This is a genomic window from Actinocrispum sp. NPDC049592, assembly GCF_040675465.1.
GTDB lineage: Bacteria > Actinomycetota > Actinomycetes > Mycobacteriales > Pseudonocardiaceae > Kibdelosporangium.
This window is the reverse complement of the sequence record NZ_JBFAPA010000002.1, coordinates 573,587-628,808: the sequence shown is the minus strand read 5'-3', so window position 1 is coordinate 628,808 and position 55,222 is coordinate 573,587. Positions and strand designations below refer to the sequence as shown.

The 55,222-nt window shown below is 68.5% G+C and carries 58 protein-coding genes (1 of these 58 only partly in view); 25 read left to right on the top strand and 33 right to left on the bottom strand.

What is annotated here, in order from left to right:
* The 12 genes from AB0J95_RS09605 to AB0J95_RS09550 all read right to left on the bottom strand — a co-directional run.
* Positions 1-498 carry the 5' portion of a zinc-ribbon domain-containing protein gene (locus AB0J95_RS09605; protein WP_364754778.1) on the bottom strand. Its footprint begins 42 nt before the window's first position, so only the first 498 of its 540 coding nucleotides appear in the window; its start codon is at positions 496-498; the stop codon falls past the left edge of the window.
* Entirely contained in the window at positions 495-1,064 is a 570-nt protein-coding gene (locus AB0J95_RS09600) for a hypothetical protein (RefSeq protein WP_364754776.1), read from the bottom strand. The genes AB0J95_RS09605 and AB0J95_RS09600 overlap by 4 nt, the downstream gene beginning before the upstream one ends.
* Positions 1,061-3,022: a putative baseplate assembly protein gene (locus AB0J95_RS09595; protein WP_364754773.1), complete on the bottom strand. Its 1,962-nt coding sequence runs from the start codon at positions 3,020-3,022 to the stop codon at positions 1,061-1,063. The genes AB0J95_RS09600 and AB0J95_RS09595 overlap by 4 nt, the downstream gene beginning before the upstream one ends.
* Positions 3,019-3,438: a GPW/gp25 family protein gene (locus AB0J95_RS09590; RefSeq protein ID WP_364754771.1), complete on the bottom strand. Its 420-nt coding sequence runs from the start codon at positions 3,436-3,438 to the stop codon at positions 3,019-3,021. Before AB0J95_RS09590 ends, AB0J95_RS09595 begins: the two co-directional genes overlap by 4 nt.
* 10 nt (positions 3,439-3,448) lie before the next feature.
* Positions 3,449-5,104, bottom strand: a complete 1,656-nt coding sequence (locus AB0J95_RS09585) for a VgrG-related protein (RefSeq protein WP_364754769.1) — start codon at positions 5,102-5,104, stop codon at positions 3,449-3,451.
* Positions 5,097-5,777, bottom strand: a complete 681-nt coding sequence (locus AB0J95_RS09580; RefSeq protein ID WP_364754766.1) for a LysM peptidoglycan-binding domain-containing protein — start codon at positions 5,775-5,777, stop codon at positions 5,097-5,099. Before AB0J95_RS09580 ends, AB0J95_RS09585 begins: the two co-directional genes overlap by 8 nt.
* Entirely contained in the window at positions 5,778-7,658 is a 1,881-nt protein-coding gene (locus tag AB0J95_RS09575) for a DUF4157 domain-containing protein (RefSeq protein ID WP_364754764.1), read from the bottom strand.
* 133 nt (positions 7,659-7,791) lie between these two features.
* Positions 7,792-8,256 carry a phage tail protein gene (locus tag AB0J95_RS09570; protein WP_364754762.1) on the bottom strand — a complete coding sequence of 155 codons (465 nt, stop codon included), beginning with the start codon at positions 8,254-8,256 and terminating at the stop codon, positions 7,792-7,794.
* The gene (locus tag AB0J95_RS09565; RefSeq protein ID WP_364754759.1) at positions 8,246-8,398 is read right to left on the bottom strand and encodes a DUF6760 family protein; all 153 of its coding nucleotides are present in this window, start codon (positions 8,396-8,398) and stop codon (positions 8,246-8,248) included. Before AB0J95_RS09565 ends, AB0J95_RS09570 begins: the two co-directional genes overlap by 11 nt.
* A 20-nt stretch (positions 8,399-8,418) precedes the next feature.
* The gene (locus tag AB0J95_RS09560; RefSeq protein WP_364754756.1) at positions 8,419-8,775 is read right to left on the bottom strand and encodes a hypothetical protein; all 357 of its coding nucleotides are present in this window, start codon (positions 8,773-8,775) and stop codon (positions 8,419-8,421) included.
* The gene (locus AB0J95_RS09555) at positions 8,772-9,203 is read right to left on the bottom strand and encodes a phage tail protein (RefSeq protein WP_364754754.1); all 432 of its coding nucleotides are present in this window, start codon (positions 9,201-9,203) and stop codon (positions 8,772-8,774) included. The genes AB0J95_RS09560 and AB0J95_RS09555 overlap by 4 nt, the downstream gene beginning before the upstream one ends.
* 40 nt (positions 9,204-9,243) lie before the next feature.
* Complete coding sequence (locus tag AB0J95_RS09550; protein ID WP_364754751.1) at positions 9,244-10,833, bottom strand: phage tail sheath C-terminal domain-containing protein; 1,590 nt, start codon at positions 10,831-10,833, stop codon at positions 9,244-9,246.
* Between the two features lie 180 nt (positions 10,834-11,013).
* On the opposite strand from AB0J95_RS09550, the gene AB0J95_RS09545 reads away from it, so the two are divergent.
* Entirely contained in the window at positions 11,014-11,685 is a 672-nt protein-coding gene (locus AB0J95_RS09545) for a YafY family protein (RefSeq protein WP_364754749.1), read from the top strand.
* A gap of 143 nt (positions 11,686-11,828) precedes the next feature.
* On the opposite strand, the gene AB0J95_RS09540 is transcribed toward AB0J95_RS09545, so the two are convergent.
* The gene (locus AB0J95_RS09540; RefSeq protein ID WP_364755053.1) at positions 11,829-12,692 is read right to left on the bottom strand and encodes an alpha/beta fold hydrolase; all 864 of its coding nucleotides are present in this window, start codon (positions 12,690-12,692) and stop codon (positions 11,829-11,831) included.
* A gap of 354 nt (positions 12,693-13,046) precedes the next feature.
* Here AB0J95_RS09540 and AB0J95_RS09535 point away from each other — a divergent pair, with 354 nt between their 5' ends.
* From AB0J95_RS09535 to AB0J95_RS09505, 7 genes are read left to right on the top strand one after another with little or no spacing between them, the layout of a single operon-like run.
* Positions 13,047-13,868, top strand: a complete 822-nt coding sequence (locus AB0J95_RS09535) for an SAM-dependent methyltransferase (RefSeq protein WP_364754747.1) — start codon at positions 13,047-13,049, stop codon at positions 13,866-13,868.
* Between the two features lie 52 nt (positions 13,869-13,920).
* Positions 13,921-15,114 (top strand): cytochrome P450, encoded by a 1,194-nt coding sequence (locus AB0J95_RS09530; RefSeq protein ID WP_364754744.1) that lies wholly within the window; start codon positions 13,921-13,923, stop codon positions 15,112-15,114.
* A 34-nt stretch (positions 15,115-15,148) separates the two neighbouring features.
* Positions 15,149-17,608: a glycosyltransferase gene (locus AB0J95_RS09525; RefSeq protein WP_364754741.1), complete on the top strand. Its 2,460-nt coding sequence runs from the start codon at positions 15,149-15,151 to the stop codon at positions 17,606-17,608.
* Positions 17,609-17,619: 11 nt separating this feature from the next.
* Positions 17,620-18,432, top strand: coding sequence for a DUF4397 domain-containing protein (locus tag AB0J95_RS09520; RefSeq protein WP_364754739.1), 813 nt, complete (start codon positions 17,620-17,622; stop codon positions 18,430-18,432).
* A complete protein-coding gene (locus AB0J95_RS09515; RefSeq protein ID WP_364754737.1) occupies positions 18,429-18,764 on the top strand; it encodes a hypothetical protein in 336 nt (111 codons plus the stop codon). The genes AB0J95_RS09520 and AB0J95_RS09515 overlap by 4 nt, the downstream gene beginning before the upstream one ends.
* A complete protein-coding gene (locus AB0J95_RS09510; protein ID WP_364754734.1) occupies positions 18,761-19,318 on the top strand; it encodes a sortase in 558 nt (185 codons plus the stop codon). The genes AB0J95_RS09515 and AB0J95_RS09510 overlap by 4 nt, the downstream gene beginning before the upstream one ends.
* 53 nt (positions 19,319-19,371) lie before the next feature.
* Positions 19,372-19,845, top strand: coding sequence for a helix-turn-helix transcriptional regulator (locus tag AB0J95_RS09505; RefSeq protein ID WP_364754732.1), 474 nt, complete (start codon positions 19,372-19,374; stop codon positions 19,843-19,845).
* On the opposite strand, the gene AB0J95_RS09500 is transcribed toward AB0J95_RS09505, so the two are convergent.
* On the bottom strand, positions 19,838-20,455 hold the full coding sequence (locus tag AB0J95_RS09500) for a TetR/AcrR family transcriptional regulator (protein ID WP_364754730.1): 618 nt from the start codon (positions 20,453-20,455) through the stop codon (positions 19,838-19,840). The two genes, AB0J95_RS09505 and AB0J95_RS09500, sit on opposite strands and share 8 nt — an antisense overlap.
* Before the next feature lie 138 nt (positions 20,456-20,593).
* On the opposite strand from AB0J95_RS09500, the gene AB0J95_RS09495 reads away from it, so the two are divergent.
* Genes AB0J95_RS09495 through AB0J95_RS09485 form a run of 3 tightly spaced genes read left to right on the top strand, consistent with a single transcriptional unit; the run spans position 20,594 to position 23,912 of the window.
* Positions 20,594-22,126: a long-chain fatty acid--CoA ligase gene (locus AB0J95_RS09495; protein WP_364754728.1), complete on the top strand. Its 1,533-nt coding sequence runs from the start codon at positions 20,594-20,596 to the stop codon at positions 22,124-22,126.
* 26 nt (positions 22,127-22,152) lie between these two features.
* A complete protein-coding gene (locus AB0J95_RS09490; protein WP_364754726.1) occupies positions 22,153-23,145 on the top strand; it encodes an LLM class flavin-dependent oxidoreductase in 993 nt (330 codons plus the stop codon).
* A gap of 11 nt (positions 23,146-23,156) precedes the next feature.
* The gene (locus AB0J95_RS09485) at positions 23,157-23,912 is read left to right on the top strand and encodes an SDR family oxidoreductase (RefSeq protein ID WP_364754723.1); all 756 of its coding nucleotides are present in this window, start codon (positions 23,157-23,159) and stop codon (positions 23,910-23,912) included.
* Between the two features lie 3 nt (positions 23,913-23,915).
* Here AB0J95_RS09485 and AB0J95_RS09480 read toward each other — a convergent pair whose 3' ends face one another.
* Positions 23,916-24,734, bottom strand: coding sequence for a class I SAM-dependent methyltransferase (locus tag AB0J95_RS09480; protein ID WP_364754720.1), 819 nt, complete (start codon positions 24,732-24,734; stop codon positions 23,916-23,918).
* 58 nt (positions 24,735-24,792) lie between these two features.
* On the opposite strand from AB0J95_RS09480, the gene AB0J95_RS09475 reads away from it, so the two are divergent.
* On the top strand, positions 24,793-25,506 hold the full coding sequence (locus AB0J95_RS09475) for an NAD(P)-dependent oxidoreductase (RefSeq protein ID WP_364754717.1): 714 nt from the start codon (positions 24,793-24,795) through the stop codon (positions 25,504-25,506).
* A 384-nt stretch (positions 25,507-25,890) separates the two neighbouring features.
* On the top strand, positions 25,891-27,144 hold the full coding sequence (locus AB0J95_RS09470; RefSeq protein ID WP_364754714.1) for a DUF222 domain-containing protein: 1,254 nt from the start codon (positions 25,891-25,893) through the stop codon (positions 27,142-27,144).
* A 152-nt stretch (positions 27,145-27,296) separates the two neighbouring features.
* On the opposite strand, the gene AB0J95_RS09465 is transcribed toward AB0J95_RS09470, so the two are convergent.
* The 3 genes from AB0J95_RS09465 to AB0J95_RS09455 form a co-directional block, all read right to left on the bottom strand.
* On the bottom strand, positions 27,297-28,691 hold the full coding sequence (locus AB0J95_RS09465; protein WP_364754712.1) for a High-affinity nickel-transporter: 1,395 nt from the start codon (positions 28,689-28,691) through the stop codon (positions 27,297-27,299).
* Positions 28,688-30,022, bottom strand: coding sequence for a tetratricopeptide repeat protein (locus AB0J95_RS09460; protein WP_364754709.1), 1,335 nt, complete (start codon positions 30,020-30,022; stop codon positions 28,688-28,690). The genes AB0J95_RS09465 and AB0J95_RS09460 overlap by 4 nt, the downstream gene beginning before the upstream one ends.
* 71 nt (positions 30,023-30,093) lie before the next feature.
* Positions 30,094-31,692: a DUF4331 domain-containing protein gene (locus AB0J95_RS09455; protein WP_364754706.1), complete on the bottom strand. Its 1,599-nt coding sequence runs from the start codon at positions 31,690-31,692 to the stop codon at positions 30,094-30,096.
* Positions 31,693-31,947: 255 nt separating this feature from the next.
* Between AB0J95_RS09455 and AB0J95_RS09450 the strand changes: the two genes are divergently transcribed.
* Positions 31,948-32,610, top strand: a complete 663-nt coding sequence (locus AB0J95_RS09450; RefSeq protein WP_364754704.1) for a C39 family peptidase — start codon at positions 31,948-31,950, stop codon at positions 32,608-32,610.
* On the opposite strand, the gene AB0J95_RS09445 is transcribed toward AB0J95_RS09450, so the two are convergent.
* The 3 genes from AB0J95_RS09445 to AB0J95_RS09435 form a co-directional block, all read right to left on the bottom strand.
* Positions 32,582-33,562, bottom strand: coding sequence for a helix-turn-helix domain-containing protein (locus AB0J95_RS09445; RefSeq protein WP_364754701.1), 981 nt, complete (start codon positions 33,560-33,562; stop codon positions 32,582-32,584). The two genes, AB0J95_RS09450 and AB0J95_RS09445, sit on opposite strands and share 29 nt — an antisense overlap.
* Positions 33,563-33,686: 124 nt before the next feature.
* Positions 33,687-34,118: a DUF4383 domain-containing protein gene (locus AB0J95_RS09440; protein WP_364754698.1), complete on the bottom strand. Its 432-nt coding sequence runs from the start codon at positions 34,116-34,118 to the stop codon at positions 33,687-33,689.
* A 235-nt stretch (positions 34,119-34,353) separates the two neighbouring features.
* Complete coding sequence (locus AB0J95_RS09435; protein ID WP_364754696.1) at positions 34,354-34,935, bottom strand: carboxymuconolactone decarboxylase family protein; 582 nt, start codon at positions 34,933-34,935, stop codon at positions 34,354-34,356.
* Positions 34,936-35,001: 66 nt separating this feature from the next.
* On the opposite strand from AB0J95_RS09435, the gene AB0J95_RS09430 reads away from it, so the two are divergent.
* Complete coding sequence (locus AB0J95_RS09430; protein ID WP_364754694.1) at positions 35,002-35,664, top strand: TetR/AcrR family transcriptional regulator; 663 nt, start codon at positions 35,002-35,004, stop codon at positions 35,662-35,664.
* A gap of 143 nt (positions 35,665-35,807) precedes the next feature.
* Here the strand turns inward: AB0J95_RS09430 and AB0J95_RS09425 are convergent, their stop codons facing one another.
* Entirely contained in the window at positions 35,808-36,245 is a 438-nt protein-coding gene (locus tag AB0J95_RS09425) for a MarR family transcriptional regulator (protein ID WP_364754691.1), read from the bottom strand.
* Positions 36,246-36,374: 129 nt separating this feature from the next.
* On the opposite strand from AB0J95_RS09425, the gene AB0J95_RS09420 reads away from it, so the two are divergent.
* Positions 36,375-37,535 (top strand): MFS transporter, encoded by a 1,161-nt coding sequence (locus AB0J95_RS09420; protein WP_364754688.1) that lies wholly within the window; start codon positions 36,375-36,377, stop codon positions 37,533-37,535.
* Here AB0J95_RS09420 and AB0J95_RS09415 read toward each other — a convergent pair.
* The 8 genes from AB0J95_RS09415 to AB0J95_RS09380 form a co-directional block, all read right to left on the bottom strand.
* Positions 37,494-38,348, bottom strand: a complete 855-nt coding sequence (locus tag AB0J95_RS09415) for an amidohydrolase family protein (RefSeq protein ID WP_364754686.1) — start codon at positions 38,346-38,348, stop codon at positions 37,494-37,496. The genes AB0J95_RS09420 and AB0J95_RS09415 overlap by 42 nt on opposite strands.
* Positions 38,338-39,300, bottom strand: a complete 963-nt coding sequence (locus AB0J95_RS09410; protein ID WP_364754683.1) for an aldo/keto reductase — start codon at positions 39,298-39,300, stop codon at positions 38,338-38,340. Before AB0J95_RS09410 ends, AB0J95_RS09415 begins: the two co-directional genes overlap by 11 nt.
* Positions 39,301-39,303: 3 nt before the next feature.
* Positions 39,304-40,323, bottom strand: a complete 1,020-nt coding sequence (locus tag AB0J95_RS09405) for an ABC transporter permease (RefSeq protein ID WP_364754680.1) — start codon at positions 40,321-40,323, stop codon at positions 39,304-39,306.
* Positions 40,320-41,849, bottom strand: a complete 1,530-nt coding sequence (locus tag AB0J95_RS09400; RefSeq protein WP_364754677.1) for a sugar ABC transporter ATP-binding protein — start codon at positions 41,847-41,849, stop codon at positions 40,320-40,322. Before AB0J95_RS09400 ends, AB0J95_RS09405 begins: the two co-directional genes overlap by 4 nt.
* On the bottom strand, positions 41,846-42,769 hold the full coding sequence (locus tag AB0J95_RS09395) for a sugar ABC transporter substrate-binding protein (protein ID WP_364754675.1): 924 nt from the start codon (positions 42,767-42,769) through the stop codon (positions 41,846-41,848). The genes AB0J95_RS09400 and AB0J95_RS09395 overlap by 4 nt, the downstream gene beginning before the upstream one ends.
* 214 nt (positions 42,770-42,983) lie before the next feature.
* On the bottom strand, positions 42,984-43,742 hold the full coding sequence (locus AB0J95_RS09390) for an SDR family oxidoreductase (RefSeq protein ID WP_364755051.1): 759 nt from the start codon (positions 43,740-43,742) through the stop codon (positions 42,984-42,986).
* 11 nt (positions 43,743-43,753) lie between these two features.
* Positions 43,754-45,055, bottom strand: coding sequence for an enolase C-terminal domain-like protein (locus tag AB0J95_RS09385; RefSeq protein ID WP_364754673.1), 1,302 nt, complete (start codon positions 45,053-45,055; stop codon positions 43,754-43,756).
* Between the two features lie 2 nt (positions 45,056-45,057).
* Positions 45,058-45,924 carry a fumarylacetoacetate hydrolase family protein gene (locus AB0J95_RS09380; RefSeq protein WP_364754670.1) on the bottom strand — a complete coding sequence of 289 codons (867 nt, stop codon included), beginning with the start codon at positions 45,922-45,924 and terminating at the stop codon, positions 45,058-45,060.
* 175 nt (positions 45,925-46,099) lie between these two features.
* Between AB0J95_RS09380 and AB0J95_RS09375 the strand changes: the two genes are divergently transcribed.
* Positions 46,100-47,329: a serine hydrolase domain-containing protein gene (locus AB0J95_RS09375; RefSeq protein WP_364754668.1), complete on the top strand. Its 1,230-nt coding sequence runs from the start codon at positions 46,100-46,102 to the stop codon at positions 47,327-47,329.
* Positions 47,330-47,393: 64 nt separating this feature from the next.
* Entirely contained in the window at positions 47,394-48,323 is a 930-nt protein-coding gene (locus AB0J95_RS09370) for a hypothetical protein (RefSeq protein WP_364754665.1), read from the top strand.
* Between the two features lie 6 nt (positions 48,324-48,329).
* Here AB0J95_RS09370 and AB0J95_RS09365 read toward each other — a convergent pair whose 3' ends face one another.
* Positions 48,330-49,004, bottom strand: a complete 675-nt coding sequence (locus tag AB0J95_RS09365; RefSeq protein WP_364754662.1) for a TetR/AcrR family transcriptional regulator — start codon at positions 49,002-49,004, stop codon at positions 48,330-48,332.
* A 43-nt stretch (positions 49,005-49,047) separates the two neighbouring features.
* Here AB0J95_RS09365 and AB0J95_RS09360 point away from each other — a divergent pair, with 43 nt between their 5' ends.
* The 7 genes from AB0J95_RS09360 to AB0J95_RS09330 all read left to right on the top strand — a co-directional run bounded on the left by AB0J95_RS09360 (position 49,048) and on the right by AB0J95_RS09330 (position 53,515).
* The gene (locus tag AB0J95_RS09360; protein WP_364754660.1) at positions 49,048-49,458 is read left to right on the top strand and encodes an ATP-binding protein; all 411 of its coding nucleotides are present in this window, start codon (positions 49,048-49,050) and stop codon (positions 49,456-49,458) included.
* Positions 49,455-50,219: a SigB/SigF/SigG family RNA polymerase sigma factor gene (locus AB0J95_RS09355; protein ID WP_364754657.1), complete on the top strand. Its 765-nt coding sequence runs from the start codon at positions 49,455-49,457 to the stop codon at positions 50,217-50,219. The genes AB0J95_RS09360 and AB0J95_RS09355 overlap by 4 nt, the downstream gene beginning before the upstream one ends.
* A 60-nt stretch (positions 50,220-50,279) precedes the next feature.
* Entirely contained in the window at positions 50,280-51,110 is an 831-nt protein-coding gene (locus AB0J95_RS09350) for a Ku protein (protein ID WP_364754654.1), read from the top strand.
* Positions 51,111-51,187: 77 nt separating this feature from the next.
* The gene (locus AB0J95_RS09345) at positions 51,188-51,799 is read left to right on the top strand and encodes a TetR/AcrR family transcriptional regulator (protein ID WP_364754651.1); all 612 of its coding nucleotides are present in this window, start codon (positions 51,188-51,190) and stop codon (positions 51,797-51,799) included.
* A 215-nt stretch (positions 51,800-52,014) separates the two neighbouring features.
* On the top strand, positions 52,015-53,028 hold the full coding sequence (locus tag AB0J95_RS09340; protein WP_364754648.1) for a hypothetical protein: 1,014 nt from the start codon (positions 52,015-52,017) through the stop codon (positions 53,026-53,028).
* Positions 53,025-53,264 (top strand): hypothetical protein, encoded by a 240-nt coding sequence (locus tag AB0J95_RS09335; protein ID WP_364754646.1) that lies wholly within the window; start codon positions 53,025-53,027, stop codon positions 53,262-53,264. Before AB0J95_RS09340 ends, AB0J95_RS09335 begins: the two co-directional genes overlap by 4 nt.
* On the top strand, positions 53,261-53,515 hold the full coding sequence (locus AB0J95_RS09330; protein WP_364754644.1) for a hypothetical protein: 255 nt from the start codon (positions 53,261-53,263) through the stop codon (positions 53,513-53,515). The genes AB0J95_RS09335 and AB0J95_RS09330 overlap by 4 nt, the downstream gene beginning before the upstream one ends.
* Here AB0J95_RS09330 and AB0J95_RS09325 read toward each other — a convergent pair.
* Both AB0J95_RS09325 and AB0J95_RS09320 read right to left on the bottom strand, forming a co-directional pair.
* Complete coding sequence (locus AB0J95_RS09325) at positions 53,502-54,470, bottom strand: beta-ketoacyl-ACP synthase III (RefSeq protein ID WP_364754641.1); 969 nt, start codon at positions 54,468-54,470, stop codon at positions 53,502-53,504. The two genes, AB0J95_RS09330 and AB0J95_RS09325, sit on opposite strands and share 14 nt — an antisense overlap.
* Before the next feature lie 62 nt (positions 54,471-54,532).
* Positions 54,533-55,165: a TetR family transcriptional regulator gene (locus AB0J95_RS09320; protein WP_364755048.1), complete on the bottom strand. Its 633-nt coding sequence runs from the start codon at positions 55,163-55,165 to the stop codon at positions 54,533-54,535.
* Positions 55,166-55,222 lie beyond the last annotated feature (57 nt).

Below are 55,222 nucleotides of genomic sequence, written 5' to 3'. Positions count from 1 at the left end.
CAACGGCAGGCCGATCAGCAGCGCGGTCTTCCACCAGTCGCTCCGGCGCTTCGGGCCCGCGATCACCGCCGGGGGCTCGGGCATCCACCGCGGCGGGAAGGCCGCGCCCGGCCACAACTCGGTACCGCAGATCTCACACCGCTTGCGGTGGGGTGGGTTCACGTGGCGGCAGGACGGGCAGTGCGGGCCGAGGACGCGCGCCTGCTGGGGCTGGCGCATGACCTGCTGCGGTGCCTGCTGCTGTTGCTGTGGTGGCGGGGCACCCCAGCCACGCGGGGGCATCTGCTGGCCATAGCCCAGCTGCGGGCGAGGTGGCGGCGGGGACGGCATCTGGCCGGTGTAGCCGCCGGGTTCCTGCTGGGCGGTCGGCTTGTGGGTGACCTTGTGCGGCTGCTCCTCCACCACTGCGGGCTTGTCCAGCAGCAGGGGGTACCCGCAGTGCGGGCACAGCTTGGCGCCCGGCTGCTGAACCGGGCGGCCGCACTCGGGGCAGGTCATCGCCGTCGCTCCTGCTGTTGCTGCGGTTGTTGCTGCTGCTCGGACCGGACACGCAGGTCGACCCGCACGCCGATGGGCAGCTCCTCGGCGAGGAACGCCAGCACCTGCTGGCGGGTCAGCAGTCCCGTGTGATCCAGCTCCACGACCACCACATCGGATGGCGGCGGCACATTGTCACGGGGACCGAACACCCCACCAGCATCCAGCACGTCGACCCGGCTGTCAGTAAGCGCCTCCAGCAACGTCTCCAGCCCGCGCCGGGTACCGCGCCAGACCAGGGCCTGGCCGACCGCGCGGATCAGCCGCCGCTGGGCGTCCCGGACCTCGGGGTCGGCCGAGGCGGCGAGCGCCGCGTCGACATCCACACCGATCCAGGACGCCATGTACGACAGCATCTCCGGCGAGGCGAGGTTGACGTCCAGCTCGTACTCGATGTCGGTGACCTGCTCGCGGACCGAGTCGCCGATCTCCTCGAAGGCGCGCACGAACCCGGCGATCACCCGGTCCCGCCGCATCCCGGCGGGCAGCTGCTCAAGCAGCCACCCCGCATGCCCATTCACGCTCATTGGCGGACCACGACCCGGTGCGAGACGGACATGAAGAGCTCCTCTTTGGACAGTCGCACCCGCTGGCCGACCTCCTCGGGCTGCTGCTGGCCGCGCAGGTCGGCGAGGAACATGTGCACGGTCTCGGCCCGCGCCACGCCCGCGACCCCGCGCAGCACCGAGAAGATGTCACCGATCGACAGGTCGGTGTCGAACGGCCAGCCGTTGCCGTCCGAACCACCGGTGATCGGGTTCACGAAGTCGTACAACGCCTTCTCGGCGTCCGCGCGGACCTTCTCGGGCCGCACGGTCGGCGCCGCGTGCACCTCGGCGACCACGGTGATGCCCTGGTAGGACGGCACGTCGATGCGGACCTGGGTGGTCAGCAGGCGGCGGTCGTCCAGGTAGCTCTGGATCTGCCCGACCAGCTCCGGCGGCAACGCCAGATCCTGCAGCTTCAACGCCTCCGGCGCGATGTCCACCCGCGGCACGACCAGCAGCCGCACCGGGTCGCCGGACTTCAACGGCGGCAGGCAGCGGGCTCGGGCGGCACCGGGAGCGGCGGCGAGGGTGAGCCGCTCGAAGTCCTTGCCGGTCACCGCGCGGTGGCCGCCGCGCAGGTAGAGCGGGCCGCGAACCTTCGCGTTCTCAACGGTTTCCGCGTCGACACCGCCGGTCGCGGGCTCCAGGTTGCGGACCGAGTCGACCGACTGGATCGCACTCAACGGCACGGTCAGCTTGCCCGCGCCCACGTTCCCGCGCCGACCACCGCCGTACCGGTAGCCGGTCACCCAGATCTGCGACTCCTCGTCCGGAACGGCGCCGTACTGCCGGATCCGGCCCTCGCGGGAGATCACCCGCGGGCCGAACCGGATCTCGCCGGTCGCGCCGGACCACGTGTACACCCGGTCGTTGTCGGTGGCGTCGGTGAAGTCCGCGACCTCCCGCCACGGCACGGGTTCCTCCTCTACGCCGGGCTCGCGGCGCACCGGAACGATCTCGACGCGCTCACCGCCCCGGCGCGGCAGCACGGGCGCGCGGCGAACCACGTGCACCTGCCCAGGCTCGCCGGTCGAGGTCCCGATCAGCTCGCGCGGCGCGGGCTCGGCGTGGTGCGCGGCCACCGCGCCGCCAAGCCCCACCACGGAAAGCGACGCCAGCAGCGGCGGGGTGTCGTAGGTCTGGCCGGGCACGTCGGGGTCGATCAGCTTGGCGCGCACCCAGTGCGCGCGGACCGGGCCGATGGCCAGCTGCTCGTGCCGCCCCTTGAGCAGCATCGTGACCTCGCCTGAGGTGTTGAAGCCGTCACTGGTGTCCGACAGCACGCGGGCCGTGCTCCAGTCGCGGCCGTTCCAGCTCTGCCACACGCGCGGCGGGTTGCGCGGGTCGATACCGCGGCCGGCCGCGCCGTCCACCTCGATGTCGACCCGGATCATGTTGCCTTCCAGGCTTTCCTCGAAGCCCAGGTACATGGCGTCGTCGACGTGCAGGGAGGGGAACACCGGGATGGTGGTGTTCTCCAGGCCCAGCTCCTCGGTGTGGTTCTCGAACCGGCCGTCGGTGCGGGTCATCAACGCGTTCAGCTTGGGCCGCACCAGGATCAGGTCCGAGTCGGTCATGAACACGATCTGGTCCTCGCCGTGCCCGCGCTCGGTGCCGACCTGCGTGCCCGCCGGCACCCGGATCGACTGCTCGGGCGGCGCGGCCAGGGTGAACAGCAGATCCGTGCGCGCGGGCGAGGCCGACGCCAGCTCGATCCCGACCAGCTCGAGGAACTTGATGTAGAGCCGATCCGGCACCTGGTTGAGCCGGTACAGGATCATCTCGGTCATCCAGGCGAACAGCTCGATCAGCGCCACGCCCGGGTCGGACACGTTGTGGTCCGTCCACTCCGGACAGTGCCGGGCGATCCGCCGCTTCGCTTCGTCCACGATGTCCTGGAACCGGCGATCGTCCAGGTTGGGCGCTACGAGGCTCACGGTGCGGGCTCCTCTTGCGGGATCACGTAGAACGGGTAAACCAGGTTGCGGTGGTCGTTGGTGGCCTTGACCCGGTAGGAGATCTCGATCGCGATCACCGAGCCGTCGCCCTCGGGCAGCGCGTTCACCGAGTTCAGCTCGATCCGCGGCTCCCAGCGGGCCACCGCCTCGTGCACCGACTGCTCGATCAGCCCGAGGGTGTCCGCGTTGACCGGCGCGAACACCTGCTCCCACATGGCACAGCCGAAGTCCGGCCGCATCACCCGTTCGCCCGGCGCGGTGGTCAGGATCATCCGCAGCGCCGCGTCGATCTCCTCGCCGCCCTGTACCAGGCGGACGCTGCCGCCCGGGGTGATCTGCCCGGGGAACGCCCACCCGGAGCCGATCAGGTCGCCGTTGTTGCCCGGCTCGCTCATTTCCCAGTCCCTAGTTCAGCTTGATGGGCTTGCCGGACGCGGTCAGGCCGCTCTTCGCCGTGATCTCCACGTTCTGCGCGCTCAGCGACAGCTTCTGGTCGGCCTTCAGCTCGATCTGCTGTGCGCTGATCACGAGTTTCTTCTCGCCGGTCAGTTTCGACTCGTCCTTCTCCAGCACCAGCTGGCACTCGGCATCACCCAGTTTGACCACAATGGACGTCTTCGGGTCGTCGATCAGGGTGATCCGGTTGTCCTTGCGGCTGGCCATGATCCGCTGCTTGACCTTGCCGTCGCCGACCGGCTTGGCCTCCGGCGGCTTGTCCTTGCGGCCCCAGAGCCCGCCCAGCACGATGGGTCGGGCCTTGTCGTCGTTCTCGAACCCGACCAGCACCTCGTCGCCGACCTCGGGCAGCCACTCGATGCCGCGGGACGCGCCCGCGCCGATGGTGGCCACCCGCGCCCACGCGCTCTCGTCCTCGGACAGGGTCGGGAACTTGACCTTGACCCGGGCCTGGCTTTCCTTGTCGTCGTTGTTGGTCACCACGCCCACGACGAGACTGCCCCAGCCGCGGTGCTCCTGCCGGTTGGCCGTCCCGCCACCGCCCAGCATGTCGACCAGACCGTCGGACTCCTTGGCACCACAGGTGAAACGCGTGACATACGGCCGGTCCGAGCCGTAGGTGTGCTCGACGGTGGTGACCCGGTACTTGCCCGCCAGGCGGTTGCCGACCTTGTCCAGGGTGACCTCGTTGCCCGCGCCGATCCACGGGTTGCCGACGCACTCGCCCTTGAGGATCACGCCACCGCCGGATGCCTTGAGCATCAACGACTGTGCGCGCGCGTCCGCCTCGGCCTGACTCGCGGCGGGGAACTGCCCGGCCCGCCGGGTGACCGCGCCGAAACTGCGCTTGGCCGCCGCGGCCATCTGCGCGGCGGCCGGGGCGTCCGTGCCGTGGTCGGGTGTGCGGGCCCGGCCGGTGATCGTCTTCTTGTCGACCGGATCCCAGGCGGTGACAACGACTTCGTCGCAACTGTCCACAGTGGCGAACCGGACCTTGAAGCTGCGCAGGTTCTCCCCCCAGGTCAGCTTGGGCGCCTGGGACCGCGCGGACGGCTTGCGCTTGAAGTGGAACTTGTTCTCGGTGATCCAGAAGTCGTAGCCGATCGCGCTGGCCATCCGGCGCAGGAACGCGTAGTCGGTCTCGTTGTGCTGCAACGCGTGCTGCCGGATCTCCGAGGTGGAGTCGATGTCCGGCTCCAGGCCGTGGTCGCGGGCGATCTGCCCGGCGATGCCGGAGTCGGTCATGTTGGTGAACGCCTTGGACTTGGCGCCGCGGGCCATCCGGTGGGTCAGGTCCAGCCCGGTGACCACCAGCTCGTGCCGCCCGGACACGCCCGGCTCCACCGACACCGCGGTGACCTCGCCGGAGGTGACCACGACCGGCTCGCCCTCGGCCCGGAAGGCGATCTCGATCTTGGTGCCCGGCCGGAACCTGTCCTCGTCGAACAGCTCGAAGTGCGGGTCGTCGAAGTGCAGCGCGAAGGAGTCCGGCAGCTGCACGGACTCCTCCACCTGCACGAGCATCAGCCGCCCGTAGAGCTCGGTGCGCAGCGGCGAGCCGTCGACCTTCAGGATCACGCCATCGAGGCGCCGCTGCTCAGGCATACCGGCCGTCCCGCCGGCGGGTGCCCTGCTCCGGGATCGCCAGCTGCTTGCCCTTGGGCAGCCGCAACGGGTCCAGGATCCCGTTGGCCTCGGCGATCTGCCGCCAGCGGGTGGAGTCGCCGTAGTGCGCGGCCGCGATCCGGTCGAGCGTCTCGCCCGGCCGCAGCTGGTGCACGGTGTGCAGGGTCGGCGTGGAGGAGGTCGGGTTCTGCAGCGGCAGCTGGTCCTCGTCCTTCCACTGCTTGAGCGACAGGTCCGCCTTGCAGCGCAACGGTTTTCCGCTGCTGGCGAAGTAGGTGAACCGGATCTGCACGCGTTCCACGATCGCCTTGAACGAGCTGGTCTCGCCCCAGTGGAACTCGACCCACGGCGGGCGGGCCTTGTTGCGGCTCGGGTCCGCGCCGGCCAGGCTCGGGTTCACCTTCATCAGGTTGAGCAGCTTGTTCGTGTACTCGGTGACCGGCTTTCCGGTGCGAGTGGTGTCGAACGTCAGCGAGAGCGTCAAGGTCGCCGACTGCCCGGCCTGGAACCGCAGCTCGGGCGCGTTCTTGCCCTTCGCCTCACCGCCCTGCCAGCTGTTGGACTTGCTGATGGTCAGCTCGGCGGGGTTGAACATGCACTCGATCTTCTCGCCGCCCTCGGTCTGCAGATAAGCCTTCACTGGTGCGGCCATCTAGAACACCCCCGCGTAGCGCCCGCCGCGGCGTTCGAGCTGGCGGAGCAGTCGTTCCTCTAGGGCTTCGGCGATCCGGTCCAGGTCCGGGCCGGAGATCTGCGGCATCGCGCCCGCGCCGAGCGCACCGGCGGCCTGGCTCGCCAGACCGCTCACACCGCTGGACACAGCGTTGATGCCGTTGTTGACCATGTTCTCGGCACCCGCGACGGCTCCGGACACCTGGTCGCCGACGCCCTGGGCCATGCCACTGGCCTGGCTCATGGCGCCGTTGACCCACTGGTTGGCTTGTCCCGCGGCATCGTTGACCATGCCCGACGCCATGTTCTGCAGGTTGCTCGCGGCGCCCTGGGCGGCCTGCGTGACCTGCCCGACCGCGTTGCTGGCCTCGGCCATGGTCGTCTCGCTGGCGTCGCGAACCGCGTTCTCCACAACGGATCGCGCCACCTGCGTGAGCGCGCCGACGGTCGACGCGGCACCGCCGCCGACCGGAAGCTGGTCGACCAGGCCGGCGGACACGGCACCGGCCTGGTCGGCGACCCGGTTGCCCAGGTCGCCCACGCCCGACGTGAACCGCTGGCCGATGTCACCGGCAGCGCTGGACAGCTGCCCGACCCCGGAGCCGAACGCGTCGGTCGCCTGGCCCGCGAGCCCGCTCACCGCGCCGGTCGCCCGGTTCGCCAGCCCGCCCATGTACGCACCGGCCTGGTTTGTCAGCCCGCCAACGGCTCCGCTCGCCCGATCGGCCAAGCCGCCGACGGCGCCGGTCGCGCGATCGGCCAGTCCACCGACCGCGCCGGTCGCCTGGTTCGCCAGTCCGCCAACGGCGCCACCCGCCCGGTCCGCGAGGCCGCCGACGACCCCGGTGGCCCGGTCGGCCAGGCCACCGGCCTGACTTCCCAGTCCGCCCAACGCGTTCGAGGCCCGGCTGGTCAACCCGTCCAGGCCACCGCCGAACAGGCGCTGCACCGCGATCGGCGGGCCGCTGCTCATGCTCGGCGGGGCGGCGAACTGGTTGCCGACGGTGCGGGCGTTGCGCTCGTCGGTGTCCATCGAGCCGAGGTGATCGTGCAGCATGAACCGCGGCCGCGTGACCGGCGACCGCGCGTGCGTGAGTTCGTGCGCCAGGACGCCCATCGCGGCCTGGCTCATCGCCGTGGGCGCCTCGGTGAGGTGCACGGTCCGGCCGGTGGTAGCGCCGAGCGCGCCCGCCTCGGTCAACGCGTGCTGAGTCGCGGGGCCCGCGGTGTAGGAGACACCGTCCGCGCTGCCCGCCAACTGGGCCACCATCGGGCGCATGTGCGTCGGGAACGCCCGCGGCGCCTCCAACGGACGAGCCGCGACCGCCGCCCGCCACCGCTGTTCCGGCGACTGCGGCTTGGGCTGCGCCAGGACGGACCGCTGGACCGTCGGCAGCGACGGTGGCCTGGTCAGCCCTCGTGAGTGGGTGCGGTCGTGAGAACGACCGAACCCACTCACGAGGGGGTCGGCTGCGGGAGACGCTGTGGTCTCGGGGGTGGCCGCAGCCTCGATCGAGAGTGCTTGGGCGGCAACGGATGCCGCGTGACCGCCGCCGACCGGGAGGCTGCCGGTGGCGATGTGCGCGACCGAGGCCGCCGTTGGCGGCGCCGTCAGCGGTACCTGAGTGGTGATGGCGAGCGGACGAGCGCCCGGCTGATCCGCGGCCTTTTTCGTTGGCAGTACTGGGTCTTTGGTGGTCAGCGCGTTCTTGGTCAGCGCGTCCTTGCTGGTGAGCGGCCGTCGCCGAGCCAACAACGGCTGACGGACAGGCGTGTAGGTCGGCTCGGCGACGGGGGTGTGCTCACTCTGGCCGGCACGGAACCCCGGCCAGAGGCCACCGACCATACGCCGTACGGCCATCCGCCACCACGGAGGCCGCACGGCGAGTCCCGAAGACGGCGCCAAAGAGGGTGCCAAAGAGGGTGCCGCCGGGGCCGGACCGGTGGGCTCGGTCCGGCGGCGGAAGAACGGGATCAGGCCGCGGCGGCGCGGCTCAGGAGGCTGGTTTGAAGCCACAGTGGCACACCTCCAGCTCCTCGGTGGCCAGGTCGCGGCCGGTCGCCGCCAGCTTCGGGCCGGACCACTTGACCGGGAAGGCGTCGGTGAAGTTCCACCGCCGGATGGTCTTGCCCTGGCTGTCGAGCAGCTGCACCGAGCCGTGCCTGCGCTCCAGCTTGGAACCGGCCGAGTCCAGTCCCTCGCCGGAGCACTTGGCGAACCACTCGAACAGCGCGTCGGAGTCGGTGATCCCGCGCTTGAGCACCAGGTTGGGCCACTTCATCGCCTTGGGCAGCTTGTGGGTGAACCCGTTGTTGCCGCCCTCGACGACCTCCTCGGTCTCGATCTGCACCGACAGCCCGGACACCTCGATGAACGAGCCGATCGTGAGACCGTCCACAGTGAACACGAACCGGCCTGCGTACGGCGGGTCCATCTTCCGCGTCTGATTAGTCGCCATCGCCGCCGATCCCCTGCCAGAAACGCTCGTTCAACCCGCTGACTTCCTCAAGCAACGTGATCCGGTCGTTGTGCTCCAGATCCAGCAGCTGGTCCAACCCCCAGTGCAGGTGATAGGCCAGATACGTGATCTCTTTCCACAACGCCTTGACCGAGTACCTCGTCAGCCCACCGCCGCGGCCTCCTGGGGGAAAGGGCTACCCGGCTCCATGCCCTCCAGGATGGACGGGTCACCGAAGTTGATCACCCGGTAGAAGTCCTGCAGGTAGCGGTAGTCGCTGGCGAACAGGCGCTCCACCGTGCGGGTGGTGACCCGGCCGGAGGTGCCCAGCTCGGTCACCACCCTGGCCAGCACGATGATCGTGGCGTACGCCTCGTTGTCCTTCACGCGGGGGTCGCGCAGGGGCTCGATCTCGTCGCGGGCGGTCGCCAGGCGCATCACGCCCTCGCGGTGGATCACACCCTCGTCGTCGACGTAGCCCTTGGGCAGCGTGAAGGGGTACTCGGTGTTCAGGCTCATACCCGCTCAAGACCCTCGTGAGTGATGGTGACCTTCTCGGTGGACACGGTGTTGGAGTCGGCCGACAGCTCCGAGCCCTCCCACTTGGAGATCCACGCGTTGGTGAAGTTCCACCGCGCGACCTCCTCCATCTTGGAGTTCTTGGCCACGATGGAACCGTTGCGGCGGGCCTTGGTGATGTCGCCGTCGATGATCTCCTTGCGCCACTCCCACAGGCCCTTGTCGTTGTCCACCCGCCGCTCCAGGCTGATGTCCGACCACTTCAGCGCGCCGATGGTCTTGATGATCATCATGCGGCCGTCCTTGTTGAGCTCCTTGTGCTCGATGACCTCGGACTCGTTCACCACGCCGCTGCACTTCATGAACGTGCCCAGCTCGATGCCGTCGGCCTCGATCACGAAGATGTTCGTAGCCGTCACGTCTGACATTGCTGCTCCCTATTCCCTCTCGCTCGCCAAGGTTCCCGCGTCAGTCGGTTGTCTCCGCGCCGCCCTGCCACTGGCTCAGGCGGAACACCACGAACTCGGCCGGCTTGACCGGCGCGATCCCGATGTCCACGACGAGCTTGCCCTCGTCCACAGAGGACGCCGGGTTGTTCGACTCGTCGCACAGGACGTAGAAGGCCTGCTCCGGCGTGCCGCCGACGAGCGCCCCCTGCATCCACAGGTTGCGCAGGAACGCGTTGATCGTGCGCTTGACCCGCGCCCACAGGTCGCTGTCGTTGGGCTCGAACACCACCCACTGGGTGCCCTGCCGGATGGTCTCCTCGACGAAGTTGAACAGCCGCCGCACGTTGATGTAGCGCCAGCTCTGGTCGGAGGCGGCCAGCGTGCGCGCGCCCCAGACCCGGATGCCGTTGGCACCGAAGGAACGGATGCAGTTGACCTGCTGCGGGTTGAGCAGGTCCTGCTCGCCGGTGGTCACGTCGAGCTCGAGCCGGGCGATGCCGCGCACGACCTCGTTGGCCGGGGCCTTCCACACGCCGCGGGTGGCGTCGGTGCGCGCCCACACGCCGGCGATGTGGCCGGACGGCGGCACGGTCAGGAACTTCTCACCGTTGGTGGCGCCGGGCCGGGCGAGCGGGTTCTGCACGACCAGGTGCGGGTAGTACGCGGCACCGAAGGCGCTGTCCTTGCCCAGGGCCGCACGCCACTCGAGCGCCTGCTGGGCGTTGAGGCCGGGCGGGGAGTCGAGGATGGCCATCTTGGTGTGGCTGCGCTCGCACCAGTCGACCAGCTTCGCCTGCGCGGCAAGGTATCCCTCGTGGTCGAAGGAGCCGTCCTCGCCGGTGGCCACGGTGATCAGGTCGGGGATGGCCACCATGGTGACGTCCTCGGCGATGGCCAGGCCCTCGTAGCCGGTCCGGTTGACCTCGGAGCCCTCGAACTCGGTGGGCGACACCGAGTTGGTGACCGGCGCGGTGGCCTGGATGGCGTACTTGCCCGGTGCGGGCGCGCGCTCGGCGACCGACAGGCCCTGCGCGTTGCGGACCTCGACGCGGACCAGCTTGGAGCGCTCGTTGACGAGCTTCTCCACGCTCTTGGGGCCGCGGCCGAGGTGGACGTTCGGGAACTCCTCGCGAACCTGGCCGTTGTCGACGATCTTGAGGGTGAACTCCTGGCTCGGCGTCTCGCCCTCGGCCGGGGCCGGCTCGACGACGACCTCGTAGCTGGCGGCCGGGTCGAGCGCCTCGACGTTCAGCGTCTCGATCTCGTTCTTGCCGGACGCGGGCAGCCCGCGCTGGGCCTTGGCCTGGCCCTTGCCGCTGGGGATGCGGACGATGTAGGCGATGCCGCCGCCGTTCTCGAAGAAGCCCTTCACCGAGTGCGGGAGCAGGATGCCCGGTGCGAACCCGCCGTAGACGCGCTCGTACTGCGGCCAGCTGGTGACCAGCTGGGGCTTCACACCATCGGGGTCCGTCGGGTCACCGGCGTCGGCGTTGTACGTCGCCGTGAACCCCACGAACGCAGCGACCGCGGTGCCCACACCCTGCAGCGGCATCGACCCGCTGGGACGCTCCTCGATGTAGACGCCTGGGGCGCCGTAAGTCGCCGCCATGAAATGCTCCTTCTACCTCGGCTTGGTTCGGCCTACAGGTTCTCGCGCACCGCATAGATCAGCCCCGCCCTTTGGGGCAGCGATGAGTGCTGACCTCTGAGACGTCCGGCTGTCGTCACGTCGTCCCGAATCGTTCGAACACGCGTTCTAAACTCCGGCAAAACACGGTATGATGACGACATGAACCGAACCACTCGACAGACCACCCTGGTGGACGAGCTGCGCGCCGCCGCTCCGGAGACGCGCACCGCCCGCTGGCTGGCCGAACGGCTGGACGTGTCGGTCCGGACGATCGAGCGCGACCTGGCCGAGTTACAGCGCTCGGACGTCCCGGTCTACGGCGACCGGGGCAGGCGCGGCGGCTACGTGTTCGACGAGGAGCGCCTGCTGCCCATGGTGAACCTGACGCCGGACGAGGCGGTCGCTGTCGCGGTGGCGTTGCGGGAGCTGCGCGGGTTCCCGCTGGAGCACGCGGCGAACACCGCGCAGGCCAAGATCGACGCGGTGCTGCCGGAGCGCGACACCGCGATGGTGCGCCGGATGGTCGACCGGGTCCGCCCGGTGATGTCACCGGCGGAGCGTTCGGCGGTGCCGCGCGTCGTGCAGCGCGCGTTCGACCAGAACCGCGTGCTGTACCTGCGTTATCGCGACAAGAACGAGCACATCACAAGCCGGGGCGTGGAGCCGATGGGGCTGCTGCACGGCCCGCGCGGCTGGTACCTGCTCGCCTGGTGCCGCCTGCGCGAGGCCCCGCGCGGCTTCCTGCTCGACCGCGTCGCCGACCTCCGGCTCGGCGAGAAGATCACCACCGACCGCCGGATCACCCCGCCCACCCTCAGCCACGCCAGCTGAGTCCTGCCCGTCCTACAGACTTGGAGTACTTCTTGTTCGGTGCGAGTGGATTCGTAGCAGCGGGACCGGCCGACGACCGGGATTGGTGACCCAGACGGTTCAGGCAGGGGCCGCCGCGGCGGCCCCTGCGCCCGGGACACCGGCTAGCCGACGTTGCGGGCCAGCCAGGTGCGAACCGTGTCGCGGTAGAGGGATGCGTTGGCGGCCAAGGCGACCGAGTGCCCCGACCCCGGCAGGACGTAGACCGACAGCCGCCCGGCGCCGAAGTACGGTGCCTCCTGGGCCAGGAGGGCCTGGGCGGTCGAGCAGTCGCGGATCAGGCCGCAGAACCCGGTGTCGTTGGTGCCGTCCACCAGCAGCACGGGCGCGTTGATGCCCGCGGACATCGGGCTGACCAGGCCCAGCGAGATGATGTCGACGAGGCTGGTGGCCGAGACGGTGTCCTTCGCGTAGGTCTCGTCGGCCTGGACGGCGAGCGGGTCGAGGTCGCCCGCGGAGTGGTACATGGTGCCGCGGGTGCCGGGTCTGGTGGTGAGGTAGCCGGGGTCGTCGCCGCGCGGGCCCAGCTGGGGGTCGAGGGTGACCGGGTACAGTCCGAAAAGGACATCCTGGCCGACGACCGGGACGTTCGGCAGGTGCGTGACGCCGGTGAGGATCACGCCGTCGACGTCGTGGTACGTCGCCGCTTCCACAACGGCGATGGCCGAACCCGCGGAATGACCGTGCAGAACGACCTTGCCGTAGCCGCGCCGAAGATAGTCGACCACCTGATGGACGGCGGAGGCCTGCGTGACGCCGGTGAGCAGCGTGCTCAATGGCCGCGTGCTCTGACCGACACCCAATTCGTCGATCGCGAAGGTCGCGAGTCCCCGCGCGGCCTCTTGACGTTGATACGAGTAATCACCGTACGGCAGATCCCAATACATGCGGTTATATGTCGCACCATGCAGCAGGACCTGCACAGTTGTGGCGCCGGCCGGCGCGCACAACTGACCGCGGACATTCATTGGCAGTAAAAGGATCACCGTCACCGGAACCGTGACGGAGGAACATTGGGCGGGCGCCGCCGAAGCGCCCGGCGGAACAACGATCACACCCGCCATGACCAGCAGAGACAGGACGAGTCGCCGGATCTGTCGCATTCGTGATGACCTTCTCGAGGTCGGCTCGGACAACGAAGAGCGCACCGTACTGCCGGGCCGGTGATCCACACAGTCACCTGATCGGTTATATCGTTCACCCGGCCGGTGACTTCGCTTTTTCGCACAATGCCGTACCACTGATGGAGCAATCGTGGGATCAATTGCGTGAATGCGGGTAGGCTGTGCGTTTTCCCTGACACACCGGATGGAGCAAGATCCGTGGTCGGCGACCCCGCAGAACTGACAGCCCGGCAGATCGACCTCAAACAGGCCAGCCCGTCCCGCGTGTACGACTACCTGATCGGCGGCGCCTGCAACTTCGCCGTGGACCGCGAATGGGCGAACGAGGCGATCAAGCGGATGCCGTGGATCCGGGCCGCCGCCCGCTCGAACCGGGCCTTCCTGCGCCGCGCGGTGCGGTTGTGCGCGAGCCACGGTGTGACCCAGTTCCTCGACCTGGGCTCGGGCATCCCGTCCGGGCAGAGCGTGCACGAGATGGCCCGCAAGATCGAACCGGCCAGCAACGTGGTCTACGTGGACAACGAGGCCGTCGCGGTCGCGCACAGCCAGCTGACCCTGGACGCGGTCAGCGGCGCGGGCATCATCGAGGCGGACCTGACCGACACCGACTTCGTGCTGCGCCACCCGCTGACCCGGTCGCTGCTGGACTTCAGCCGGCCGGTCGCGCTGCTGATGACCGCGTCGCTGTACTACATCCCCGACCACGACCTCGTGCGCCGGACCGTCGCCCGGTACGTCGACGCCGTCCCCTCCGGCAGCTACCTCGTGCTGTCGCACACCACGCTCGGCAAGAGCCAGCGGGACGCGCTGGAGCTGGCGAACGTCCTGGAGATGACCAAGTCGCTGACCTCGGCGGCCACCGCCCGCACCCCGGCCTGGATCGCCGCGCTGTTCACCGGCTTGGAGATGCTCGATCCCGGCCTGGTCTACACCTCGTACTGGCGGCCGGAGGGGCTCCGGGTGCTCAACCAGGCCCCTTGGCACGACTCGGTTCTCGCAGCAGTCGCCCGCAAACCATGAGGGGTGGGACGTGGTCGATCAGCACAGTGTCGATCAGTACAGTGTCGATCAAGTGCGCGGCGGCGATCCGGCGCGGCCGCCGGCGTTCGAGCCCGGCCCGGCCCGCCGCGGCCGGCTGACCACCGGCATCGACGCCTGGCTCGTCACCCGCTACGACGAGGTCGCGGCCGGTCTCGGCGACGCGCGGCTGGTCATGTCCGCGCCGGCGATCGAGGCCGAGCTGGTGGCGCGCGGCGAGCTGCCGCAACGGTTCGGCTCGATGTTCCAGCGCCGCACCAAGAGCCTGCTCAGCACCGACCCGCCGGACCACACCCGGCTGCGCAAGCTGGTGGCCCGCAGCTTCACCGCGCGCCGGGTAGAGGACCTGCGGCCGCGGGCCGAGAAGGTCTGCGCCGAGCTGGCCGACGCGATGGCCGCTTCCTCGGGACAGCCGGTGGACCTGGTCGGCGCGTACGCGTTCCCGTTGCCGGTGCTGATGATCTGCGAGCTGCTCGGGGTGCCCGCCGACGACCGCGAACAGTTCCGGACGTGGACCAACGCGATCGTGTTCGACCAGGGCGACAAGGCCTCGATGGACGCCTACCGGACCGCGGTCGCGAGCCTGGACTCGTACTTCGGGGTGCTCGTCGAGAAGAAACGCTCGGACCCGGGCGACGATCTGACCAGCGCGTTGGTCGCGGAGGACCAGCTCGAACCGGACGAGCTCCGGATGATGTTGTCGCTGCTGCTGGTCGCCGGGCACGAAACGACGGTGAACCTGATCGGCAACAGCGTTTTGACCTTGCTGCGCAACCCTTATCAGCTCGCGCTGCTGCGCGCGAACCCGAGCCTGGTGCCCGCCGCGGTCGACGAGTGCCTGCGGCTGGCCGGGCCGGTGGCGTTCAGCTCCATGCGGTTCGCCACCACCGACATCCCCTTGCCGGACATGACCATCCCGGCGGGTTCGGTGGTCGCGTTGGGACTGTGGACAGCGGACCACGATCCCACGCATTTCCCCCAGCCGTACCGGTTCGACATCACCCGCACGGGTAACTCTCATCTGGCGTTCGGCCGCGGCGTGCACTTCTGCGTCGGCGCCCCGCTGGCACGGATGGAGGCCGAGGTCGCGATCGGGACTTTGTTGCGGCGCTTCACTTCTCTCGCCCTCGCGGTGCCCGAGACGGAGCTGGTGTGGCGGCCCGCGAACACCCGCGGCCCGGTGCGGCTGCCCATGTACCTCACCGGACGGCCTACTGCATCTGTATGAGCACAGATGCGTGACCGTCCTGCACAGTGGGTGCGTGGACCGGGCGATGGCGGTGTGGCCGGCCGCCTGGGACGTGGCGGTTCTCATCGTCGCGCACAACGGCGAGGACCGGATCAAGGCGGCTGTCGAGACCGCCGCCCACATGGTCCCGCTCGACTGCGTTTTCCTTGTGTCGGACGCTTCCTCGGACCGGACGGTGGATCTGGCCGAGCAGTGCGGGGTTCAGCTCGCGGAGACCATGCGGCCGTTGGGGCGGACCGGTTCCTTCGCCGCCGGGCTCGATGCCTTCCGGCTGCTGGACCGGTTCGAGTTCGTGGTGCTGATCGACGCGGACACATCGCTGGACCTGCACTACCTCGAACAGGCAATGGCATTGTTCGCCGATCCGTCGGTCGCGGCCGTGGACGGGCGCACTTCGTTGCCGTGCAAGGGAGTTCTGGCGGCGTATCGTTCCCGGATGTACGCTTTGGCCGAATGGGGGCCTTCGCGGTCGCGGTCGGTTCCCGGGGTGGCGCGGATCTACCGGAGCAGTGTTCTGCGGGAGGTCACCCCCGACGACTTCGGCGCGGTGCACGAGATTTTCTCGAAGGGCTTGGGGCGGGTGGTCTTCTGCCCCACCGCTCGGGTGTTTCCACCTCAAGCCGGGCGTTTCGGCGAGCACTGGGCGCAGATCCGTGCGTGGGCTACCTCTTTCCTGGTGGTTCGCCGTGTCTTGCCGGTGGCTTTGTCTCCGGCTTTGCTGTTGCCGGCTTTGATCTCGCCTTGGCTGCTGCTGGTCTCCTTGTGCGTGATGGCCGTTGACTATGGCGTCACCATCGCGGTGGCTCTGCGTCAACGGGAGCCTCGGTATTTCGTACCTGGTCTCGTCTTTCCGTTTCTGCGTGTTGTTGATGCCTGGGTTGCGCTGTCCGTCTTGCGGCACTCGCCTCAGGCCGAGTGGGTTCAGTTCCGGGCGGCTCGGCCGCGGGTTCCTTTGGTTCAGTGGGTTCTGGTTGTTGCCGCCGCTGGGCTTGTTGCGGGCCGGGTGGTTCTTTCGCTTGTCCGGGTTCCGGCCGCCGGGGTTGAGCCGTCGATTGTGGATGCCGCGTATGCGACTTCGTCGGGGATCGATGGGCCTTCTGCCGGCACACCGTTGGCTTTCACGTCGTGGCAGCTTTCCGGGTACGCCGGGGTGACTGGGGCTTTTCGTCGGTATGCCAGCACTTTGACGGGCGCACGTGAGCTTTCCGTGGTTGCCGTGGTGATGATGCTGCTCGGCCTCGTTTGGGTCATGCGGTTGGTGCGGATCCGGGTGTGGGTCGTGGCCATCGCGTTGGGGATGCTCGCCGTCAGCGGGGTTGCCGTGACCGCTTTGACCGGCATGAGTCCCGGATTGCTGGGCGCGGCTTGGGCTTCACTGGCCGCCGCTGCCGGTTTGGCCGCTTTGCCGCGGCCGCGAGCGTTCTTGGTGTTCCTGGCGGCGGGTCTGGCGTTGCTGGCTTTGGCCACCGCGCCTTTGCTGCTTGTGCCTGTCGGAGCCGGGTTCGCTGTGTGGTTCGCCATTTCTCACCGATGGCGTCTGGTCGGCGCCGCTGTGGTGGTGACTGCGGGGCTCGGCTATTTCTTGTGGCGCAGCGGTTTTGTTTCTGGTGGGGTTCTTTCTCCTGGTCAGCGGTATGCGCTTCTGGGGGTTGTCGCTGGGGCGGTTGTCGGCGGGCTGATTGTCGGGTGGGCTCGTCCGGTGGCTGCTGGCGTGCTGGCTGGGGCGTTGCTTGCGGGGCTGCTGGATGCTTCGGTTCTGGTGCCCGCGCTGGTGGCTGGGGCTGCTGTTCTTGTTGCCGCCGCGGTGGATGAGGCCGTGTCGCGCCCGGTGTTGTGGCTGGTTCCAGGGACGGCTGTGGCGGGTTCGATGGCCACCGTGTTGTGGATGCCTGCCGCCGTTCCTTCCGACCACAGTGGACTTTCCTCGTGGATGACGGCCGCGTTGGACCGGGATGTGCGAGTCGCTGTTCCTCCGGGGGTGTGGTCCGATGTGGTGCGGGACCGGCCGGGTTTCCCCGCTCCCGCTGTGGGCGCCGGGTCCGGGGTCGAGGTGGCGCGGTTCGGATTTCCGGTGGTTCTGCCGGTTCCCGTCGAGTACTTGTCGTCGGCGTCCCGGGCCAGCGCCGGACGTCAGCTCGCGAACAACGTCCGGTTGCATACCCCAGCGGAGGTCCGGTCGGCGTTGGAGGAGGGGCGCGTCGATCTGGTCGCGATGACCGTGCTGGCCCAGCTGTGCCGGGACCATGACGTTTCGGTGTCGTGGACCGGGAAGCCCGCGCCCGAGGCGGGATCCGCCCTGCCCGACCGCGTTGTCGTTGTGTCCGCTGTGGATGGCCGCCCGGCCGGTGACGATCTCGTTGACTGGCTTCGGGCCCAGCTCCCGCCGTACGCGCCTTCGGCCGTGCGGCTCGATTCCGATGGCGCCGTTCTCAGCTGGCGCATCCCGTTGCTGCCCGCTCAGGCCGCGAACTAGGAGGGTCGACCATGATCCGGACCGTGCTCTGCGCCGCGCTCGTGCTGCTGGCGGCGCCGTTGCCCGCACATGCCACCGCGGGAGGGTGCTACCTGCGCTTGGCCCATCTCTCCCCCGACACCCCAGCGGTCGACGTCACCGTGACGACCTTCGGGCGCCCGGACTGGTCGATCAAGCTGAACGGCGTGGCCTACGGCGACATGTCGGGCTACCAGCGAATCGAAGCGGGCACGTACACGATCTCCATGCGCCCCGCGGGCGCCGACCCGGCCAGCAAACCCGTGATCTCCGCATCCCTCGAGGGCGCCGACGGCCAGGCGTACACCGTCGCGGGGCTCGGCAAGTTCGCCGCGCTGTCGCTGAAGGTCCTCAACGACGACATCAGCCTGCCGCCCACCGGCCAGGCCCGGATGCGCGCCATCAACGCGGCCCCCACCACCGGCGCCATGGACATCACCCGCGACGGCAGCCCCGTCATCACCAACGCCGCCTTCGCCGACCCCAGCCCGTACCAAACCCTCGCCGCGGGCACCACAACCCTCAAACTCACCCCCAAACAAGCCGCCCCCACAGAGCTCCCGGTGAACCTCGACGCCGGAGCCGTCTACACAGTGCTGGTGCTCGAACGCAACGGAACCCTCACGGCCGTCGCCCGCCAGGACGCCAAAGGAGCCGAAGTAGTGCCCTCAGGCCCCATCGAGGCAGGCTACGGCGGAACCGCCCCACAAAACACAACACCCTGGACCCTGATCCTCCTCACCACTCTCACCGCCGCAGCAGCCCTCACCCTCCGCCGGAAAACCCCATACCGGACCACACCATGACCCACCCCCACACCCCCACGCACCCCTCCCCCACGGAACCGCCCCAACCCCTCCATCCCCGCCCAGCCCCCATTTCCCACCAGGAAACAACCGCCCACCACCGGCAGACCGCGGCCGACCTCGCGGCCCTGGCGCTGCGCCTGCGCGAAGCCCGCGTTCCCGGCCGCCACCGCCAGCTGCCCGGCGCCGACACCGGCCGACACCGCAACAGCCCAGAGCACCTGCCCTGCGACGACCTCCTCCACCGGGAAGGCCGCGAAGTCCAGCGCACCCGTTCGGTGCTCAGCTCCATCAAGACCTGGGTCACCACCGGGCAGTGGCCAACCGAATGAGGCTCCTGCTCGTTTTGGCCGCGGTGCTGGCGACCGGCGCGTCGGCAATGCCCGCTGCTCCGAAAACCGTTGCGCCCTTGGCTGTTTCGCCGCGATGGGTTGTTGGTTCCGGGGTGGTGACCGCGGTTGCGGGGCCGGTGAGGGTGCGGGTTCCCGCGGTGGGGGTTGATGGGCCGGTGGTGGGGATGGGGGTGGATGCCAAGGGGGTGTTGGTGCCGCCCGCGAATTTCGGGGATGTCGGGTGGTTCGGGGTGCGGCCCGGGGAGGTGGGGCCGGCGGTGCTGGCGGGGCACGTGGATTCGCGGAGCGGGCCCGCGGTGTTCTTCCGGTTGCGGGATGTCCGTATCGGCGACCAGGTTGTTGTCGACCGGGTGGATGGGTCCAGTGTGTCCTTTACCGTCGTGTCGGTGATCCGGGTCGCGAAGACCGCTTTTCCCACCGCGGACGTGTATTCACCCGTGCCGGTGCCGACGTTGCGGTTGGTGACCTGTGGCGGTTCGTTCGACCATTCGGTGCGCAGTTACCGCGACAACATCATCGTCGAGGCAACCTGAAACGCGCGGCGACCGAGGGTCGATACCCAGTGGTAGTCCACCCTGGGGGTGCCATGGAACCGTTTCAGGACCGCAGATACGGCCCCGGCCGCCGCCGGGACGACCGCCGTACCGCGGCGATTCTCCGTACCCTGGAACAGGATCTGGGCACAATGGCGAACCTCGTCGGTGCCACCCGGACCGACCTCACGCTGAGTCCCGAAGTGGCCGAACGCCTGGAGATGCTCGACCGTGAAGTCACCCGTTTGGCTGATCTCGCGCGTCACGCCACAATGCCCCGCCCCGACGCCAACGAGATCGCCGACGCCCGCCACCTCGCGGCCCACCTCACCGACCGCGAATGGGAATGCCTCGGCCTGCTCGTCCAGGGCCTGAACACCACAGCCATGAGCACGACCCTGGGCATCTCGCCCACCACCGCGAGAACCCACATCCAGTCCCTGCTGACCAAACTGGGCGTGCACTCCCGCCTCGAAGCAGTGGCCCTGACCTTGCGAACTTCCCTGCTCGACAACAACTTCAGCTGACGAGACGAGGGAACAGGTCACGAGCGCCGCACCGGAGATCGTCCAGAGCCCCTTGCGCGCCGGCGAGGTGGCGCAGCAGCGCCTGCTGGAACAGGCCGTCGAACATGGCGTAGGCGTCCGACGGGGAACAGGTCGGCCCGGCCCCGGCGAGCTCGGCGTACGCGCAAACGTTGCGCCAGATCATCTCCTGCAGGCTGTCGTCGATCTCGGCGACATCGCCGCGGAACGCCTCCTCGAACATCGACTGCGCCCGCAGGTCGTACCAGAGCCGGTGCATCAACGGCGCTTCTTCGAGCGCGGCGGCCAGCCCATCGCCGCAGGCGGTCGCCAGTTCGGCCGGAGTGGACGCCTCGCTGACGCCGCTCTCGTACCGCTTCACGCACGCGGCCTTGTACCGCTGCACGCAGTAGGTGATCAGCTCGACCTTGTCGGCGAAGTAGTAGTGCAGCAGGCCGTGGGAGAACTTGGTGTGCTCGGCGATCGTGCGCAGGCTGGTGCGGGCGTAGCCGAGGTCGGCCATGGCAACCAGCGCCGCATCGGCGAGTTCACGGCGGCGGTCCTCGAACTTGTCCACCCGAGGCCGGCGCTTCGCGGCTGCTGCGCTGGTCATGGGATCAAGGTACCACCCGGGGTGATTCTTTGACCGATCGTCCAAGAAAATCTTGACATTCGTCCAAACGAAAGCGAGGGTTGTGCCACGTCCTCGACGGCGTCGGCCAAGGTCAGCAGGACTCAGACGGAGACAATGATGTCGCTGTACTTCTATCTGGAAAAAGGCGCTTCGCTGGACACCGGTGCGCCCTGCCTGACCCTCGACGGGGTCTCGCTGTCCTACGGCGAGGTGGTCGAGCTCGCCAATGCCGTCGCCCGAGCGCTGCGGCGTTCCGGCGTCGCCCCCGGGGACAAGGTCGGCATCCTCTCGGCCAACGACCCGACCGCGTTCGCCTGCGTGTTCGGCATCGCCCGGGCGGGTGCCGTGTGGTGCCCGATCAACCCGCGCAACGCGGCCGGTGAGAACGCCGAACTGCTCGACCTGTTCGACTGCGCCACCCTGATCTACCAGCCCGCGTTCGACGAGCTGGTCGGCCAGATCGTCCCGAGACTGCCGAAGCTGACCACGCTGGTCCGGCTGGGTGACGGCGACGAGCGCGCACCGGGTTTCCACGACTGGCTGGCGGCGGCCGAAGACGATCCGGACGCCGAGGCCGCGCCGCCCGGGGACGTGGTCGCCCTGGTCGGCACCGGCGGCACCACGGGACGCCCGAAAGGGGTCATGCTCACCGACCGCAACCTCGAAGTGATGTCGGCGATCACGCTGATGAGCTACCCCTTCGAGGGGCGGCCGGTGTACCTGGCCCTGGCGCCGCTGACCCATGCGGCCGGCGTCCTGTGCTTCCCGGTCCTGGCCCGCGGCGGCGAGGTCGTGATCATGGCCAAACCGGACGTCGGCCGGTTCCTGGAACTCATCGAGCGCCACCGGGTCACGCACACGTTCCTGCCGCCGACGCTGATCTACATGGTCCTCGGCCACGAGGCCCTCGATCGCACGGACCTGTCGTCCCTGCAGTGCTTCTGGTACGGCGCGGCCCCGATGTCGACGGCCCGGCTGACCGAGGCGCTCGACCGGATCGGGCCGATGGCGCAGCTGTTCGGCCAGTCCGAGGCGCCGATGATGATCTCGACGATGTCGCCCGCGGAGCACCGCCGTCCGGACGGAACTGTCCATACTGGACGGTTGTCGTCCGCGGGCCGCCCGTCGCCATTGGTCACGGTGACGATCCTCGATGAGACAGGAAAGCCTGTGCCGCAAGGCGAACGCGGCGAGATCTGCGTGCGCGGCTCGCTGGTGATGGCCGGGTACTACCGCAACCCGGAGGCCACGGCGGAGGCATCCGCGCACGGCTGGCACCACACCGGTGACATCGGGTTCCTCGACGACGAGGGCTACCTGCACATCGTCGACCGCGCCAAGGACATGGTCATCACCGGCGGGTTCAACGTCTACTCCGCCGAGGTCGAACAGGCGGTGATGGCCCACGACGCCATCCGCGACTGCGCCGTGATCGGCCTGCCGGACGACAAATGGGGTGAACGCGTGACCGCCGTCGTCCAGCTCCAGCCCGGCACCGAGCTGGACGTCGACGACCTGATCACGTTCGTCAAGCAGCGCATCGGCGGTGTCAAGGCGCCCAAGCAGATCGAGATCTGGCCGGAGCTGCCCCGTTCCACCGTCGGCAAAGTCCTCAAGACCGAGATCCGTTCCGTACTCACCGGTGGCTGAGCCACCCACGCAGCGAGGAGGCCACCATGAAGCTCGCGCTCTACCTCCCGAACTTCCGCGACAAGGTCACCGTGCGGGAACTCGAGGACCTCACCAGCCTGGCCGAGGACCTCGACTTCGACTCGGTCTGGACCCTCGACCGGGTCATCGTCCCGGAAACCTCGGACACCGTTGAGATGCAGTACGCCTTCGGCATGATCGAGGGGTTCCCCAAGGGGCTCCCGGTCAGCTCACGCGGTGAGTTCCTGCAGGGCATGCCGCTGATTCCGTGGCTGGCGGCGAAGACGTCGAAGGTGCGGATCGGCATGAGCATCATCGACACGCCCTACCGCGCACCCGGCGTGCTGGCCGCGGAGCTGGCCACCATCGACCACCTGTCGAACGGCAGGCTCAACGTGGCCGTCGGCTCCGGCTGGATGCCCGAGGAGTTCGCCGCCGCGAGCGCGTCGCACATCTTTCCCAAGCGGCACAAGCACGTGCGCGAGACGCTCGAGATCATGCAGGGCATCTGGACCAATGAGGTGTTCGAGTACCATGGCGAGTTCGCCGACTTCCAGCGCAGCGGGTTCGGCGCCAAGCCGGTGCAGAAACCGCACCCGCCGATCTTCTTCAGCGGCCTCAAGGACCCGAAACGCTCCGCGAGCCGGATCGCCAAGTACAACCTGTCCGGCTGGATCGGGATCCAGGACTCGCCCGAGGACATCCAGCGCTGGCGCACCGAGATCCGGCGCGAGCTCGAGGCACTGGACACTCCGCGTTCCGTGGACGACCTGGAGATCTGCAGCATGATCTGGTTCGTCATCACCGACCAGGAGATGGACCAGTCGCCGATGGGCAAGGGCACCAACCTGCTCGCCGGCACGGCCGCGCAGATCACCGACATGCTCAAGCGCTACAAAGAGGCCGGTCTGACGATGCCGTTGCTGTGGCCGCCGTTCCAGGACGTGCCGGTGGCCAAGACGCTCGACGACATGAAGCGCCTCACCGAAGAGATCCTGCCCAAGGTCAACGCCAACTGAAAGGAAGCGAAATGTCGGAACTGCAGGGTAAGCGGGTCTTCGTCACCGGCTCCGGCGCGGGGATCGGCAAGGCCATCGCGGCCCTGTTCGCGCAGCGCGGCGCCCAGGTCGTGGTCAGCGACATCAACGCCGACTCGGCCAAGCAGTCGGCCGACGAGGTCGGCGCCGCCGGTGTCGCCAACTGCGACGTCACCGACGAGGGCCAGGTGCAGACCGCCATCCAGCAGGCGGTCGACCTGCTCGGCGGCCTCGACGTGCTGGTCAACAACGCCGGGATCGAGGTCTCGTCGCCGTTGTTGCAGCAGTCCACCGAGAGCTTCGACAGGATCTTCGCGGTGAACGTGCGCGGCACGTTCGTGGCGATGAAGGCGGCGATCCCGCATCTGGTGGCCGCCAAGGGGAACATCGTGAACATCGCGTCGATCGCCGGCATCGGCGGCAGCCCGCTGCTGGGTTCCTACTGCGCGACGAAGGCCGCGGTCATCCAGCTGACGCGGGTCGCGGCGGTGGAGATGCGGGCGTCGGGCGTGCGGGTCAACGCGGTCTGCCCGGGGTTCGCCGACACGGCCATGGTCGAACGGCTCGTCCCCGACTTCGAGGCGGCCACCCAGATCCCGTTCGGCGACCTCGTGGCCATGAAGCAGGGCCGTCTGGGCACGCCGCAGGACATCGCCGAGGTCACCGCGTTCCTCGCGTCCGACCGGGCTTCGTGGATCACCGGCAGCCATTACGTCCTCGACGGCGGGCTGACAGCGTCGCTCGTGTGAGCCTCAGAACTCCAACCGCATGATCCGGCCGACATCACGCAGTTTCGGGATGCGGTCGACCAGCCTGAGGTTGAGGCGGCCGAAGAACGGGAGCTTGTCGAGGTCGGGCAGGTCGGTGCTGCGCCGGTCGTCGAGACAGCGCATTCCGGGGTGCAGGGCCAGGATCTCGTCCGGAGAGTCCACTCCCCAGTGCAGGGTGGCGTTGGCGTTGCGGACCGCGGGCACGAGCTTCTGCAGCTTGATGCCCATGGTCCCGTATACGTCGAACAACAGCTGCCCGCTGGGAAAGTGTGAGGTGATCCGGCGGATCAGATCCTGGCCTTCGTCCTGGGTCAGGTACATCGTCAGGCCCTCGAACACGGCGACCGTGGGCCGGTCGGCGGGGACAACGGACAGCAGGTTCTGGGCGGTCACCGACGAGCCGATCAGGTGGTAGTCCCCGTCGGGCGGTGTCAAAAGCTTGGAGCGCAACGACACCACATCGGGATAGTCCACATCGAACCACCGCACCGACGGGCCGGGGGCGATGCGCTGTGCCCGCGTGTCCAGGCCGCAGGCGAGGTGCAGCACGGTCGCCGACGGGTTGGTTTTGAGGAAATCAGTCGTCCACGTGTCCAGGAGCTTGGCGCGGATGGCGACGCCCACCGAGCTGGTGGTGTTCATCCTGGTCTTGCGGAAGTCGTAGTCGATCCGCGAGACGGCCTCGGCCGCGGCATGGTCGTGCAGCACCGACTGCGGCCGGCGGCTGTCGACCGCGCGACCGTACAGCGTGGCGAGCATTGTCTCCGGCGCGCCGGTCAACGTGACTTTCTCACGGTCCATACCCACCAAAGGTACTCGCGCCGGATACCCTGGGTTTGATCCCCTGCGAGAGGTTCAGATGCTCATCGTGACCGGCGGCCTCGGCCGGGTGGCGTCCGTGCTGCGGCCCGCCCTGCCAGTGGACACCCGGCTGGTGGACGTGCGGCCCGGCGCGAACCAGTTGGACCTGGCCGACCCCCGGCAGGCCGCCGAGGCGGTGCGCGGCGCCGACGCGGTCCTCCACCTGGCGGCGAATCCCAGCCCGGGACAGGACTGGGATTCGGCTTACCGGAGCACTGTTGCCGTCACCGAGGTCCTGTTGCGGGCGTGTGGAGATCGGGTGCCGCGGATTGTGCTGGCCAGTTCGGTGCATGCGATGGGGCTGTACCACCGGGCTGGCCGGGAGTTGATTGGTCCGGAGTGGACTCCCGCGCCGTGCTGTGCCTATGGGGAGGGGAAAGTTGCTGTCGAGCAGCTTGGCCGGGAGCATGCCGAGCGGTATGGCGTTTCGGTGATCTGCCTTCGGCTGGGGTCTACTGGGTATCCGGATGCTGGGCCGCGGTTCGCCGACATGCGGTTGTCGGATCGGGACGCTCGGCGTCTCGTGTTGGCGGCGCTGACCGCTGATGTGCGGTTTGGTGTCTACTTCGGAGTTTCCGCGAACACTCCGGCGCGTTGGGACATCAGCAATGCGCGCGCCGAACTGGGTTACGAGCCTGTTGATGACAGCGCGCTGCTTGATGTGCCGGAAGACGAGCCTTACGAGTTTCCGAACTGTCGCTTGTTCGGGTAGTGGGCTTCAGGCTGGTGTTGGCGCCGACCTCAGGGTGGGTGGAAGAGCGCTCGCCGCGCGGCAGCGCCACCCAGAGGGGGTTCAGGGCCGTGCCCTGTCCCTCCGGTATGGCCTGCCCGGAGGGAATCACATCTGTCAAGTGGGGCCGGGTTTCCGGCGGGGTGCCGGTCCGTATGGCTTGGGTGGGTGGTTGCTTTGGATTGGCGGACCGACGTTTGGTTTTTGGCCCCCACTTGACAGATGCGATTGCGCAAGCGCCAGGCCATACCGGAGGGACAGGGCACGAAGGCGAGGTCTGTTGCGCTTCGCGTTGACGGGTCACCCACATCGGTGACGGCCTTGCGCAGCACTGAAATCGCGGGTTGTGCCCGGTATTGTGGAGCTATGCAAGGCAGTGGAAACCATTGGGGTAAAACAAAAGAAGAGATCGTGGCTGCCCTGCAGGACGTTGAGGCGCAGGGTCGGCGGATCGAGTACACCGGGCTGGAGTTGGTGGCCTACCTGAACAATCAGGGCCTCGCCAACGACCTCGGCTACTCCAACCCCGCCGCGCTGCTCGTGCACGCGCTGCGGATCTCGCCCAAGGAAGCCAAACGCCGCCTCGCGCAGGCCGAAGCGCTGTTCCCCAGCATCACCCCCACTGGCTCCATCATCGAGCCCGCCCTGCCCGCAACCTCCGATGCCATGGCTGCCGGAGACCTCGGCTCCGAAGCCGTGGACGTCATCCGCAAGACCCTCAAGGACTTGCCCGATCTGGAGCCCGAGAAGCTCGCTCTGGCCGAGTCCACCATGGTCGCCCAAGCCGCCGAGGACGACCCCAACGCCCTGGCCCGCTTCGGCACCCGGGTGCGCAACATCGTCGATCCCGATGGCCCACCCCCGCCCGATCCGGAACCCAAGCAGCCCGACCGGATGCTGCACATCCGCGCCCGTCGGGATGGTGGCCTTGACTTCCGCGGCCACCTGCCCGCTGAAGACGCCCATCTGCTGCACCCGGTGATCAAGAAGGGCGAGCAGCGCCCCACCGACCGCGCCGACGACCGCAGTCAGGCCGAGCGCACCGCTGATGCGTTCGTGGAGACCCTGCGCATGGCAGCCCAGTGCCCATCCCAGCCCAAGAGGAACGGGCTGCGCACGCCGGTCGCCATCACCATCTCCTATGCGGACCTGCTGCGGGACCTCGACGACCGCATCCTCGTCGGCCCCGACACCTACCTCACCGCCCGCGAAGCCCGCCGCATCGCCTGCGACAGCCACCTGTTCCCCGCCGTGCTGGGCAGCAAATCCGAACCGCTCGACATCGGCGTCAGCTCCTACACCGTCCCCGCCCACATCCGCCGCGCCTTGATCCTCCGGGATGGTGGCTGCGCCTTCCCCAGCTGCGGTGCACCCGCCAGCGCCTGCGACGCCCACCACATCATCCACTGGCGCAACCACGGCCCCACCAAAATCGACAACCTCGTCCTGCTCTGCCCCCACCATCACCGGTTGGTGCACCGCAGCGACTGGACCATCCAGATGCTCAACCGCACCCCACAGTTCATCCCACCCGCCTACATCGACCCGCACCGCCGCCCGCGAACCAACTCCGCCCGAAGACCACCACAACCACCAACACCCCTGCCCACCGCCGCATAACCCCAGGGACCCCGCCATCCCTGGGTCAGAGGGATGCCCGCAGGAGGCACAGAGCGCGGTTCGGTTTTACGTGGGCGGCGGCCTGAGCCAACAGGTGATCGGGCGCGGCCCTCAAGCCCGCACCCCAACCCACGAAGCCCCTAAAGGGCCCGCTAGCCCAGTGCCGCCCGGATGGTCAGCCCGACGCCCACGATCAGCACGAGGCCTGCGGTCAACAGGGGTGCGGCGGCGATCACTCGTTGCACGACTCCATTCGACACGGTGAACCGGTCGAACCGGTCGCGGAACTTCACCAGCAGCAACCCGGCGGCGGTGAGCATTCCGGCCATGCCGATGCCGTACGCCAACACCAGGAGGATGCCGAACCAGGTCCGTCCCAACGCCACAGCGCCCAGCAGAACCACCAGAGCCGAAGGACTCGGTACCAGGCCACCGGCCACGCCCATGCCGATCAGGCTCCCCCGCCCGAACCGCTGACCGTGTCCGTGCCCATGACCATGTCCATGACCGTGCCCATGCCCATGCCCGTGACCGTGGCCATGGCCCGCGCCGACCAGGGCAGGTTCACGCTTGCGCACGGCGGACCGCAGCAACACCAGACCGATCCCGGCGATCAGCAGCCCGCTGCCGATCCCCAACCAGCGCAACACACTTTCCCCGGCCAGCGCGCTGGACACACTCAACAACAACCCCAGGACCAAAACCCCGGCGGTATGCGTCAAAGTCACCGTTGCCCCAACGACAACGGCGTCCTTGGCTGTCCCCCGGCGGCCCACGAGGTAGGCAGCGATCACGGTTTTGCCGTGACCGGGCAGGGCCGCGTGCGAAGCGCCGAGCACCAAGGCCAGCAACACCGCGAGCATGCCGATCAAAGGTGTCAGCTCGCGGCGGCCCACGAAGTCGGCCAGGGCAAGCGAAGCCTTGTCCAGCAAGCCCGCGCTGCCGCCGGTCGGGGCGATGGCGCTGTTGGATGTGCTCACGCCCGGTTCGGCTCGCAGCTCGACGCTCCGGACGTCCAAGGGGCTCGCCAGGAGGTCGTCTGGGTACTTGCGCAGCTCGTTCGACACCGAGGTCGCCGGAACCGGGGAGTCCAGGCGGACACCGGTGCCTACCGCGGTGATCTCGTGCCAGCCCACGCGGTCCGCGCGGAACGAGTCCGCGAAGGACACCGTGACCGGCTTGGTGATGGTCACCGGCGCGGACAGCTGACAGGTCAGCCGGGTGGTGGGCAGATCCGCCTGACCCTTGACCTGCTCCACAGTGGACGACACGACCGAGTACTGCACCGTCTGGTTGTCCACGGTGGACCTGACGGATCCCGCGAGCTGCCCGCACTGGGAACCGGCGTCGAGCCGGCCTTCCTGCAGCGTCGGGATCTCGGCGAGGTCGACGATCGAGGTCACGTCGATCCGGTCGGTGTGGATCGACAGGCCGTTGTAGTGGTTGACGCTGAAGTTCCCCAGCGGGTGCGCATGCGCCTTCCCGGGGAACAGGAAGGCGGGGACCAGCAGCGCGGCCACGATCCCGGCCCGGGCAACGAACTTCATCGACCACTCCGCAGTTCGGCCAGCTTCCGCTTCGCGATACCGGCCTGCGAGACGGAGAAGTGGGGGTTGGTGTCCACCGCCTGGGCCAGGAACTGCTCCGCCTCGCCCGTCCGGCCCAGCGCCAGCAGGATCATCCCCCGGTGGTAGGCGAAAGTCGCGTTGTGCCAGCCCAGCGCGGCGGCCTTCTCCGCGTAGGGCAACGCTTCGGCGTCCCGGCCGTTGACGTGCAACGCCCACGCCATGGCGTCGGCGACCAGAACGCTCTGCCGGCGGCCCCATTCGGCGGTCGCGCGGGCCAGCGCCTCGGTGGGCGAACCATGGTCCGCGGCAACGAGAGCGGCGGTGAGGTCGTCGGTCGCGCCCTGGGACTCCATCAGCTTCTGTTGCTGGGCCAGGATCATGAACTGCTTGTCCGCCTCGTCCTTCCGGCCCGACGCCTCGAGCACCTCGGCGTACTCGGTGAGGTACTGCGGCAACGGGGCCCGCGAAACGAGAAGGCGATACGCACCAACCGCCTTTTCGTAGTCACCGCGGGCCGCGGCGATCTTGGCCGCGCCCTCGGTCAGCGCGGGGTCGTACGGAACCAGCGCGAGCCCTTGCGTGTACTGCTTGTCCGCCTCGTCGAGGTTGCCGGAGTTGAACGCCAGCTCGCCCAGGTAGTAGCGGCAGAACGCGATCTCGTCGGGCGCCCCGGCGGCGCCCAGCGCCCGCTCCATCGCGGCCTTGGCCTCGATGTCCATCCCGTGCGTCTCGAAGTAGTACGAGGCCCGGGTGAACGAGGTCACGTTCGGCTTGAGGTCCAGCATCTTCTGCACCGCGTCCTTGGACCCGGCGTCGTCGCCCAGCTGTGTCAACGCATCCGCGAGCACGCCATAGCCCTCGGCGGTCGGGGACGTTGTGACAGCCCGGGTTCCCCACATGCGGGCGGTGGTGAAGTCGTGCCGCGCGTTGGCCAGCATCCCCATGCCGATCATGCCCTGGGGGTTGTCCGGCTCCAGCTGCATCGCCTTGTCCAGCGCGCCTTGGGCTTTCAGGTAGTACGTCGGGTCGACGGTGATCCGCGCCAGCTCGACGTAGCCAGAACCGAGCTGCGCCCACCCACCCGCGTCCTGGGGCAGGCGGCGCAGCCGGTTCTGCATGGAGGCCACCGACGCCGTCAACCGGTCGTGCTGGGTCGGGTTGGCTCCCGAAGGAGCCGCGACGACCGGCGACGGCTGTCCTGAGTAGACGGTGACCGACAGGATCGTGGCGATCCCGAGGAGCAGCGCCGCCACCGGCCACCACCGGCGCAGACCGGTGGCCTCGGGTTCCAGGAACGGCGGTTCGAGCACGGAGCCCACTCCTCGGGGATCGCCGTAGGCGCGGCTCACGCGGCCGCGCCTACGGGCATCGATTCGGACACTCACCAGGGACGGTTACTGCGGTGGCGGGCCTTGGTCGGGCGCTTGCGCCACAGGTAGACCGCGCCGCCCAGCAGCACCAGGGCCCCGATCGCGCCACCGACCAGCGCACCGGCCGGCAGGTCGGGCAGGATCGACGACTTCTTCTCGACCTGGGCCTGCTGCACCGCGTTGGTGTTCACGGCCTGGTTGTTCGGCACCGCCACGTACGGGAAGCGCTGCTCGAAGGCGACGTCGTTGGCGTCCACCTTGTCGCCGGTGGCCAGGGCGTCGACGAGCTTGCCGGACTGGGCCGCGCCTTCCATGGCCTGGATGGCGATGTCGACCACGTCGTCGGTGAGCCGGCGGCCGTTCGGGAACCCTTGCAGGTCACCGGCGAGCACCCCGAGCCGGTTGGGCTGGGCGGTCGGCATGACGCCCATGTTGAGCCGCAGCATCTCCGAGGCGGCGAACCGGTTGGCGTCCACATCGGCGTTGTTCAGCTGCGAGTTGAGGTCCGCCTTGATCGGGCCGCCCGCCTTGGTGGTGACACCCGTCAGGAAGATCTCCTTCAGGTCGTCCCGGGGCGTGTCCGGCGCCTTGATCTTGTAGATCTGCTCGATCAGCTTCGGCAGCTCGGGGTTGACCACCCGGTCCACCAGCGCCTTGACGTTGCGGTCCTGCTCGGGCTTGAGCGCGTTGAACGCGTCCTTCAGGCCCGCGGGCGAGACGACCTCGTTGACCAGCGGGTTGCCCAGCCGGGAGACCTGGACGAAGTCGCCCTCGGGGCTGGCCTTGCCGGGCGAGAGCTTCAGCGACTGCCGCTCGGTGTCGCTCCAGATGCCGATCACCGGGTTGCGCTTCGGGTCGCCCTTGACCGCCAGCAGGTGCGAGGGGATCTGCAGTGCGATCGTGTTGACGTTGTAGCCGCGCAGGGTGTCCTGGCCGACCTCGGACAGGTTCCCGCCGTACAGCAGGTCGAACACCCGCAGGTCGGCGAAGAAGGCGTCGTCGGACGGACCGGCGTAGCTCACGCCGTAGCCGCCGATCTTGGTGATCGCCTGGTCGCGCAGCAGCCGGAAGTCCGGCATGGACGCGGGGCCGACGTTCGAGGGCGCCACGCGGGCGTTCTGCACCAGGTAGCGCGAGCCGCCGTGCTCGTCGAACAGCTGGATCGAGTAGTTCTGCCGGAACAGCAGGTTGTCGTCGTTGATCGACGTGACCTGGCCGTTGTTGTACAGGAACGTGTTGTTCTTGCGCCGGTCATCGGTGGAGAAGGTGTACCGGAAGACGAGGTCCGCCTTGGCATCCCCATCGTTGTCGATGTTGATGTCGTAGTGCGCGTCGGTCGCGAACGGGTAGAAGTTCGGACCGCCGTTCGGCTCCTGGAAGCCGAAGAAGTTCGCCACGATGGTGGTCGTGTCGTGCTTGTCCGGACTCACGAACGCGTACAGGTCCGTGTTGTCCACTGTGGGGTCCGCCGCGATCAGCGGTGCCTCACGGTGGCTGGAAGCGCCGGCCGGACCGGGGACCAACCCGCCCACCAACGCCACTCCCGCCGCGAGCACTGCGGCGGCCGCACGTGACCTGCGCGGAACACGTGCCGTCTGCGGTTTTGACATAACCATCCTCATGGGCGGTTACGCGCCTCGTCCCTCCCAGGACACCTCTTATACGGAGCTGTGCGTGATCCGGATCGGTCCTGGCCGGAATTTTTTTCGCGACCCGGCCTGCGTCACTCTGTGTGACTACGGTTCTACGGAGCGGCGTCGGCGAGCTGGCGGTTTCCGGCACCGTTGAATCCCGTTGCGACACAGTGATCGGCGGCCGGACGATCGGTGCCGGATTCCTCCCCTGTGTAAGTAAGGAACCGTCCCATGCGCCTGAAAGCCCTGGCTTGCGCCGCCCTTGTCCTGTCCGGACTGGTCACCACGCCGCTCGTGGCGGCCGCCGACACCAAGTTCGTCGTCACCCCACCGGACTTCGTCCGCGCGATGCCCGCACCGGCGAAAGTCGAGGGTGTCAGCACGATGGCCGTGCTCAACATCTCCTACCAGGTGCAGCAGACCGGGTACTGGTGCGGGCCGGCCGCCACCCGCATCGCGATCTCCGCCCGGACCGGCAACATCCCTAGCCAGGCGACCCTCGCCGCGCAGCTGGGCACCACCCAGAACGGCACCGACTACATCGGACAGGTCACCAGGGTGCTCAACGCCGACCTCGGCACCGGCTGGTACGAGACGAAGAACATGCCCAACGACCCGCCCACCCAGGCGCAGCGCGACCTGCTGTGGCGCGACGTCGTGCTGGACATCAACAACGGCTGGGCGATCGTGGCCAACATCGTGGCCCCGCCGAACAACCACCCGCCGGGCTACCCGAACTACACGATCTACCACTACTTCACCGTGATCGGGTACGACTCGTCGGACATGACGGTGAAGATCGCCGACCCGGCCAGCTTCGGCGGCCACCAGATCTACTGGCTCACCTTCAACCAGCTGGCCACGCTCATCCCGCCGAAGGGCTACTCGGCCTGAGCAGTGCGGCTCCCTTTGTGGACAGTGTGTGCACCGCACAACCGTTGCTGTGTTTGGTGATCACCAACCCGGCCTGCCTGAGCACGGTCGCGTGCTGAGAGGCCCCCGCCGGTGATGTCCGTGCCTCGCGGGCAAGTTCGGTCGTGTTCAGGCCGGGCTTGTCCGCGATGGTGCGCAGTACGGTGGCTCGCGTGCGGCCGAGCAGGGCGATGAGCGACTTCTGGTCGGGCGCCCCGGGCCTCGCGGAGACCCAGCCCAGGTCCGGGGTCACCGGGTAGACCAGCACCGGCCGCAGCGACGGGTTCGCGAACGTCATCGACGTCTGCCAGCAGAAGAACGACGGCACCAGCACCAGCCCACGGCCGTCCAGGTACAGGTCCTGGTCGACCGGATAGCCGACCTCCAGTACCGGCGCGCGCCACCGCACCGACGGGTGCAACGTGCGCAGCGCGTGTTCCAGGCCGTGCGCCATCACCACTTCCGTGCGCCGGGTCCATTCCTCGCGGATGTGCGCGCGGAACACCTCCGTGTACGGCTGCAGCGCCGTCGCGTGGTACCGGCGAATGGTGTCCGCGAGCAGGCGCAGCATCCGCGGCTCCCCCGCCGCCAGCGGCCGTACCCACCCGGGCAACGGTGTCTGCTCGGCGAGACGGCTCAGCTCGCTGTGCAGCGTCTGGCGACGGGTGCTCAGCAGGGCCTCCAGGCCGACCTCCAGGTCGGCGCTGTCCACCGCCGGGGTGAGGAAGTCCGGCGAATAGCCCTTCGGCGGCGCCAACGTGGTCAGGATGTCGCTCAACGCCGGGCGGGCGCGCCGCCGCCACTGGCCGAACACCACGTCGCCGTGCCGCGTCTGCAACAGGTGCAGGCTCAGCAGCACCTCCCAGAGCGGCAGCGGCTCGGGCCGGATCCGGACCCTGGTCAGGTCCTCCGGGGTGAAATGGACGCGCAGCACCACGACCCCCTTGCGCCGGCCACTGCTGTGACCGGCCCATGGTCGCACCTGGTCAGCGCGCTGTCACCCATCCGGGGAATTTCCCACCCGCGGCGGCGACCCGCCGCGGCCGCACCGTCTGTCCTCAGTGGACCTCGGTGCGGCTGTGCTCCCGGACGGCGGTGGCGAGCACACCGAGTACCACCGCGGTGACGAGGTGCAAGATGTTGTCGCCCCAAGTGATCGACAGCGGATCGATAGCATTCCCCCGCACCAGTATGGCGATCACACCGTAAACGGTCACTAACGCGAACCCGATGGCGGCGCACGCCGTGATCAGCCTGGACTTGGGGAAGGTGAAGCCGCCCACCAGGGTTATCCCGCCGAGCAGGACGTTGATGAAGTTGTGCACGGTGCTCACGCCGAACACGCCCCACAGCAGATCGGGCGGGTTCCCGCCGCGCAGGTCACCGCCGACCGTGCTGTTGTCGCTGATCTGGATGAACCCGAACAGCGCGAACACCAGGTAGCACAGTCCAATCGCGATCACCAGGTAGCCAAGCTTGCGATGTGCCATGAAGATCGGGTACCCAGTGCAACGCAGGTCACACTCCGCCGCCGGAACACCGGGCGGGCCCCGGGAGTTGAACAGGATGATCGGTGCGGACCGTGTCCCCGGGCCTCACCACTAGCCATCAGGGAATACCAGGTCAAGCTGGAGCCCTCATGCGCCACTCGCCGAGAGGCGACCGCCGCACCGGTCACAGCCCACCCCCGGCTCGCGTCCTCCCCCCTCCGCGGCCGGGGGTGGCCTATACCCGGGCCAGCAAGGCATTGAGCGCGTGCCACGCCTCCCACACCCGCGTGAGGCCGAACTGCGCCGAGAACCGCAGCACCGCCCTCAGATCCTCATGCGTGGCACCGGCTCGCAGCGCACGGCCGACATGAGCACGGAACGTGTCGCCCAAAGTCTGGTAGTGGATGTCGATGCTCATCGTGACGAAAGCACGTTCCCGCTCGGTGAGCCCCGGAGTCAGACGGTTCAGATCCGACTGCAGGATCACGTACTCGGCGAACCACGGATCGATCTGCCTCACCTGCGCTTGAACCTCAGCGGGCAGGGCAGGCGGACCCGTTGGCCGCTCAACAGGTTCAGGGTCGTCCCCCACCTCCCGGACCAGACGCTCGACCTTGGAATAACCAGCGTCGTAGGCGATGAACGCCAGCAGCCGCCGAACATCCTCTTTGGACACCCCAGCATGCTCCCCCAGCGGCACTCCCAGACACACATCCGCGGTCAGCCGCAGGAACACCTTCTCCCGCGCGGTCAACTCGGCGATCCCGTCCATCATCTCGCCCGTGATGGCCAGCTTCTCAGCGAACAACTCGACCACTCCTTAAATGAACAGCTGTAGCGCTACGACTGTAGCGTGACACCTGTTCGGCTACAATCCCCTTCCGTGAACCGCCGCCGCCCCAATGCACGCGGACAGGGCGAGCTGCTGCGCGCCGACATCATCGACGCCGCCATGCGGATGCTCGACGAACTGGCCGACGACGAGGCCCTGTCGCTGCGCGCGGTCGCACGCGAGGTATCGATCGCCGCCACCTCGGTCTACCTGCACTTCCCCGACCGCGACGCCCTGGTCCTAGCGGTCATGCAGCAGTGCCAGCACGAACTGGTCACCAACGGCGACACAGCCGAAACAGCCGCCTCACCAGACCCAGCCGCACAACTACGAGCGCGCATCCTCGCCCAGGTCGCCTGGGCCGAGTCCCACCCCGGCCTCTACAAAGTGCTCCACGAGAGTCAGGTCCACCGCCGCCTCGGCGCGCCGTTCAAGGAAACGCTCATCGCCAGGACCCGGACCGCCATTCAACGCTGCATGGACGCAGGCATCGCCCCACCCGACGACGCCGCCACCGTCACCATCGACCTACGCACTGCCGTCAACGGCATGCTTTCCCAACGCATCAACGAACCCGACCTCCCCTGGCCCCCACCCACAGAGCAGCTCGACAGGTTCCTCACCAAACTCGTCGGCCTCCCGCCCTCACCACCGCAGGAAACAGACCAGACCAAGGGACCCCGGGGCGCCAGCCCTACCCAAAGGCCCAGGTAGGCAGGCGCCCCATAAGAACGCGACTCACTCGCGCCCGCGAATGATCACCGGTTCGAACTCGTCGTCATCAAAAGTCTCGTCATGCTCGGACTCAGCCATGTCCTCATAGTGACCCAGGCCACTTAAGCCCAAGTCAAGCCGAGCTAGAGCCGCGCCAGCGCATCCACCAGCGGAGCCAGCTCCGGCAGTTTCGCCGCCTCCCGCAATGCCTCCTCCAGCGTCGCATCGTGCACCGGCCGCGCCTCAGCCAGCAGCGAATGCCCCGCAGCGGTCACCTCGGTGTAGATCCCGCGCCGGTCATCCGGACACAGGTACCGGCTCAACAGCCCACGGTTCTCCATCCGGGTCACCAGCCGCGTCGTAGCCGACTGCGACAGCACCACCGCGCGCGACAGCTGGTTCATCCGCATGTGCCAGCCATCCTGACGCGCCAGCACGTCCAGCACGCTGTACTCGCTCACCGACAGGCCGTGGGACTTCTGCAGCGCCCTCTCCAGGGCGTCCTCCAGCGAGGCGTGCAGCGCGGCGAGGGTGCGCCAGCCTTGGGCGCGGGCCTCCGCGGCGTCGTCGTCCAGTGACACGGTTCACCACTCCCCTGCTTGCGTGCCGGAGACCCAGCCAGCATCATGAGGCTTGTGCAATTACCCGCGTCTGCAACTATCGCGCTCGCCGGTAATTGCGCTTAGGACGAGTCTACCTGGAGAGACGAAATGCCTGCCGCTTTGCTCGCATTGGCCATCGGCGCCTTCGGCATCGGCACCACCGAGTTCGTGATCATGGGACTGCTGCCGGACGTCGCCGCCACGTTCACCGTGTCCATCCCGACCGCAGGCCTGCTCATCTCGGGCTACGCGCTCGGCGTGACGGTCGGCGCGCCCATCCTGACCGGCCTGGGGTCGCGCTGGTCCCGCAAGAAGCTGCTGCTCGGGCTGATGACCCTGTTCATCGCGGGCAACGTCCTGTCCGCGGTCGCGCCGACGTACGGGCTGATGATGGCCGGACGCCTGGTCGCGTCGCTCAACCACGGCGCGTTCTTCGGGGTCGGGGCGGTGGTCGCGGCCAGCCTGGTCACGGAGGCCAGGAAGGCCAGCGCGATCGCGTTGATGTTCACCGGCCTGACCGTGGCCAACGTCCTCGGCGTCCCGCTGGGCACCGCGCTCGGGCACGCGTTCGGCTGGCGCTCGACGTTCTGGGCGGTCGCCGGGCTCGGCGTGATCGGGTTCGCCGGGATCCTCGCCCTGGTCCCGGACCTCAAGGCCGACGAGAACCCCCACGTCCGCAAGGAACTCGCGGTGTTCCGCCGCCCGCAAGTCTGGCTCGCGCTGCTGACCACGTCGCTCGGCTGGGCCGGGATCTTCGCCAGCTTCACCTACATCGCGCCGATGATGACCGGGGTCGCGGGCTTCTCCGAGGGCATGGTCACCTGGCTGCTGGTGATCTTCGGGCTCGGCCTGGTCGCCGGCAACCTGCTCGGCGGCAAGCTCGCCGACCGCAGCCTGATGCCCGCCATGTACGGGTCGCTGGGGGCGCTGGCCATCGTGCTGCTGCTGTTCACCTTCACAGCACACGGTCAGGTCACCGCGGCGATCACGCTGGTTCTGTTCGGTGTGGCCGGGTTCGCGACCGTAGCGCCCCTGCAAACCCGCGTGCTGAGCAAGGCCGAAGGCGCGCCCGCGATGGCGAGCGCGGCCAACATCGGCGCGTTCAACCTGGGCAACGCGGCCGGCGCCTGGCTCGGTGGCCTGGCGATCGACGGCGGCCTCGGCTACACCGCGCCGAACTGGATCGGCGCGCTGCTCGCCCTGGCCGGACTGGGTGTCGCCCTCTGCTCAGGCGCCCTGGACCGGCGCCCCCAGCTGGTACACGCGTGACGCGGTGCCGCCGAACACCTCGGCCTGCTCGACCAGGGTCAGGCCCGAGGTGAGCTCCTCGGCGGCGCCCACCACGTCCGCGTACGAACCGGCCAGCAGGCACACCGGCCAGTCCGAGCCGAACATCAGCCGCGACGGCCCGAACGCGTCCAGTACGACGTCGGCGTACGGCTTGAGCCCATCGACTGTCCACTGTGTCCAGTCGGCCTCGGTGACCAGGCCGGACAGCTTGCAAACGACGTTCTCGAAGCCGGCCAGCTCGCGGATCGCGGTGGCCCACGGCTCCAGCGAACCCGACGCGATCGGCGGCTTGGCACAGTGGTCCAGCACGAAGGGCGCGTCCGGGAACGCGGCGACCGTCTCCACCGCGGCCGGGATCTGCTGCGGCAGGATCAGCAGCTCGTACAGCAGCCCGGCCTCGAACACCGCTGCCAGGCCGCGTTGCACGTCGTCACGGCACAGCCAGCGCGGATCCGGTTCGCCCTGGACCTGGTGGCGGATCCCGCGCAACCACTCCCCACCCGGCCCGGCCTTGAGTTTCGCCAGGTCCTCGGCGACCGACGGCTGGGTCAGGTCGACCCAGCCGGTGACCGCGCCGATCAGCTCGGTCGCGTCGGCGACCGCCAGGAACTCGGGCGTCTCCTCGGCCACCGTAATGGTCTGGACCAGTACGGTCCGGTCGAACCCGATGGTCGCCGCGCCGAGGTTGGCGACATCGAAGTTCCGCCGGATCACCGACATCGAGACCGGGTCGATCCAGTCCTGGTCCCGGACCGAGAGGTCCCACAAGTGGTGGTGCGCGTCAACCCGCATCCAGCAACCCTTCCGCGCGCAGGTCGTCCCAGAGCCCCTCGGGCACCGGCTTGGCGAACAGCTCGGCGTTCCGGACCGCCTGCCCGGCCGACTTCACGCCGAGCACGACCGACGCGGTGGTCGGATGCCGAAGCACGAACTGTACTGCCGCCTGCGGAAGTGTGACGCCGTGTCGTTCACACACGGCCGCGATGCGTTGCGCCTTCTGGATCAACTCGGCCGGCGCGTCCGCGTAGTTGTACTTCGCGTTGTCCGGGATCTCCGGCCGCGCGAGCAGGCCGGAGTTGAACACGCCAGCCTCCAGGATCGACACCCCGCGTTCCTGGCACAACGGCAGGAACTCGTCGGCGGCGGTCTGTTCCAGCAGCGTGTACCGCCCGGCCAGCATGACCACGTCGATCGAGGTCTCCCGGACGAACCGGGCGGGCATCTGCCACTGGTTCATCCCGACACCGATCGCGCCGACCACGCCCTGCGAGCGAAGCTCGTCCAGCGCCGGGAACCCTTCGCTGGAAGCCTGTTCCCAGTGGTCGTCCGGGTCGTGGATGAGCAGCACGTCCACCCGGTCCACGCCCAGACGGTCCAAAGAGGACTCCAGCGAACGGAGTACGCCGTCGCGGCTGTAGTCCATGATCCGCCGGAACTCACGCGGCACCGCGAACCCGTTGTCCAGGTCCAGTCCCTCACCGTCGAACGGCTCGAGCACCCGCCCGACCTTGGTGGAGATCACGTACTCGTCGCGGGGCACCCCGGCCAGGAACCGGCCCAGCCGCCGTTCGGACAGGCCAAGACCGTAGTGCGGGGCGGTGTCGAAGTACCGCACGCCCGCGTCCCAGCAGGCCTGCAGCGCGCCCTGCGCGTCCGCGTCGGTGACCTCGTTGTACAGGTTGCCGATCCCGGCCCCGCCGAAGCCGAACGTGGAGACGTCGACGTCGGTGCTACCCAGCTTCATCCGCTACTCCTGTGCCTTGCCGCTCGTCACCCGGGACAGCACGAGTGCGATCAGGATGATGACACCGTTGATCGCGCCGAACCAGTGCCCGTCCACCCGCATGATGGTCAGCAGGTTCTGGATCAGGCCGAGCATCAGCACACCGCACAGCGCGCCGAACAGCGTGCCCTTGCCGCCGTTGAGGCTGATGCCGCCGATCACGGCCGCGGCGAACACGGTGAAGATCATGCCCTCGCCCATGTTCGCGCCGATCGCGCCCAGCCGCCCGGTCTCCAGGATGCCGGCCAGCGCGGCCAGGATCCCGCCGATGATCAGCACGGTCCAGACCACGGCGTCGGTGCGGATACCCGCGGCCTTGGCGGCGTCGACGTTGCCGCCGATGGCGTACAGCGAACGGCCCTGCCGGAAGTAGGACAGCACCACGATGCCGATGACGAACGCGATCAACGCGATCCACACCGACGCGGCCAGCCCGAACCACTTCTCGAAGCCCAGGTACATGAACGACTGCGGCAGCTGGAACAGGCTGCTACCACCGGAAACACCGACGTGCAGGCCGCGCACAGTGATCAGCATGCCCAGCGTGACGATGAACGCCGACAGCTGGAACTTCAGGATCAGCAACCCGTTGAACGCGCCGATCGCGGCCCCGATCAGCAGGCACAACGGGATCGCCATCCACTCCGGCCACTGCGTGCCAAGGCCGTGCGCGGAAGCCGGTTCCACCAAGGCGATCGCGAGCACCGGGGCGAACCCGATGGTCGACTCCAGCGACAGGTCGAACTTGCCGGTGATCAGGATCATCGCCTCGGCGAGCACCAGCAGCGCGAGCGCGCTCTGCTGCTGCAGCACGTTGGTGAGGTTGTCCACGGTCAGGAAGTCCGGGCTGATCAAGGCGCCGATCACGATCAGCACGATGATCGCCGGGACCAGGGCCAGATCCCGGAACCTGGCCAGCCGGAGCTGAGGTCGGCGGTTGGAGGCGGGAACCGCGACCGTGTCCGGGGTGATCATCTTGGTCATTGCTCTGTCACTCCCTCAATCGCGGCCACGAGGTCCTGGTCGGTCCAGTCGCGCCCGAACTCGTGCGCGACCTCGCCGTGGAACAGCACCAGCACGCGGTCACAGACCCGTAGGTCGTCCAGCTCGTCGGAGATCACCACCACGGCGGAGCCGTCGCGGGCCACGCGATCGACCACGCCGAGCAGCGACTCCTTGGACTTCACGTCCACCCCGGCGGTCGGGTTGATCAGCACCAGCACGCTGGGGTCGTCGGCCAGCGCACGGGCCATCACGACCTTCTGCTGGTTGCCGCCGGACAGGTCGGACACGGGCTGGTCCGGCCCGGACGCGACGATGTCGTAGGACTCGATCGCCTTGCTGCCCACCAATGCCAGCTGTCCCGGCGGGACCGTCCCGAATGGACCGAGCTTGGCCAGCACGGTCATCGCCGCGTTCTCCGCGATGGTCAGCCCGAGAACGAGTCCCTGGTGGTGGCGGTCCCTTGGCACGCAACCGATCTTGTTGCGCAGCGCGTCGGGAACCGAGCCCGGCTTGACCTTCCGGTCGTTCACCAGGACCTCGCCCGCGGACGGCCTGCGCAGACCGTAGATCGTCTCGGCGATCTGGTGCTTGCCGCTGGACGCGCTGCCGGCGAAGCCGATCACCTCGCCCGTACGGACTTTCAGCGAGACGTCGTGGAACGCGTCCCCGGACAGCTCGCGAAGTTCCAGCGCCACCGGGGTTTTCGCGTCCACGGCGGCGCGGCTGGCGGCACCGGGCACGTGCAGGCCGCCGGGTTCACCGGTCATCGCGTCGACCAGTTCGGCCCGGCCCAGCTCGCTCACCGGCGCCGTCAGGATGTGCCGGGCGTCCCGGTACACCGTCACCTTCTGGCACACCTCGTAGATCTCCTCGAGGTGGTGCGAGATGAACAGGAACGTGATCCCGTTGTCCTGCAACGTCCGCATCCGCTCGAACAGCCGCTCGATGGCCGGGCCGTCCAGCTGCGCGGTCGGCTCGTCGAGGATGATGAACCGCGCGCCCGCGGACAGCGCCCGTGCGATCTCCACGAGCTGGCGCTGTTCCACCGTCAGGTCCGAGGCGGGCAGCGTCACGTCCACGTTGACGTCGAAGGACTCCAGCAGCTCCGCGGCCTGGCGGCGCATCCGGCTCCAGCTGATCAGCGTGCGGCCCTGGCGGTTGATGAACAGGTTCTCCGCCACCGACAGCGCGGGCATGATCGTCGACCGCTGGTACACGCAGGCGACGTTGTGCCGCCAGCCGTCCCGGTCGCTCAGCGTCGGCGCCGCGACGCCGCCGAAGGTGACCTCGCCGCTGTCCGGCGCCTGCAGCCCGGTCAGGATCGAGACCAAAGTGGACTTGCCGGCGCCGTTGCGGCCGACCAGCGCGTGCGACTCGCCGTCGTGGATCTCGATGCCCACGTCGTTGAGCGCGACCGTGCGGCCGAAGCGTTTGGTGATGTTACGCGCCTCGGCGGCGAGCTTGACGCCCGCCGCCGACGCGTTCTGCTCGCTCAGACTCATCATTGCCCGATCTGGTTGCCCCACAACGCCTTGTCCTCGACGTTGTCCTTGGTCACCAACGGCGCGGCCAGCTGGTCCTCGAGGTTGCCGTTGCCGACGTCCACGATGGTCGAGTCGTGGTCGGTCTTGCCGGGCTGGAAGGTCTTGCCCTCCAGCGCCGCCTTGGCGTAGAACAGCGCCCACTTGGCGTACAGGTCGGCCGGCTGCGAGACGGTCGCGTCGATGTCACCCTTGCGGATGGCCGCGAACTCCTCGGGGATGCCGTCGTTGGAGATGGCGAAGATGTGCTTCGGGTCGCCCGCCGGGAACAGGTGCCCGGTGGAGCGCAGCACCTGCAGGGTCGGCGCCAGGAACACGCCACCGGCCTGCATGTAGATGCCCTTGATGTCCGGGTTCTGGGTCAGCCGGGTCTGCAGGGCCGAGCTGGCCTTGGCGCCCTCCCAGTCGGTCGGCTCCTCGAACACCGTGATGCCCGGGTAGTTCTGCTTCATGCAGGCGGCGAACGCCTCGGACCGGTCGCGGCCGTTCACGCTGGACAGCGAGCCCTGGAACTCCACGACCTTGCCCTGGCCGCCCAGCTTGTCGCCGAGGAACTTGCAGGCCTTCTCGCCGTAGGCCTTGTTGTCCGCGCGCACGACCATGAACACCTTGCCGTTGTCCGGCCGGGTGTCCACGGTGACCACTGGGATCTTCTGCTGTTCCAGGCGCTGCAACGTGGTCGCGATCGCGCCGGTGTCCTGCGGGGCCATCACGATCGCCTTGGCGCCCTGACCGGTCAGGGTCTGCACGTTGGCGACCAGGGTCTCGACCTTGTTCTGCGAGTTGGTCGGCGACATCATGTTGACGCCGAGTTCCTTGGCGTACTGGGGCACGTACTTGATGTACGAGTTCCAGAAGTCCGAGTCGGCGCGCGGGAAGTCCACGCCGATCGGGGCCGAGGCGCCCGCTGCCGGTGAGGAGCCCCCGCTCCCCGTGTTGGACGACGAATTACAGGCCGTTGCGGCCAGCACAACCAGGGCGGCGGCGGCCACCGTACGGACGGAGCGTCGGACGGGCACCACTGGTCCTCCTTGACGGGCGGTGTTCTTCTCTGGTGACTGTCAGCGGTCGTCGCTCGAGGTCCTCGAGCGACGACCACTACTGCTGTGTTGGTGGCCGCAAGCGCAGGCCGTACATGCCGCCATCCACGGCAAGCACCGTTCCCACCGTGGCGCCCGAGAGCGGGCTGGCCAGGTAGGCGATCGCGTTGGCGACCTCGTCGGCCGACACCAGCCGGCCGGTGGGTTGCCGTGCCTCGAGCGCCGAGCGCTCGGCCGCCGGGTCGGCGGCCTGGCCGAGCAGGCGCCCGACCCAGGGGGTGTCCACAGTGCCCGGTGCCACCGCGTTGACCCGGATGCCCTCACGGACGTGGTCGGCGGCCATCGCCAGGGTGAGCGCGTACACCGCGCCCTTGCTGGCCGAGTACACCGCGCGCTGCGGCAGGCCGGCCCACGCGGCGATCGAGCAGGTGTTGACGATCGCGGCCTTCGGCGACTTCCGCAAGTGCGGCAAGGCATGCCGGGCGACGCGGGCCATGCCGAGGACGTTGACGTCCATCACCCGCAGCCACTCGTCGTCGCTGTTGGCCGCGACATCGCCGATCGCGCCGATCCCGGCGTTGTTGATGACGATGTCCAGGCGGCCGAACCGTTCCACCACAGCGTCCACAGCGGACTTGACGGCGGCGTCGTCGGTGACGTTGCACTCGAACCCGGCGATGTGCTCGGGCAGGCCGTCCGGCTTGAGGTCCAGCGCCGCCACGGTCGCGCCCCGGCTGGCGAGCAGTTCCCCCGCCGCCAGGCCGATTCCGGAGGCACCGCCGGTGACAATGGCCACCAGGTCCGCGAAATCATTCAACACAGCGTCGCTCACGCGTTGTCTCCTGTCCACTCAGGACCTTCCGGGAACTGGTAGCGGCGCAAGGTCGCGTCGTGCATCCGGGCGGAGAACCCGGGTTTGGTGGGCGCCACGTAGTATCCGGCGCGGACGACAGCCGGGTCGGTGAAGTGCTCGTGCAGGTGGTCCACCCACTCGATGGCCCGGTTGGCCTGGCTGCCGGTGACCGAGACGAAGTCGAACATGGACAGGTGCCGGACCAGCTCGCAGAGCCCGACGCCGCCCGCGTGCGGGCAGACCGGGACGCCGAACTTGGCCGCCAGCAACAGGATCGCCACGTTCTCGTTCACCCCGCCGACCCGCGCGGCGTCGATCTGCAGCACCGAGATCGCCTCGGCCTGCAGCATCTGCTTGAACACCACCCGGTTCTGCACGTGTTCCCCGGAGGCGACCTTGATCGGCGCGATCTGCCGCGCGATGGCCTGGTGGCCAAGGATATCGTCCGGCGAGGTGGGCTCCTCGATCCAGTAGGGACCGAACGGCGACAGCGCCCGCATCCACTCCACCGCGGTCGAGACGTCCCAGCGCTGGTTGGCGTCCACCGCGATCCGGATGTCGTCGCCGACCGCCGCGCGGGCCAGCCGCAGCCGCCGGATGTCGTCCTCGAGGCTGCCGCCGACCTTGAGCTTGATCATGTCGAAGCCGTCCGCGACGGCCTGTTTGGACAGTCGCACGAGCTTGTCGTCGGAGTAGCCCAGCCAGCCCGGCGAGGTGGTGTAGGCGCGGTACCCGTTGGCCAGCAACGACTCGATCCGCTGCTGCTTGCCCTCCCGGCAGCGTTCCAGGATCTCGTAGGCCTCGTCCGGGGTGAGCGCGTCGGTGAGGTAGCGGAAGTCGATCAGGCCGACGACCTCCTCGGGCGTCATGTCCGCGAGGAACCGCCAGACCGGCTTGTCCGCGCGCCGGGCGGCCAGATCCCAGGCGGCGTTGACCATCGCGCCCACGGCCATGTGCGCGACACCCTTCTCCGGGCCCAGCCAGCGGAACTGCGAGTCGCCGACGAGTTCGGCCGACAACGCGGCCAGTTCCGCGGCGGTCTCCGGCACGCGCTTGCCGACGACGTGCGGCTCCAGCGAGCGGATCGCGGCCGCCTGCACGTCGTTGCCGCGCCCGATGGTGAAGGCGAAGCCGTAGCCGTCCGGGCCCTCGTCGGCGTGCAGCACGACGTAGGCGGCCGAGTAGTCCGGGTCCGGGTTCATCGCGTCGGACCCGTCCAGCTCACGGGAGGTGGGAAAGCGGACGTCCAGAACGTCGATTCCGTTGATGATGGGCATGGTCAGGCCTGCCCCACCCGCTGCTTCTGCTTGCCCAGGCCCTGGATCTCCAGTTCGATCACGTCCCCCTCGCGCAGGTAGGGCTTGGGTTCGGGCTGGCCGAGGGCGACCCCCTGCGGCGTGCCGGTGTTGATCACGTCCCCGGGCCGCAGCACCAGGTACTGGCTCAGGTGGTGGACGATCTCGGCGACGCTGAAGATCATGTCCTTTGTGGACGAGTTCTGCCTGAGCTCACCGTTGACCCACAACGACAACGCCAGGTCCTGCGGGTCCACTCCCTCGGCGGGCAGCAGCCACGGGCCCATCGGGTTGAACGTCTCGCACGACTTTCCCTTGTCCCACTGGCCGCCGGGCCGTTCCAGCTGGTACTCGCGCTCGGACACGTCGTTGGAGATCGTGTACCCGGCCACGTGTCCCAGGGCCTCGCCGGGCGATTCCAGGTAGCGGGCGGTCTTGCCGATCACCACGGCCAGCTCGACCTCCCAGTCGGTCTTGACCGAGGTGCGCGGGATCAGCACCTCGTCGAAAGGTCCGACGACCGTGTCCGGCGCCTTCATGAACACCACCGGCTCGGCCGGGGCGGGCGCGCCGGTCTCGGCGGCGTGCGCGCGGTAGTTCATGCCGATGCAGACGACCTTGCCGGGCTGAGCGACCGGCGGGCCGACCCGCAGGCCGGTACCGTCGGCAGGGTCGTCAAAGGCAGGGAGCGAGCCCGCGGTGAGCGCCTCGGCAACCCGCGCGATCCCGTCGGCGGCCAGGAACGCACCGTCGATGTCGCCGGTCAGCCCGCTCAGGTCGAACAGCGAACCGTCACCGGCCCGGACGACGGGGCGCTCACTGCCTGCTGGGCCGAGTCGCATCAGGTGCATCTTCGGTTGCCTCCAACTCACCGATCGCAATACATCGGATGTATAGCGCCTCCGATGGCGGCCCGTCCAGTCTCGGAACCAAATCGAGAGGTTATATGTCCGATGATTAGCCTGCCGTGCGGCGCGGTGATGGGATGGCCCTCGCCGAGCAGTGTGCGCAGGTGAGGAGTGGTCAATGGCGATCCAGGGAACCCACGAGCCGCAGTTCGTCGAGGTGCTGGCCGAGTTCGAGCGCAACTTCGCCGAACGCGGCGAGGTCGGCGCGTCGGTCAGCGTGACCGTCGACGGCCAGACCGTCGTCGACCTGTGGGGCGGCACCGCCGACCCGGTCACCGGCAGGGAGTGGACGTCGGACACCCTCGTCGACGTCTGGTCCTGCACCAAGGGCGCCACCGCGTTGTGCGCGCACATCCTGGCCTCGCGCGGCGAGCTGGACCTGCACGCGCCGGTGGCCAAGTACTGGCCGGAGTTCGCCCAGAACGGCAAGGACGGGATCCTGGTGCACCAGCTGCTGGACCACCAGGCCGGGCTGGCCGGGGTGCGCGAGCAGGTGCCGCCGGGCGCGTTCTTCGACTGGGCCCGGATGACCGCCATCCTCGAACGCGCCGAGCCGCTGTGGGAGCCCGGCACCAGGCACGGCTATCACGGCCTGCTGTTCGGCTTCCTGGTCGGCGAAGTCGTCCAGCGGGTGTCCGGGCGCCCGCTGGCCCGGTTCTTCGCCGAGGAGGTCGCTGGGCCGCTGGAACTGGACTTCTGGCTGAGCCTGCCCGAGGAGCAGGAGGGCCGGGTCGCGCCGACCCTGCCGCCGGACCTGACCAAGCCGGGCACGCTCATCCCCAGCCTGTACACGGCCGCGATGACAGATCCGACGTCTGTCCCCGGCCTGATGGTGGTCAACACCGGCGGTTACATGGCGCCGGAGTCGTTCAACTCCCGCGCTGCGCACGCGTCGACCATCGGCGCTGTCGGCGGCATCACCAACGCGCGTGGACTCGCTGGCATGTACCGGCCGTTGGCGCTGGGGGGCACGTTCGCGGACGTACAACTGGTACGCCCGAACCAGATCGCCGTGATGGGCCAGGTGAGCTCGGCTTGTTCCGTTGACGCGGCGGTACTTGTGCCGACCCGGTTCGCCAACGGGTTCCTCAAGACCGGCGACAACCAGCATCTGGCCGCCAACGACCAGGAGGGCGTGCTGATGTCCGAGGACGCGTTCGGGCACAGCGGAATGGGCGGCGCGCTGGGGTTCGCGGACCCGCGTGCGCGCGTCTCGTTCGGGTACGCGATGAACCAACAGGGGTCCGGGATCGGCGTGAACGCACGTGGACAGTCCCTTGTAGACGCTGTGTACCGGGCCCTTGGGTACGAACAGATCACCGACGGGGGCACCTGGTTCAAGCTGTGAGTTTTTTGGCAAGGTTGTGACTTTGGCAAGCCGCAAGCCCGCTGGTCGGGATACCTTCGGGCGCATGAACGGCCTGGCTTTCGACTTGCCCTTCCCCCCGGTGCGCAACCATCATGTCGCGGCCGTCCGGGCGCCGGTCTGGCAGTGGGTCAAGAAGTTCGGCCTGCCGGGCGGGCGCCCGGCCGTTCACCGGATGGGTCTGGACCTGTTGGCCGCGCACATCTACCCGTCCGCGTCACCGGAGAACCTGGCGCTGCTGACCAAGTGGCTGATCTGGTCGTTCCTGCTGGACGACCAGTTCGACGACAAGGCGGTCGACGACGTCACGCTGGCGCCGCACTACCTGCTGACCGAGATGCACGCGATCATCAACGGCGAGCAACGCGAGTGGGACAACCCCCTCACCGCGGCGCTGGCGGATCTGTGGCGGGCCACCAACGAGAAGCGTTCGCCCGAATGGCAGGCAAGCCTCAAGGTGCACATGGCGGCGTACCTCACGTCCTACCTGCGCGAGATGTCCGACCGCGTGTCCGGCCGCCACCTGTCCTTGCCGACCTACCTCGGGCACCGCCGCGACTCCGTTGCCATGGCGGCGTTTCTGAACCTGTCCGAGATCTCCACGGGCATCGAACTGGACCCCGACGTGCGCGACTCGCCCACCCTGACCGCCGCCCACCGCGCCCTGTCCGACCACGTCGGCGCGGTGAACGACATCTTCTCGCACCGCAAGGAAACCGCGTTCGGCTACTACCACAACGCCGTCTGCATCGTGTCGGCCGAACAGGGCCTGCCCGTCCGCCGCTCCATGGAGGTCGTCCGCGACCTCGCCGACGACTTCATGCACGAATACCAGTCCCTCGAACCCACCCTCACAGTCCCCGACATCTACCGCAACGAGATGCGCGCCCTCGTCCGCGGCCACGTCACCTGGTGCCGCCTCACCGCCCGCTACAACATCCCCACCCCCATCCAACGCGCCAAAGCCCACCGCTGAGAGCGGTCAGACCGCGTCGGGGCCGTAGATCGAGCGGACCCAGATGGTGCCGAGGGTGTCGATCAGTTCGGTGTCCCATTCGGGTGATGGTGGCAGCAGGGTCTGCTGGTAGCACGCGGCCTCGTTCATCATCACGAGGACACGGGCCAGGGCTCGGGCGGAGGGTGGGCCGGGCATGGCGAGGCCGGCGTTGCGCTCGCTCTCGATCTGCACGGCGGCGGACCGCATGAACCGGCGGGCGATGTCCCGCCACAGCTCGGCCAGGCGGGGGTCGGTCTCGCGGCCGCGCACGGAGGCACGCAACGCGGGGCCGTGTGCCCGCCACAGCGCGACGGTGTGGGTCAGCGCCCGTTCCACCGCCTCCTTGGGGGACTCGTCGCCGCGGCGGAACCACACGACCGCGGAGGTGTAGATCTCCCGGCACAGGCGGTCGGACAACGCGTAGAGCACGTCCTCACGCGACTCGAAGTGCAGGTAGAACGTCGAGCGGGCCACACCGGCGCCGGCGGCCAGCTCGTCGATGCCGATCTCGTGCAGCGAACGGTTGGCCAGCAACAGCTCCGCGGTGTCCAAAATGGCCTGGGTGGTGCCCTCGCCGCGGGCAGGCCGGGGTGCGCGCGGGGGCTCGCCGGCCCCGGGTGGGCCGGCGGGCCAGTCGGGAGGCTGGCGGCGCACCGTCATGGCGCCATTCTTGCAAACGTGTGAACCGGCTACTGTTGTCACCGTGACGAGTGACGAACCGCCGTTCGGGGACGACATCGAGGTCAAGGTCGGCGCCGACGCGGCCCAGCTGCCGGTGCTGCGGGCGATCGCGTCGGTCGTCGCCATGCGCCAGGACCTCGACCTGGACGCGATCGCGGACTTCAAGATGGCGGTGGACGAGGCCGGCTCGATGCTGGTCCTCAAGGCGGTCGGGCAGACCAACCTGACCTGCCGGTTCACCCCGACCAAGGCGGAGATCAAGTTCGCCGCCACCGCGCTGTCGGAGTCCGGCGAGTGGCCGGACGCCGGCTCGTTCGGCTGGCACGTGCTGTCCACCCTCGCCGACGAGGTCGACGCCAGCGTCACCCCCGCCACCGGCGGGCACCTGCTGCGCATCGAGATCGTCAAACGGAACGGGCTGGGACACGAGTGAACCCGCGCGGCGGCTACGACCACCTCGCCCCGCTGTTCGTCGAGCTGGCTGCCCTGCCCGAGGACAGTGCTGAGCGCCGGGAGCTGCGGGAACGGCTGGTCACCGAGCACATGCCGGTGGCCGACCACATCGCCCGCCGGTTCGCCCACCAGGGCGCGCCGCTGGACGACCTGTCCCAGGTCGCCAAGATCGGCCTGATCAACGCGGTGGACCGGTTCGACCCGGAGCACGGCGCGGACTTCATGTCCTTCGCGGTGCCCACGATCATGGGCGAGGTCCGCAGGCACATCCGGGACACCAGCTGGGCCGTGCACGTGCCGCGGCGGCTCAAGGAGATGCGGCTGGCCATCGCGGGCGCGGTGACCGAGCTGTCGCAGCGGCTGGGCCGGGCGCCGACGCCGAGCCAGATCGCCGAGCACCTCAAGATCAGCCGCGAGGAGGTCTTCGAGGGGTTCGAGGCGACCAACGCGCACCACTCGCTGTCGCTGGACTACCTGCTGACCGACGACCCGGACTCCGCGTCGCTGGCCGACACGCTGGGCGCCGACGACCCCGAGCTGAGCGTGGTGGACGCCCGCGAGGCGCTGTACCCGCTGATCAAGAAGCTGCCGGAGCGCCAGCAGAAGATCATCACGCTGCGGTTCTTCGGCAACCTCACGCAGACCCAGATCGCCGAGACGCTGGGCATCAGCCAGATGCACGTGTCCCGGCTGCTGGCCAAGAGCCTCGATCAACTGCGTGCCGGGCTGGTCGAGGGCTGACCTGGTCTTTTCGCCCGTTTGGGGTTGCAAAACGGACTTCGAGCCGCTTCGCTTGGGGTCATGCGACCCGTGTGGCGAGGAGCCATCTCGTTCGGGCTGGTGACCATCGCCGTCCGGATGTTCGGCTCGAGCGAGGAGCACGACTTCCGGTTCCACCAGGTCCACCCCGAGGACGGGGGCCGGATCCGGTACAAACGCGTCTGCGAGATCTGCGGAAACGAGGTCGAGTACCGCGACATCGCCAAGGGCTACGAACTGGAGGACGGCCGGGTCGTGATCCTCACCGACGAGGATTTCGCGAAGCTGCCGGTCTCGACGGACAAGTCGATCGAGGTGCTCGAGTTCGTCCCGGCGGGTGAGGTCGACCCGATCTATTTCCAGAAGACCTACTACCTGGAACCGGACAAGACCGCGGGCCGCCCCTATGTGCTGCTGCGGCAGGCGCTGGAGGACACCGACCGGCTGGCGGTCGTGCGCATCACGATCCGGCAGCGCGAGTCGCTCGCCATCCTGCGGGCCCGCCAGGACATCCTCGTGCTGCACACCATCTACTGGCCGGACGAGATCAGGAAACCCGATTTCGGCTTCCTCGAGCAGGACATCGAGGTGCGCTCGCAGGAACTGAAGATGGCCACTTCCTTGATCGACAACATGGCCGGTTCGTTCAAGCCGGAACAGTTCACCGACGAATACCGCGACGCCATGGCCGATCTTGTCGCGGCCAAGGCCGAGGGCGCTGAGCTGCCGGAACGCCCCGAGGAAGAGGACCATGGCGACGTCATCGACCTGATGACCGCACTGGAACGAAGCGTGGAACAGACCCGCGCCAAGGAACCCGAACCGGCGAAGAAGCCGGCCTCGAAGAGCAAGTCAGGGAAGCGAACCGCATAACATTACCGAACCGCCCTTGACCCGATCGAGTAACGGGTCATCCACCGGCGTGTCGCCCGGCGTGTCACAGTGGGCACATGAGTTCTGCTTCCGAACCGCGCTGGCGGCGGCTCGAACCGGACGCCCGCCGGGAACAGATCCTCGTCTGCGCTGTCCGGTTATTCGGCGAGCGGCCCTACCCGGAAGTCTCGACAACTGACATCGCACAGGAGGCGGGCGTCGCCCGCGGGCTGATCAACCACTATTTCGGTACCAAACGGGATCTGTATCTGGAAGTGGTGCGCCGAATGGTGACCATTCCCAGTTCGTCGCCGCAGGCGTCGCATCCGGGGTCACTGGAGGACCGGATCGACGCGAGCGTGAGCTGGTTCCTTGATCGCGTGTTGAGGCACAGCAAGACCTGGCTGGTGGCCGTCGGCGGAGTGGGCCACGACGAGGACGTGGAACGCATTGTCGCCGACGCCGACGAACTGGCCGCCGACCGCGTCCTTGAGTTCGTGGGTTTGGCCGGTGTCCAGGAGCACCGTGAACAACTGCGCGCGATGATCCGCGCCTACGCGGGCATGGTGAAGGCGGCGGGCCGCGAATGGCTGATGCGCGACCACCTCAACCGCGACCAGGTCCACCTCCTGCTCAGCCGCACCCTGCTCACCCTCGTCCGGGACACCTTCCCCAAAGTCCGCGGCTGACCGGGTAGTCGGCCGGGCGGCCACCCGCCCGGCCGATGGAAGGGAAATCGCGCGGCGGATGAGAGTGGGGCGGACGAGCCACCGAACGGCCGCAATTCCGCATCAGTACGGGATTCGGTGATCTATTTTCGGTGACCCGATGGTGCGTGCGAATTGTGTGCAGCTCGGGGAGGGGTCATCAGCACAACAACGTCGCCAGTTCGCCGAAAAACTCGATGCCCAGCCGGAAGTCATATCGCGCCCTCGCGACGGAAACCGGCCTCGGCTTCACCATCATCGCCGGATACTGCTCCGGACGTCACCTTCCCCAGCTGTCGGTCGGCCGGGAGTTCTCCCGGTTGCTCACCGCGATGGGGGTCCGAAACTGGCCATCCTGCTCCAGCGGCAGCAAATCGTCGTCGAGCCGATGGACGCCGAGCAACTCCGTTCGGTCATTGTCGGCCCCCGCGCACGCCGTCGGCCTGGAATTGCAGGACGGCCTCGTCGACTTGTTGTTACGGGAAACCGAAGGCGAGCCCGGTGTGCTGCCATTGTTGTCACACACCCTGCGGGCGATAGTGGAGCTGACCCACACATCGGCGATCCGGATCGACCAGTACCGCGAGGCCGGTGGCGTGCAGGGCGCGATCGCCCGGACCGCGGACAGCTCCTACCACTCGTTGTCCGCTGAACGGCAGGTCATTGCGCGGAACCTGTGCCTGCGCCTGGTGGCGACCGAGGAGAACACGGCCGACACCCGTCGGCGGGTGACCTTCGATGAGCTGTTCGACGGCCGGAGCGCCAGTGAGTCGGACGCGCGCGCCGAACGGCCGAGTTCCTCTACCGCGCTGGACTGGGCGGCCGAGCCGGGTCCCCGCGCATCCCTGAACCCGCTGGAACAGGACTTCCTCGCCGCGTCGCAGGCGGCCAGATCGGCGCAGCAGGCCGCGGATCGCCGACGGGTCCGGCGGCGGTACGAGGTGGCCAGCGCCGTCATCGTGCTCATCGTCCTCGCCGTCGGAGCCGGTCTCTACGCACGGCAGGTGAGCAGCGATGCGCGACGCGAGGCGGAGCTCGCCGCGTCCCGGGAGATCGCGGACCGCGCGGTCCGGCTGCGTGAACGGGATCCCGCTCTCGCCGCACAGCTGGCTCTCGCCGCGTACCGGATCAGTTCCACTCCGGAGGCGCTTTGCTGGACGCGTCGGCGATCCCGATGCCCCGTCGGCTGCTCACTGGTGGGGCGGCGATGAGCGCGGCCGGGCCCCTGCTCGCCGTGGGGACCGGCGACGGGACGACGCAGCTCTGGCGGCTCGACGGCACACCCGCGTCCATCCTCAAAGGACTCAGCCAGACGGTCAAGAGCGTTGCCTTCACTCCCAACGGAACCACGCTCGCCGCGGGGGAACCGCCGCCGAACACGTCGTCTACACCTGGAATATCGCCGATCCGCACACGTGGCGCCGTCACGTCCGAATCCTCGCCATGATCCATCCCGTGGACGCCGCGCCGAAGACGTTGCTGCTCAACGGTCTCATGCCCACACTGCGCCGGTCGGCCGACCCACTCGTGCTCGTCGTGTCGGACGTCATCCACCAGTCGGTGATCCGGCACGGATACCAAGGGATCAACGATCTGGACTACGCCGCGACGGTGACGATCCGCCTGGCCGGGCGGCAACACCTCGGCTGGGTGCATTTCGCCGGCGAGCCGTCCGAGCTCGCCCTCATGGGAGGGTGACGACCTGCGCGGCGTAGCTCAGGCCGGCGCCGAACCCGATCAGCAGGGCCAGGGAACCGGGTTCGGTCGCCTTGGCCTCGGCGAGGCGTTGCAGGGCAAGGGGAATCGACGCCGCGGAGGTGTTGCCGGACCGCACGACGTCCTGGGCGACGACGGCCTGCGGAGCGCCGATCTTCTTGGCCATCGCGTGGATGATGCGCAGATTGGCCTGGTGGGGGACGATCGCGGCGAGGTCGGCGGGGCGGACACCGGCGCGTTCGCAGGCCTGGAGCGCCACCGGGTGCAGCTCGGTGGTGGCCCAGCGGAACACCGCCTGGCCCTCCATGTGCATGCCATGGCTGAAGTCGGGGATACGGATGAGGTCCGCGCCCTGACCATCGCTCCCCCACACCACCGGGCCGATGCCGGGCGTCGCCGACGGGCCGACGATGGCCGCGCCCGCACCGTCGCCGAAGATGATCGACGTGCCGAGATCCATCGGGTCGACCCACGCGGTCATCCGCTCGGTCCCCACGACGAGCACATACTTGGCCGAACCATTGCGCACCACGTCAGCGGCAACGGTCAAGGCGTAGCAGAACCCCGCACAGGCGGCGTTCAGGTCAAAGGCACCCGCGGTCACCGCACCCAAAGCGTGTGCGACACCCGATGCGACGTCAGGCATCGGCTTCTCGGCGCTGCAACTGGCCACGATCACCAAGCCGATGTCCTCGGCGGACATGCCGCAGTTCGCCAAGGCCTGGCGGCTGGCCGCGACGGCCATCTCGTGCACGGTCTCGGTCTCGGCCTTGCGCAACGACACGATCCCGGTACGCCCCCGCACCCACTCGCCCGTACGGCCGAACCGCTGCGCGGTCTCCTCACTTGTGACCACTGTGGACGGTTGATAGGCCCCGAACCCAACCATCCGGGCACCGGCGATCGCCGTGGTCTGGCGAAGCCGAGAAACCTTCACCCCTGCGGAAACTCCACCCATGGCCACATCCTGGTGGCTACCAATGAGTAAGAGCGTCACATTTAAGGTGCGCCACTCCCGTGTCCCATCAATACCGCCAGGTAACTTCTCGCGAATGCGCGAACATCCTCGTCAGTGTCCAGGGGAATACAGCTGGATGGCGTAAGCGTGAACGAGATAGCCAGCCGCACGAACAGTTCCGCGACACCGGCGGGATCCCGCCCGGCAACGGGCTTGTCCCCACCCGGCAGGCCTTCTCCCTGTGTGACAAGGAAATCACGCGCCACAGCAACGACCAGACCACCATCAACGGTGAGATACGGCAACAACGCTTCGGGGTCACTCGAGAGCAAGCGGGTAAGCAATGGGTCACGACGGGCATACCGAATGCCCACAACGAAACCCTCGACAAGACGTTCCCGTGCTGTTGGCAGCCCCTCCACCGCGGCGGCGATACTGCCGAAGAACCGGCGGCACTCCCTGATCAGGACCGCTTGAACAAGTACATCCTTGTTGTCGAACCGCCGATACAACGTCGCCCGCGACACACCCGCGCGGCGCGCCACGGCGTCCACGTTCGTGCGCCGCAGGCCGTACGCCAGGAACTCCTCGAAGGCGGCGTCCAGGATCGACTCGCCGACCGGGTCAGTGTCCTGACCGCTGGCAAGAACGGCCCCAAGCAGCGCCTCTGGCATCACACGGCGAGCCTACGGCGATCGGGCACCCGCCGTGCGCCGCGGTGGCCATCCGCC

Excerpts from the sequence above, each read along its gene's own strand:
- AB0J95_RS09600 (WP_364754776.1), bottom strand. The coding sequence starts at position 1,064 with ATGAGCGTGAATGGGCATGCGGGGTGGCTGCTTGAGCAGCTGCCCGCC.
- AB0J95_RS09590 (WP_364754771.1), bottom strand. The coding sequence starts at position 3,438 with ATGAGCGAGCCGGGCAACAACGGCGACCTGATCGGCTCCGGGTGGGCG.
- AB0J95_RS09585 (WP_364754769.1), bottom strand. The coding sequence starts at position 5,104 with ATGCCTGAGCAGCGGCGCCTCGATGGCGTGATCCTGAAGGTCGACGGC.
- AB0J95_RS09580 (WP_364754766.1), bottom strand. The coding sequence starts at position 5,777 with ATGGCCGCACCAGTGAAGGCTTATCTGCAGACCGAGGGCGGCGAGAAG.
- AB0J95_RS09575 (WP_364754764.1), bottom strand. The coding sequence starts at position 7,658 with ATGGCCGTACGGCGTATGGTCGGTGGCCTCTGGCCGGGGTTCCGTGCC.
- AB0J95_RS09570 (WP_364754762.1), bottom strand. The coding sequence starts at position 8,256 with ATGGCGACTAATCAGACGCGGAAGATGGACCCGCCGTACGCAGGCCGG.
- AB0J95_RS09560 (WP_364754756.1), bottom strand. The coding sequence starts at position 8,775 with ATGAGCCTGAACACCGAGTACCCCTTCACGCTGCCCAAGGGCTACGTC.
- AB0J95_RS09555 (WP_364754754.1), bottom strand. The coding sequence starts at position 9,203 with ATGTCAGACGTGACGGCTACGAACATCTTCGTGATCGAGGCCGACGGC.
- AB0J95_RS09550 (WP_364754751.1), bottom strand. The coding sequence starts at position 10,833 with ATGGCGGCGACTTACGGCGCCCCAGGCGTCTACATCGAGGAGCGTCCC.
- AB0J95_RS09545 (WP_364754749.1), top strand. The coding sequence starts at position 11,014 with ATGAACCGAACCACTCGACAGACCACCCTGGTGGACGAGCTGCGCGCC.
- AB0J95_RS09540 (WP_364755053.1), bottom strand. The coding sequence starts at position 12,692 with ATGAATGTCCGCGGTCAGTTGTGCGCGCCGGCCGGCGCCACAACTGTG.
- AB0J95_RS09520 (WP_364754739.1), top strand. The coding sequence starts at position 17,620 with ATGATCCGGACCGTGCTCTGCGCCGCGCTCGTGCTGCTGGCGGCGCCG.
- AB0J95_RS09515 (WP_364754737.1), top strand. The coding sequence starts at position 18,429 with ATGACCCACCCCCACACCCCCACGCACCCCTCCCCCACGGAACCGCCC.
- AB0J95_RS09510 (WP_364754734.1), top strand. The coding sequence starts at position 18,761 with ATGAGGCTCCTGCTCGTTTTGGCCGCGGTGCTGGCGACCGGCGCGTCG.
- AB0J95_RS09505 (WP_364754732.1), top strand. The coding sequence starts at position 19,372 with ATGGAACCGTTTCAGGACCGCAGATACGGCCCCGGCCGCCGCCGGGAC.
- AB0J95_RS09500 (WP_364754730.1), bottom strand. The coding sequence starts at position 20,455 with ATGACCAGCGCAGCAGCCGCGAAGCGCCGGCCTCGGGTGGACAAGTTC.
- AB0J95_RS09495 (WP_364754728.1), top strand. The coding sequence starts at position 20,594 with ATGTCGCTGTACTTCTATCTGGAAAAAGGCGCTTCGCTGGACACCGGT.
- AB0J95_RS09490 (WP_364754726.1), top strand. The coding sequence starts at position 22,153 with ATGAAGCTCGCGCTCTACCTCCCGAACTTCCGCGACAAGGTCACCGTG.
- AB0J95_RS09485 (WP_364754723.1), top strand. The coding sequence starts at position 23,157 with ATGTCGGAACTGCAGGGTAAGCGGGTCTTCGTCACCGGCTCCGGCGCG.
- AB0J95_RS09480 (WP_364754720.1), bottom strand. The coding sequence starts at position 24,734 with ATGGACCGTGAGAAAGTCACGTTGACCGGCGCGCCGGAGACAATGCTC.
- AB0J95_RS09475 (WP_364754717.1), top strand. The coding sequence starts at position 24,793 with ATGCTCATCGTGACCGGCGGCCTCGGCCGGGTGGCGTCCGTGCTGCGG.
- AB0J95_RS09470 (WP_364754714.1), top strand. The coding sequence starts at position 25,891 with ATGCAAGGCAGTGGAAACCATTGGGGTAAAACAAAAGAAGAGATCGTG.
- AB0J95_RS09465 (WP_364754712.1), bottom strand. The coding sequence starts at position 28,691 with ATGAAGTTCGTTGCCCGGGCCGGGATCGTGGCCGCGCTGCTGGTCCCC.
- AB0J95_RS09455 (WP_364754706.1), bottom strand. The coding sequence starts at position 31,692 with ATGTCAAAACCGCAGACGGCACGTGTTCCGCGCAGGTCACGTGCGGCC.
- AB0J95_RS09450 (WP_364754704.1), top strand. The coding sequence starts at position 31,948 with ATGCGCCTGAAAGCCCTGGCTTGCGCCGCCCTTGTCCTGTCCGGACTG.
- AB0J95_RS09440 (WP_364754698.1), bottom strand. The coding sequence starts at position 34,118 with ATGGCACATCGCAAGCTTGGCTACCTGGTGATCGCGATTGGACTGTGC.
- AB0J95_RS09420 (WP_364754688.1), top strand. The coding sequence starts at position 36,375 with ATGCCTGCCGCTTTGCTCGCATTGGCCATCGGCGCCTTCGGCATCGGC.
- AB0J95_RS09415 (WP_364754686.1), bottom strand. The coding sequence starts at position 38,348 with ATGCGGGTTGACGCGCACCACCACTTGTGGGACCTCTCGGTCCGGGAC.
- AB0J95_RS09410 (WP_364754683.1), bottom strand. The coding sequence starts at position 39,300 with ATGAAGCTGGGTAGCACCGACGTCGACGTCTCCACGTTCGGCTTCGGC.
- AB0J95_RS09405 (WP_364754680.1), bottom strand. The coding sequence starts at position 40,323 with ATGACCAAGATGATCACCCCGGACACGGTCGCGGTTCCCGCCTCCAAC.
- AB0J95_RS09400 (WP_364754677.1), bottom strand. The coding sequence starts at position 41,849 with ATGATGAGTCTGAGCGAGCAGAACGCGTCGGCGGCGGGCGTCAAGCTC.
- AB0J95_RS09385 (WP_364754673.1), bottom strand. The coding sequence starts at position 45,055 with ATGCCCATCATCAACGGAATCGACGTTCTGGACGTCCGCTTTCCCACC.
- AB0J95_RS09380 (WP_364754670.1), bottom strand. The coding sequence starts at position 45,924 with ATGCACCTGATGCGACTCGGCCCAGCAGGCAGTGAGCGCCCCGTCGTC.
- AB0J95_RS09375 (WP_364754668.1), top strand. The coding sequence starts at position 46,100 with ATGGCGATCCAGGGAACCCACGAGCCGCAGTTCGTCGAGGTGCTGGCC.
- AB0J95_RS09370 (WP_364754665.1), top strand. The coding sequence starts at position 47,394 with ATGAACGGCCTGGCTTTCGACTTGCCCTTCCCCCCGGTGCGCAACCAT.
- AB0J95_RS09365 (WP_364754662.1), bottom strand. The coding sequence starts at position 49,004 with ATGACGGTGCGCCGCCAGCCTCCCGACTGGCCCGCCGGCCCACCCGGG.
- AB0J95_RS09350 (WP_364754654.1), top strand. The coding sequence starts at position 50,280 with ATGCGACCCGTGTGGCGAGGAGCCATCTCGTTCGGGCTGGTGACCATC.
- AB0J95_RS09345 (WP_364754651.1), top strand. The coding sequence starts at position 51,188 with ATGAGTTCTGCTTCCGAACCGCGCTGGCGGCGGCTCGAACCGGACGCC.
- AB0J95_RS09340 (WP_364754648.1), top strand. The coding sequence starts at position 52,015 with ATGCCCAGCCGGAAGTCATATCGCGCCCTCGCGACGGAAACCGGCCTC.
- AB0J95_RS09335 (WP_364754646.1), top strand. The coding sequence starts at position 53,025 with ATGAGCGCGGCCGGGCCCCTGCTCGCCGTGGGGACCGGCGACGGGACG.
- AB0J95_RS09330 (WP_364754644.1), top strand. The coding sequence starts at position 53,261 with ATGATCCATCCCGTGGACGCCGCGCCGAAGACGTTGCTGCTCAACGGT.
- AB0J95_RS09320 (WP_364755048.1), bottom strand. The coding sequence starts at position 55,165 with ATGCCAGAGGCGCTGCTTGGGGCCGTTCTTGCCAGCGGTCAGGACACT.